Consider the following 57,671-nt stretch of genomic DNA (forward strand, 5'->3'; position numbering starts at 1 on the left):
TGGCGGATCTACCGGCGGTTTTGGTTTATCTGGATCCGTTGGTGGATCTACTGGCGGATCTACTGGCGGTTTTGGTTTATCTGGATCCGTTGGTGGATCTACTGGCGGATCTACTGGCGGTTTTGGTTTATCTGGATCCGTTGGTGGATCTACTGGCGGATCTACCGGCGGTTTTGGTTTATCTGGATCCGTTGGTGGATCTACTGGTGGATCTACTGGCGGTTTCGGCTTTTCTGGATCCGTTGGTGGATCTACTGGCGGATCTACCGGTGGTTTCGGCTTTTCTGGATCCGTTGGTGGATCTACTGGCGGATCTACCGGCGGTTTTGGTTTATCTGTTCCTGGATTTTCCGTACCGCCATTTTCATCTTCCAGTGTAACTGGTGGATTCACAATTACTTCTGGATTTTTCTCTGGTGGAAGAATATCCCCTATACTTGCTACTGAAGAATCAATATTTTGATCGCCAAAAGCAAAATGATCTCCGTTCAGGGTTACTTGTGGTTTATTATCTGTAATAGCTGCAATCACATTATCTTTTGTCGTATCTTGAAGTGTTTTATCTGTTGTTTCCTTATCAAAGAGTGCAAGAACACGAGAAGTGGTTTCATCTCTATTTTGAAGATTACCTACAATGGATTTTTCTTTGAAATTAATTTTTGATTTATCAATCTCATCTAGTACATAAGCAACTTCATTATCTTTACTTTGAATTGCGTTCTCTGTAATTGCTTCAAAATCTTGTTTGTTCAGATTTTCTTTCTTTTCCTCTGGCTTACTCTTATCTACCTTTTTTGTAATAGCTGATTTACTTTTTGATGATTCTTTACTTCCAAACCAACTGCATCCTGTAGTACTCAATATCAATGAGCCACCAAGAAAAACAATTCCCATCTTTTTATACAAATTCTCATAATTTAATGGCATGTTATTTCTTCCCCCTTAGATGTCCTTTAGATCTTTATCAATTTTTTCAATCTTAGCCTTCTTCTCCTCTTCACTTATCGTAGATTGTTGAACATCTCGTTTTTCTAATTCTTTGACCTCTTTCATCAAGTTTTTATTTGCTTGTGTTTTGGCAAAAGAATAACAATCTTCATATTTTTTTAGATTTACAAAAGCTTCAACAATGAGCTTTTCACGTCTACCATCTATATTGACTTTTCCTTTAAGCTTGATTACCTCTTCATATTTTTTATTAAGCGCTGCCTTTTCAAAATCGATCACATCATTTTTGACATCAATTTCATTGATTTTATTCATGTTGTCTATCCCGATAAAATAAGCAACCACACTTTCTGCAAATTTCGGTTCATACTGTAATGCCTTATTTGCCTTTCCATTTAATAAATAAGTAAATAAAACTGCTTTCTGACTATCTTTATCTAATTCTGTGTAATTGACCTTATCAAAGTATTTAACGGCTTCTCCATACTGTTGAATGGCTGCCTGTTGTAATCCTTTTACTACATATTGTTCAGAACCAGCATTTGCACTTGAAACTGGATTGGAAGAGAATAGCTTAAAGGCAAATATGGCACCGGCTCCAATTAACACCACACTTCCTATGACACTCGCAATCATCTTGAATCCTTTTCTATTTTCCTTTCCAGGCTTTACTTGTGTTTTCACTTCATCCGATGGACTATAGGAGGGTTCCTCCTTTCTTTCTGGTAATTCTTCTTGATATTCATATTCTTCATGAAAAGGAGAATCATTGATTTCCCTCTCTAACGTTTCTAACAGCTCCTTCTTTTGTTCCTCTTGTTCTGGATCTAATTGCATCACATTCATTTTTTTAGAAATGTGATCAAAAATATGATTTGCATATCTTGAACCCAGTGATAAAGTACCGTTATAGATTTCATTAGAATGACCATCTATCAAGTCAAAATCAATATGTTCTTGCCGCCCTTCTTCTCTATAAACACGTTCTAATCGTTTGGTTAAGGTATAAGCTTCATGAAACGAATATTGCTTACCAGACTCAATTTCTGTTCCATTACTACTTTTAAAAATGACAAACATGGCTTCTCCTTTCTCACATTTACTTTAAATCCCATGAAAAAAGGCAACAAAAAAAGCCATACCCTTTGCATAGCTTCCTCATTGCCCTATTCATATTTATTCACTATTTCATCCAAAGAAATGGAAATAAAATTTGACCAAATTTAACATTACTATTTACGCTCTCTGCTAAGTATTGGCATCCCATTACGATAACGAGTCCGGCTGCCCCACCAATAAACCACCAAATACATTTGTGTCTTCCCCGTTCACCACCCCAAATTAATAGATAAGCGCCCCAGCAAAATACAATAGCTGTGCTCACCATTGCTCCTCTTTGCATCCAAGTAATAAATGAATTACCCGTATTAATTAGACCATCCATCGCATCACCTAACACTAACATTTGAGCTATTGTTTCCAACATATACATTCACTCCCTTTTCATTTTTGGATTCTTATACGTTGCTAAGCTGACTTGACTCGCTCGGCTTGCTGTCTTCCTTTACTTCTGTTGGTGTTGCCTTATAAGCTTGTAAAGCTTTCATTACTAAATCTTGATTTTCTTCCATACATTTCTGATGATGTAAATGAAGCCAATGGTTATAATCCTGACCATTGGCTTTTAATAGGTTTGCTACCATTTCTTTTTCTTTTTTTAATTCCTTCTGTGTAATCGCCACTGTATCACCACCTTTCAATGATTATGTGATTACTTCTGGTATTGCTCTTTGCACTTTTGAACAAAATAGGTAACTTCTTTTTCAAGTTCGGACTCTTTGAACTTAGAGAAATCAATATCTTTTTTCAGTTTTCCTTTTTCATAATAAGCCAGAGAATCTCTTCGTTGTGATAATCCCCAATCGTGAGGATTACTTGAACCTGGAATGTCCTCACGATTTTCATTCAATCCTCTTACTTGAATCTTTTCCTTTTCAGCTATTTTCTTCACAAGAAAAATCCAATCATCACTATGTCTCATATTAGAGTTCAACATAACAAAACCTGTGCCATCCTCACTCATGAACTTCTTCATTTCTAACGGACTAAGTTCCATTACTTCCCCTTTTCCAGAGCTAAAGACAAATGTTGAACCAATACCAATTGCAATTAATAGTCCAACAACAGCGGAAATGATCCACCCTTTACGACTCATATTTGTTCCTCCCTATGCCATATTTTTATAAGCGATTTTGAAGTGTGATGAGACACGTTTAAACTTCAACATCTGTCTTTATTTTATAGCATTTATAGGAAAATGGGATAGAAAATGGAAATATCATTTATGGCTGGAATGACGAACCCTGTATTGGCATGCGTATAGAGACTAACCCCGACCTAGCTTCTATATGCCCAATACCGCACTACGTTTTTGGCGTGAACGTAGGACCTTATGTATCTACTGTTTGTGATGTTCGTCGCTTCTTCAGAATGTCAACATGGGATATTCCTCACGATTACTGACACAAACAGATCTTTGATACAATGTATTTCCCAGTGGTCACAGATGAGTTTTACGATCTTACTCATCCAACGATAATCGTATACCTACCCCCTCTAGTGACCTTTTGAAGGGAGGCACGCATATATATTGAAAGCCGTATATCATCCTTCTACATCATTGCTTTAAGGAAGAAGGAAATACGCAATATATATCTAAATTGTCAAAGAGCAAATTACTCTGTGCTATGTTCTCAGCACACTTCAAAATCGCTTTTTTTATTTACACTTTTGTTTTACAGCTACTAATTCCGCTTTTTTATTTTTCCGTTTAGCAATTAAATTTTGATGTTCATCTCTAACCGAACGCACTTGATAATAAATTTGAGCTACCTTTTCGATGCTTCCTGTGCTATTTTCAATTGCGATGGCACCTTTCAGTTCGTATGTTTTTCCATCAAAAGTTTTGACACTATGAGCTTGTGATGCGGCAATATCATAGAATGTGAGCCTTTGTTCTTTTCCCATATGAACGCCTCCTATTTTTGATAAAGAAGGGAGAAAAGCGCCTCTCCCTTGTCTAGTTTTCTAGCCATCTAGATAGGATGAAATAGTGAACGAGTGCTTTATATCATGCTAGGATTGTTGTGTTGTATGAAGTGATAATGCGTTGCGCTGTCTCTTTTCCATAGATGTGCTGTAATGCGGATTGAGATTCAACTACGATTGAATGATGAATGTGGTATGTTGCGCTTTCTCTTAAAAACTGCTCCATATGAGGGATTGGGTACAAATCATATTGATGAAATACCAGGTGAATTGGTCTTATATTCTTGCACTCTGTTAGATGTTGAAGAAAGTTCGATAACGCTTCCCCTCTTTCTTCATAAGTGCTTTGTTCTGTTTCTACACGAATATAAACAACTACTTTTTGATACCTATCAATTTGAAGTGTTTCATAACCAACAAATAGATCATGCTTGAGTATGTGATATCCTTGTTCTCGTTTCTCTTTATGTGTATCTTCATAAAAGATACCTTTCGGATCAAAAATGAAAATAAAATCATCCGTTGTCTTTTTCACACCTTCTATGACCGATTTATAAGCCCCAAAACGAGCTTTTATCACACCTGCAACCTTTTCCCCTTCATTCACCTCTCTCAACGCTTTAATCACCTTTGTATAATTCTTAGCTACGGCTAACATGCGTTGCACTCCTTCCTATTTCACTTCTATCTACTGGCGATTACTGAAACCAAAAATACTCTTTTTGTTCCCCTTGCTTCTCTCGTTGATATTTTTCAAGAATGGATAACAAATTGATCATTATCGCATCCCTTGTTTCTTTTGAATAAAGACCTAACTCTTGAAATATATGATATGCTGGATGCTCAATTTCAAGCGAATCCACTACTTCTACCAAGTTTGCTTCATTCTCATATATTTTTTCCGTGAACTCAATTACTTGTTTCACATCTAGGTAATATAGGTTTTTATGTCGTTGATCCAGATACAAAATACTGCCTGCCAATAATTTTGTAGCGGATTCCATCCAATAATCATGTTGCTTTAATGGTTTAATGACAGTTTGAGCGATTGAAACTGCTTGCATCAGTTCTTCTGCAAGCCAAGCACTTTTGCGCTGCATAACGTCTTCCCCAAGTTTCCCTAAATTTTTCATTTTACCGATGTAGACTTCTGACATCCCATTTCATCTCCCTCTCGGCTTCTTATATCTTGCTCCCTTTGTAATTAATCCTTTCACGATTGAGCTTTCTTGCGGTTTCTTACTGCAAATACGGCTCCAATTAAGCCAAGTGCGACACATACAAGACCGACCCATTTTATGTATGGATTTTCGGCTTTACCGCCTGTTGTCGGAAGATAAGTTTCGATTTTCTTTGGTGTTTGTTCTAGTTGTGGTTTCATAATAATCTGTTGTGGTTTCTCTAATTGTGGTATGACAGGTTTTTCCGTTACTTTTGGTTGTTCCGGTATCTGTGGTTGTGGTATTTCTGGTTGCTCTGGTTTTTGTGGTGTCTCTGGATTTTTTGGCTGTTCCGGTTGATGTGGTGTCGGTTTCTTCTGATCCTTCACCGTATGCTTAATGATTTGACCATCCTCTTTAATTTCAAAAGAGAATATTTCTTCATTTAGTAAATAACCCTCTGGTGCGAATGTTTCTTTATATGTGTACTTTCCATATGGAAGTTTGAACTTCGCAAGGCCATTTTGATCCGTCTTTCCTTTTACAACTTCTTCGCCTTTTTCGTTAAAGATAGTAAATTCAGCATTCGGAAGCTTATTGTTGCCATCCGCAATATCTACCTTGCTAATCTCCAACTCTCCTGTGATGTGCTTATTTTTCGCTGTTAGCATGATTGTCTTTCCTTGTTCCGAGATACTAAAAGGAATAGATTCTTTCGTTAAAACATAACCAGTTGGTGCTTGCTTCTCAATAAATGAGTATGCTCCAAATGATAAGTCTTTTACTTCAATCAAACCGTTTTTATCACTTTTGTGTTCACTAATTTTCTTCCCTTCTTTATCTTGAAGAATGAACACCGCACCTTCTAATTTTTTATCTGGATTCTCTCCATCTACTTTTAGAAGTTGCACGTTTCCTTTTACTTCTTTATTTTCGACTGTAAATGTTAACGTTTTTCCTTGTTCTTTAATCTCAAATGGATATTTGGTTTGATTAAGAAGGTATCCTTCTACCCCTTTTGTCTCAACAAAATAATACTTTCCATACGGAATATCCTTCACTTGTGCGATCCCTTGCTCGTTTGTAGTTGTTTTTGTGATTTCTTTTCCCTCTGCTGTATACACTGTGAACTCAACTTTTGGAAGAGTTTTTCCGCTATCACTTAATTTCTTAATCTCAATGTTTCCTTTTACTTTTACGTTTTGTACTGTAATCGTAGCAACCTCGCCTGTTTTCACTTCAATCTGTTGTGGCTGCCCATTCAATACATAACCAGTAGGTGATTTTACCTCTTTAAGAGTATAAGTTCCGAATTCTAAACCAGAAAGGCTTGCTGAACCTTGCTCATTTGTAGTCATTGTGCCTACTTTTTCATTTGCACTGTTCATGACTTCAAATACTGCACCTTGTAGCAATTCTTTTTGTTCTCCCACTTTTACAACTTTCAATCCACCAAGGGATTTCCAGTTTACTTGTAGATCGGCACTCACTTTTTCCTCATTTTTTTCTAAAAGGACTGTTGCATCTTGGACTTTATCAGTTCCTTGATACGCTACTGCCTGTAAATTAGAAAGATTAGATGTTACTTTTAAGGAAAAGTTACCTGTTTGAGAGGATTTCGGTATCAAAATACGGAATTGTTCTCCTAAATTGAATTGTTGTTTTGCTTCACCTTTTGTTGAAATAACTTTCGTTCCATTCGGTGCATTAGCTAGTTGAACTGTAAATACACCGTTCTTAGCGTTACTTTCAATTTGATACACTGTCGTTTCAAAGTACTCACCGTTTAACTTTGCTTCTTGATTGTCTGTTGGTGTTACATTCATGTACACGTCTTGTGTTTCCTGGCTTGCATTTGCACCATCAATAATCGTTTTTACGGCTTTTGCAACATTCCCATTGCGATGCTGAACTTCGTTAATGTCAATTTGACCTAACGCTGCCCAAACACTAAGCTGTGTCACGTAATGCGCCTCTTTCCAGTTAGAAACTCCTAATTCTTCTGGACTTTTTTGTGGATATCCATTTAGAAGAACTCGGTACACAACATCGTCTGTGCGCCCCATCTCTGGAAGGTCATTACCGTTTGGACTTAATTTCCCATAAGTTAAACAATACGCAATTTGCCCATTTGCATTCTTCAATAATTCTGTCCGTAGGTCTTTCCCATACATGGGACTAAAACTCCAATTCATTTCATATTTCTCACGATTAATAACTTCAGCACTCGCTTTCGTAAGTGGAAATACAAAATTCAAGACAATTAGAAGCATACTCATGACAATGAGTAACGTTTGATACGATCGTTTCAACATACTAACAGCTCCCTCAAATGATATGCAGTTTTCAAAGATCTATTTAAATCAGAATTTTCTGATTTAAAAACTTAAAAAAATACAATAAAATTATAGCTTTTCCTCGTTGTTCATTTACAATATAAGAGTATAATTGTGTATTATAAAAAATATTTCATTCTAATTTTGCTCGATAATACGTAGCTAAAAAGATCTTATCTATCGGTTCATTAAATAGATCAGCAAGAATCCTGGCTCGTTTCTCAATTATTCCTTTCTTTCCAGTTTCAATGTTATATAGCGTTTTAACTGGAATTTTAGAAGCCTGCGAAACTTCTTGAATTGTGAGTCCTCTTGTTTCTCTAACATTACGTAATGCAGACAATTTTTCACCCCCTTACATACATTCTATTCTCCTTAAAGTAGAATGTCAACACTAAAGTGGTAATTTTTATACTTAAGTGATAAAAATTACACAAATCTATACTACAGTGATAAAAATTATACAGATAGATGAAGGAGGTTAATGCAAGTGGAGAATAATATATTTGGGAAAAACATAAAAAAACTACGGGCAATAAAGGGTCTTAGTCGAAAAGAATTTGCTGATGCAATAAACACCCCATATAGTACAGTCTCTAGTTGGGAAAGTGGAGAAAAAACACCTAAAATTGATCGTATCCCAATAATCGCTAAATATTTCAATGTAAGTGAGTCACAACTATTTCTTCATCCAATGAGCGATACTGAAGTTTTTGAAAAAAGTGATTTTGGTACTGATCCTATAGAGCGTATGGCTCAAATATTAATTGATAAATATAGAAATATTCCAGACGAACATAAACCAAGAATAGAAAAAGAAATTTTAAGAATTGCACACCTTTTAGAGATAGAAATTGAGATGGAATCTCAAAATAAATAGTTAAAATATATTAAAATTTTTCATCTTCATATATATCAATCAGATCACTAAAAGCATCTAAGTCTCCATCTACAGTTAAAAGTATTTTTATAATTAAATTTTCCCATTTATCCATTAGATTACCACCTTTATATTTTTCTTTGTTCGTTAAAATCCAGTTTAACCATTTAAAAAACTCTTTATAAAGTAACAAAAGACATCGTTAAACGATGTCTTTTGTTACTTTTATATTTTTAAGATTTAGCCCATGCCACCGGGATCAGAACGAAGATATTGAGTTTCCTTTGACAGTGACATATCTTTCTCTTTATTGTCTAATAAACTCATTCCAGAAAACAAAATAAATGTTGTTATACATAATATGGCTATTTTTTTCATTTCACGCCTCCATATTCTAACATTTCTTTATATTCATTATATACTCGTGTTGCGTATTGGGAAAAGAAGTAATCGCCATTTTCAATAAACATTTGTTTGGAATCAGCAATCAATTTTAAATCCATCTTTGCTTGTCCTAAGTAACAATACTGAATAGGACTAAGTTTTTTATTTTTATCTAGAATTCCTAACAAAATATCAATTGCTCTATCGTTATCATTATTTAGTATGAAATATAGTGCTAATTCTGCTGGATGGAGCGTGTTTAAATCAATAGTTTCAATTTCTCTTTTATTTACAAGTTTTAAAAAATTTATATTGTTTACAGCGATTTTATATTTTAAAGCACTCTGATTTTCAAATACTTTCATTGCTCTTAAAGTATGTTTATATGATTGTTTATAATCTGTAAATATTAAACTTTCTCCCTTACGTAGATCAATCGTAGCCTCCATAAACGGAAAATATTTCAAATACTTATGTGACCGTAATTGATTATTACACTCATTAAATTCTTCTATTTTTAGCCTTCTTAATAATGAATAACTCCATATGTCATCTATCCAATATTTATATAGCAACTTTAAATCTTGATTTGTATGTACAGAAATGTTCTGATAAATACGGTTCCTATAGGTATCAAACATTCCAAAGTCTCCAATATCCCCAACAGACAACAAATAGAGAATATCCGAAATAATCTCCATATCTAAAGTTTCTTTTTCTGGAATGCTCTTCCGAATTTCTTCTACCATTAAAATATGCTCTTTAGGATTTCCTCCCCTTGGCCTATCATAAAACAAACTTATTAAAGGTGAATATTTTTTAACATAACTCTCCTTATGCTTACTCGTCATATTGATTAAATATTCTAAAATTAAATCATATCCATTTAAATACGCTATAATAAACAGTCTTTTCATGTTAATTTTTACATTTCTTTCATATTTCGAAAAAACTTCTATACAACATTTTTCATTTATAGCTCTATCTTCATTAAAGAGCGTGTTTGCCATTTTAAATACACTAAGCATGGAAATTTCTTTATGATATCGAAATAAATCTGTTAATGTAGATTTAGGTATATCAAGTTCTCTTGCAAAACTATCATATGATCTATTTGTCTTATTCATTTGATCTTGCATCTTCTCAATCCAATTACTCATATATCCACACCTCTTTACACATCTTGTTAGAAAATTCAGACACATATATGTGGATTATAACAAACAAATGGTAATAAATTGTATATGTTACTACAAAGTCTAGGTGATTCTGCATATTTCTCAATAATTGTTATACAATTAAGATTTTCAAAGTTACATTTTATCCTTAAAACACTTACATAAATACACTTTAGTAGAATTTTTACACTCCAAAGGATTGATATTATTAAAAAAGAACGATAGAATAAAAAGCATAAATAAAAATGACAAATGTAAATAACAACGAACAAATATAGATGAACGCAAAAAAAAACCTACCTCACAAATTTTTAATTGGTTCCGGTCGGCAAACTAGAAACCAGTTGAAAATTCCCAGGAAGTAGGATTTTTAGCACATTAAAATATATTCACTTTTATGTACTTATTTTATCATAAAGTGAATTACTTGTGAAGAAAATCCTCTACTTTTCCAACATTTTTCTGTAATTGTGTGGTGGGAAAAATAGGAGGATTTTTCTATGATATTGCAAAACTTTTTACTTAGTCGAGCAAAAGCGGAACTAAGTCCCCACATCAATCATTTATCCAAAACTCCTGGGGCTATAAATCAATCAATTAAGCAAGTTACTACTTATATTGATAGTATTGTCCTAGAATGCGAAGGTGTTACCACAAAAGATTACCTTACCAAAAGAAAATATGAAGCTTTAGAAACAGTTTTATCGTACCTAGTACAAGAAGGATATTCCCAAGTAAGGCAAGATCATATCAGCAAAAAATCAGGTATTTCAAAACCTGTCATTAACTACGTGTTAACATGGCTGCAAGATTTGGGAGTATGCCAACAAATTAAAGTACGAAGACATGGTAAGATTGCCCCTTCAATTTACATTTTAACCATTCATAACAACTATTTAAAAATCATTGAATACTTCAAGATAAAATGGGCTGTAGCAATTGATGTATGCTCTACTTTCACTGAATTTCTAAGTAAAAAGCTCTTTAAGAAGACTGTTGTAGCCAATCACGAAGATATAAAGAATGATATACAAGTCTCGTCTAATTCTATAGATATTTTCAGCGCAAACAAACAAGCAAAATCAAATACGTATTGTGAATTAAAAGAAAAGAATAACAGATTACAAGATTTAGACGACTATCTAAGTGAGGATCAGAGAAAGGCTTATTACTATATTTTAAGTCAAGAACTAAATCACCTTAGTGAAAAGGATGCATACACAATTGCTTTAAGGATGCCACCTTTTATCGACCGCTATGCTAGATGGGATTTTGAAGAATGTGTGCAATGGTTCCAATACAATGAAGCTCAAAATAGCAATCCCGCACATTTTATAAAAATGTTTGGACAAAGATCTAAACAAAATTGGGAACGAAGAAATCATAACGCAATAGAAAAGAACTCTCTACATGGTACAAATAAAAAAAGAGAATTTGTTTTCTATAATTTCTTAGAAGAAAATAATTAAATTTTAAAAATCATACTAGTATGTAGCCTTGCTTAAAAATATTAAATATAGCAAGGCTATTTGTCATATCCTCTTATAAAAGGTCATAAACTTGTTATTTTTCGACATAAGAAACTTCAAAATACAAATCATTTTATAGGATCTTTTTATGAAGTTCCAGGCAATTTACATATGAGATTAACGTTAATTTATTTCTGGATAATTCGTCATTTACTATCGAATTAATTTTGAAATTTACTAAGAGAAAATCCCGAATAGCTTGTCAGAGTAAGTTTAAAGGCACCATAATTTATTCTAATGTTTTTATTGGTTTTACTTTTTAAAACAAGATTTATTTAATATAGCATTCTGAAATTCTTTCTGTTTTGTCTAATTTTAGGGAATCCGATTAAACTTGCAAAATATATAAATAATTATGTAGATGCCTGTTATTGGTTTCCCTAAAATCTGCTAAAATTCTATTTGTTTCAAATTAAGCCCATTGATATGCCCCCCTTTTTCCCCACTTCTAATATCATTAGCAATTGAATGCATTCTGAAAAGATGGTCCATACTAAAAAAGTAAACTCCTATAGAGCTTTGTAACATTATTTCCGTTTAAGATTAAATACCTCTAATACTTTGTAGATTTTGTAAAAGCTTACGACACCCTATAAGCCATTTTCGACGGAAATTAAGCCGTTTTAAGAGCCAAAAATATTACTAGAAGTATCCCTATTTTAAATTGAGTATTATTTACTAATAAAACGCTACTTAAACGGATAGCGTTCAAAAAGATCTCCTTAATAACTTTTCATGTATTTTAAATTAAAAGAATATTAACTAGATCCTAATTCTATTAATGAAAGCTTTGATTCTTGCTCATATATCTAGTAAAATTCTTATATTGGAAACAAACTTCTAATAATAAAATTTCAAGTAATTCTTTAATTATTGTATTATCTAATAAATATTCACTTGTTTTCAAAGGTGAACGTTATGAAAACGGATAGCGTTTATAATTTAATTACCTCAATACTAGATACATAGACAAATCTAATACACAAGTATCTACACAGGATACCTTTTGAAAGTAATAAAAAATCTTACCTTGTAGCCCTATAAAGATTTCTATTATTAGAGGAATGATCCTCCTAATAAAGAAAGAATATCTAACACACAAATAATGGAGGTGTGAAATTTGGAATATGGATATTTTGCACAAGAAGTAGCAAAGCAACTAGATATTAACACTAATACACTTCGTAGATGGTCAATTGAACTAGAAAAAATGGAGTATATATTTGAAAGAAATGAACGTAACCAACGAATTTATTATGAAAATGATATAGATATTTTAAAACAAATGAAGGAATACCTAAATCAAAACTGGAAATTAGAAGAGGCCGCTACACGAAGCATGGATAACATCGAAGAAAACGCCCCCAAAACGGATAGCGTTCAAGAAGAGCCTGATACTGAAGTAACACTTCAGAAACGTTCACAAACGGATATTTCAATAATTCAAGATAAGTTTTCCTATATGTTTAACCAACAAGAAAAAATTGTACAACAAAACCAAGATATTATTGATTTATTATTACAGGAACGCTCAGAAAAGGAAGAAAAAGATTTACAAATTCAGTTACTACAAGAAAAACTGGATAAAACAATTCAATTATTAAATGAGGATCGCCAAGAGCAACAAGATAACACTAAGAAAACGTTCATTCAACGTTTGTTCAATCGAAACTAATTCGGATATGCATTTTCTATCAAATACTTATCCGAATTAGTAAAAAAATAAAAAAATCGGTAATTACCGATTTTTTTATTTTTTTAACTCATCTTCACAATGCTAAGTGCGCATTTTTCAAAAGAGTTCCTTTTATATCTGTTTTTAATAAAATACATCTAACTAACACTCATCAAACGTTCATATAGCTATACATTTTTACTTGGTTCCATACATACTCCTAAATACAATGAAGAGAAATTAATTTGATTTAGAATATCATAGTGTTAATTGAAAAAACCTTAAGAATCCCTGTCTTTCTTCATCCTTATACCAAATACTTTTCTAAATTTAAACAAATCAAATATATCTTTATCCCTTGATACTAAAGGATAGAACGCCATATGAACGCTAGGCGTTCACGCTGAATTTCAAAGTGCATTAACTCATCATTTATACACTTTGAAGAGTTATTTAAATTCTATATAGTCGTTCCTCAACTCAAATTTTAATTCGATCTTGTATGAATTTTAGAGTACCAGTCGCAATTTTATTGCGTTTTAAGACACTTCCAGTGTGACCACAGTTACATACATATCTCTTTGACCTTTCCCATGAATTCCAAAGATGCTCATTATCGCTAATATCAACATATTGATCATACTTTGTAGAAATTAGTATAATGTTTTTTTATTGATTTTTGGAGAAGATTGACTAGGTTCTATAATTCCCCAACAATTTAATAAATCTTCATAGGAAACTCCATGTTTTTGCAAGTCTTCTTTAATATATTTACCAAGTCGTGTCCTCAGTAAAAGATATCTTAACACCTTATGTTAATGGATTTAACGGCTTATGAACGCATAGCGTTCTCGTTTTATAAAGCGTTAAGTTAACGCTTTATAAGCGCTCATTCTATAATTTTTAATTTTGTTTCAATGAATATTTTAACATTATATATAACGATACGATTTAGACATAATGATACAGCTTTAATATTAGTAACTAATTTATATGTAGATATAGCACAGGTCTATATTATCCAGACTTCATTGATATGCCGTTATAGCTATATTAATTTATAGATTAATTCTTGTGACGTTCCTTAAATTTTGCTTATTTATTACAAATATAGATTGAATAGCTCGTTTGTATCATTTAAATGAAACTACCTTAGTGTCAGTCGCATCTCTCAATAAAAACCCTTTTAAAAAACTCATAAACGTTGATATTAAAAGGATAGTCGCTTAAAAAACGGATAGCGTTCACGTAATTTTATACACTAAAATAACACTTCAATAATGTTTGTGCTGTTAGGGAATTCGGATACACCCTCTAAAACATCAAATTCTCTTAAGAATAATAGAAATTAAACTTTTAAGTCTAACATTAATTTTTAAAGATGAATTCCAACTTAAGTAATTGAGTTGGGTCATATACAAAATACTCACTCTAATCGATGCTTTCATTATCACTTTCTGAACTTATATAGCCTTCATAACTTATTAAACGTTAATTCAACATCCTATAAACACTCTTATATAACTTTTATCTTTATTTTAATCAGAATATAAATTTCTTATTAATAGGACTTTTACTTCCAGTAAAGTTAGGCTGAGAGGGGGTTCGTAATATCAATATAATGTTTTCATGTGCAGAGATAATAAAATTGTTTAATTTTGTTCTTAGAAAGACAATAACCATATATCAGTTACTTTGATATATAGTTATTAAAGATGTTAAGAAAACACAATTTCTCTTCAATTCTATGATGTTTAGGAATAATAAAGTTGTTTAATTTCAGAAAGCGAATCATCAATAATAGGTCCTTTTTTAAATTCCAATGTGAATCATATATTTATTCTCTTCTTTTGCTTGAATAATTTTTTTGACTAATTCGCTAAGATCAACAGATTCTTCCATGTCTTTATAAGATATAACCACATCTAAAAATTGAGATAATGATTCAGGTGGAATAATCGTAATCCCACAATACGCTAAACCATATTCGGGACGATTTAATGAATGAAAATACGTTTTCATTGCCGATAAAGGTTCAAGCAAATTTTCGATAATATCATCCTCTACTGAGATACAGTTATGTACATCTGGAGTGTAACTCTGGTAGGTCTTTTCATTATTGATGTCATTAATTATGCCAAATTCGTGTTCTAAAGCCATGAATGTAAACCCCCTTTTGATAATTTCCCTATCCTTTTCTTAACTAACCGAGTAGCTTATTATCACTTAACATTTCATTAATTACTGATCGTTCTTATGGTGTAATTTTAGTCATACTTATTATTAAACATATAGAATGAACAACTGCTTTCTATTTTAGCTTCTACACCTACTCCCGATTTCTATAAATCCCTCAGAATACCAATCACCTCTCTCTCAATAACCATTTCCTTGTCCCCCAAAAAAACCTTGATATTAAAGAAGGCAACGCTGCAATAACGGATAGCGTTCACTTAATGTTAAACACTAAAATAACACTTCGATAACGTTTGTGCTGTTAGGGGATTCGAATACATCCTCTAAAATATCCTTTACACAGCTCAACAATAATCTGTATTTTAGTTTCTCTAATTAGTTATATTTATTTTTAAAATTAGATTTGAATATCAATAGTTTTATTTAAGTATAAACCTTGTACAAGTCGTATCTACTTTAATTTCTAAAAATATCTTAAAGGAATCCTATCATCGAATATAGAAACCTTCTCCAGGACTTATACAAATGATATACCAAACATACTGTTAACTTTAAAAAACAGTCAATCTAGCCAATACACTAAAATGAATTCAAATAAATATAAAATAAATATTTATAATATATTTATTTTAATGAAATCCCTAACACGCCAACTCATACAACAATATTAATCCCATAAGTATATTTTTATTATATCTAAAATATATTTATAGAATATTTTATTAATATTAACTTCTTCCGAATCCTTGTTTTCACTCTGGTTTTAAGTTATAATATAGTTAATAAATATAAATAAGAAATAAAAATTATAGAGGTGATGTATAATGACAGATTTAAAAGGGAATAATCTTCATATAGACATTGAAGGCGATATTGGGAACGATTCTTTTAAAGGTTACATCAATGGTGAATACATAAAAATGAAAAACGTATATCAAAGCGTTTACTCAATGCCCAATGTAACAGAAACAAACACTCAGAAAAATGTAATTAATTTAGTAGACAATATGTTTGTAAATATTGCTAGTAAATCAATTAGAAGATCCGGTATGTATTTTATTGGTAATCGAGCAATGCTAACTGGGAAGAACCCAAAAAACATGAACATTAAAGTAGGTCAAAAATATAATGATGATTTGCCGTTAATTAATATGCTAGGACTAATTGCAAACAAATCAGTTCAGCTTGAGTGGGAAAGAACTGAACTACTACCACAATCAATTAATGTGACTGTTGATCTTATTTCAGCTATTCCAGCAAGCCAATGGACACCTGTAAATGCTAAGCACCTGGAGCAACGTTTTACTAACTCAAATCATGTTGTAGTTGTTTATGTAGGCGAAGAACAAGTAACGGTCAGCTTAACATTTAACAGTGCAAACATCACTCAAGAAGGTGTTCCACCTTTATATGCAATTCTTGAAGGCGAAGAAGATATGTTTAGTGATTTTATTAAACTATATAAAGACAAACTTGAGGTAGAGACAGTAAAAAAAGCATTTTTCAAGAACAAAAAGATCTTACATAGTGACATTGGAGATGGAACAACTGAGTATATATACACAGTTGGCGTAAATCCAGTAATTGATGCTTGTAGTGGAGAAAGACGTGGAGTTGGGCATGCTACAGAAGAAGCTGTTAAGCTATTAAACCAAGAACGTGGCACAAACATTAAACGCCAACAATTCTCACAAATCCTTCAAGATTCAGACCATAAATATCATGAAGAAGCTACTGGGTACTTTAATATTACAAAAGTGGAACAGGCTGAACTTATCTTAGAAGATACAAGTGAAAAATATGTAAGTAATACAGCTAGTGAAGCTGAAATTTTATGTGTATATGGTGGGGGAAGTGTTACTTTTAAAGATGAATTATATGATCAATTATTAGAGTACTGTGAGCAAGTTGGTATGTACTTATTATGGATTCCAGAAAAATATGCTGTAGATATGAATGCTAGAGGAATGCAAGTAATTAAGAAAATTCTTACTCGAAAAAAGGTGAGATAATATGTCTGACAAGAAAAGAGAATCTTTCTTTTGGAATCTCAAAAAAATTGAGAACGAGGAATTCTTTAAATGGTTTGAATCTCAAGGGAATATAGCAGATTCATTATATAAACTTGTCTGTTACTTTATTGATAAACATGGCTTACAAGATGTTGGTGATTATAAGATTCAACAACAAATGCAAAGAGAAATCTTACTTCAAGATAAAGATTTTTTAAATGAGGTTAAACGGTTCCTATTGAATGATTCAAATCTCATTATCAAAAATGAAGACCCAAGCATCCATAATGAGAGAAAATCTCCTAATGAAGAAATTGAGACTTCTGAAGAGCAATCCGATAATGAAGATGTAAAAAAAGAAGACGTTTCTAAATCTGAAACAAAAACTTTAAATGATGAATATGAGGATCTTGATACAGCAAGTTTATTTGGCAATTAGTATATAAATACTCTAAAAAAAAGAGTCCTAGAAATAGGACTCTTTTTTTAGACTTTAAATTTCAACTTACATCTTATCAATAATTAACTGTCGTTTATACCATTGATTTAATTTGCTTCTCGCCGTACTAGAGAGACGTTTTGTTTTTTTATTATAGAATCTAGAAAGAGTAGGCTGCGATATACCTATCTCTATTGAAAGTTCTCGCATAGTTATATTCTTTTTCATATGCATAAACTCTATTTTCTCTCTGATTACTTGTTCATTTTCATTCGTATCTAATGGTTTTTCTACAATTTGTATTGGCTGACTTTCCTCATGTATTGTATCAATTGCTTTCTTTTTCGCTAAGTTTTCCAAAGAACTAATTAGTTCTTTGGGTGGCAATATTACTATTCCTAACTGTGAATAATAGTTTTTAAACCAATTCTTTTTTGTCAGTTTTTCTTCTTCTAAACCATTATGATATTCCCAATGAGAAATTACTTCTTCTTTTTCTAAATCAATAAGAACATTTTCTAATTGTTCGCGGATACGATTAGGTTTTTGTTTCTGGTTTATACCCATAACTGCTAACAAACCTTTATCTCCACCTATAGAATAGGGTCTTTGTAAGCTAGAAAACATTTGACGTATTCTCCATTGCCATGTCAAATATCGAATTAATCTTTTATGATATTTGTGTCTATAACTATTATATTCAAGTGCCTTTTTTGATAATAATGCGGTAGTACTATTAGACCCATATAGATATCCGGATAAGAAACTTCCCGGTTTGATTCGGCACGATTCTATCCCCATGTATTCGTTTGTGTTTTTATCTCTCCATAGAACTACGGAATCTAATACAAATAGTCTTTTAATTACCTCGCGTTTTACTTCATAATGCTTACCTGTTTCAGCGCGATCATTTAATACGACTACTTCATTGTCATCATTTAGATATATAAAAATACTCGCTAGGGCCGCAATCCGCTTCGCTACCTTAATTTTATCTTCCACTCTATAATATTCGACACCATTTGCCTTAGCTTTTGAAATACTGCACATTTCTAAAACTTGTTCATATGAAAAATCAATAAATTCATCCGGCGATTTTGCTTCATTCAACCATTGAATTGTGATGGTATCTAAACAATCTGCAGTTAAATCATCCATATTACTCATTACGCCGTCTACTAAAGTATTCCATCTTGCTGTCTCTTCAATATTCGTTAACTTTAGATCTTCATCTTTATGAGAGGAAAGCTGTGCCACTCCATTACTATCCTTTGTTTCAATAGGATAAGATTTTAACCGTGTGTTTTCATCTTCTTCAAATTGATTTTTAGCTATTCCATCTCTTAACTTATAATAGACCGCGGAGTTATTTACTTCTAAATAGTTTTCATTCAATATGTTCGCATCTGATTCACTTGTTGCTGTATGCACTATAGTACTAGCTGTCTGATTTTTACGAAACTCTTGTTCAATAAAGACACCTATTTTCTCATGAATAATTAATCTGTAAGCATCTATATTTTTAAATATATCTAGAGAAGAAACACCTTTTCTTTGTTGTTGCTCTAGCCACTGTACAAGCATTGAAAATGATGGAGAAAGGTATTCTGAAGTCACAATTTTACTTTTATCTGCTTCAACCTCAACATAATAGGAAACCCATTTATGCCACAATTGCTCATCTTGTTTATACAGTGGTTCTGTTATTGATAGTGCATCTCTAAACAATTGTAGAACGTCTTCCATATAAATTCGGCTCCTTATATACATTTAGTTATTATTGATCTTAATTTGAAAATAATTAGCTATATGATGTTCCTTTTTATAAAACTAGAAATAAAGTCGGAATATTTCATTCTTTCATTTCACTGTTAACATGGTAAGGGCTCTATTTTGCATACTTATAGCCCTCTCTGTAACTGATTATACAAGACTCAATCAATTTGTAAAATCCAAATAGCAATTATACAAGTACTTATACAATAACCTATCTTTCATTCATTAACTCTTTTTCTATTAGATTTCCAGTACTATTATTCATATTTCTCTCCCTAAAGTTCCTCTTACATTTAACAGAGAAGTAAAAGCCAAAAATGTAAAGATGAAAATATATATGTTACTTCGAATACCCCAAATTCATCAAAAATGAAAATTTATAGTCATATCATTCCCCTTTCCATCAAAACATGAAACAAAAATGACATTATGTAACTTTTTTTACTAACTCGAAATTTTTTTCTAAAAGTGCTTAAAGCTTGATATATAAGCGTTTCTATTACAGCTATACTATTAGTTATGAAAATTTATAGCTATATGATGTCCCTTTTATTTTAGATGAAAACCCCATAAACCTTTTTATATTAAGGCTTTACACGTTTATAACCCTATTTTCACGTATTTATGCACCATGAAAATCGATAGCTGTATGATGTCCCTTTTTTTAACCAAACATGAAAACCCACCTAGCCACTTCATGTTCCTTTTGTAATTGTAAAATTACAGATAAAACCCATTAACATCACTGTTTAAAGGGTTTCATCTGTTTAATTCACAATTATAAACATGAAAATTTATAGCCATATCATGTCCCTTTTATTTTTTAAAAAATCGATATAACTGTTGATTTAATCATGTTTACAAGGATTTTTCGCTATTTTCCTTCTTTTCTACCAATATGAAAATTCATAGCCATATCATGTCCATAAAAAAATTCCCAAGAATCCTGAAACCCCTTGATAGACAAGGGATTAAAGGGCGTTTCATCTTTTTATTTTTTCTCTTAAAGGGACGCATTTCAACAAATTTCGATTTGGTATAATCAAAATTGGTATATTTTATAGTGTTTTGGCATTTATTTCTGAATTTATAGGTAGGAGGTGAAAAAGATGGGAAAATCATTTATTATTCGTAATCAGCGTAGTCTAAATGGACAATCTACAAATGCAGTATTAGTAACACTGAAGTCTTGGCAAAAGCTTGTTGAAACTTTCGAAGAGAAATACTACAGCTATAAAGATACATACCTTGAGGATATTGTTGATCATATGACGTATGAGGAGCGTATTGCCGATGTGGATGGCTTCGTAGCACAGGCTAAACCATCTTTTTCACGTCGTACACTATCTGCTATTTCGGAAACAATGGGAAAAAAGCATAAATTATATGGCATTACAAACGCAGATTTGGAAGTCTTCTTATATCTACATAAAAAATGTTACACGAATGGGGTCATTCCAAATGTAACAATACATATGATGTGGGAAGATTACAAACTATACAAAGAAGAATTTGCTTACATACAGCATTCTCAATTCTATATTGCATTAAAGAAATTAAGTATACATAACATTATTACGATTGAAAATGAATTAGATGGCCGATATACAATTAAATTAACTCATTTTATGAATGAAGAAACTGAAAAAGCCAATGCATATGTTTATATTAGCCCAGTGGTATTTACGAAAGATTTCTTTGAGCTATCAGTTGCATCTAAGAAGCTATTCTTAGATATTGCTATGCAACAGCACAGTGAAACTACACTAAAACGTTCCTTAGACAAACAAGATGAAAAAGGGAATAAAACTCATTTTGGTGGGATGTACCGCTTTTTACATAAAAAATATCCACATCAAATTCGCGCAGTTATGACAGAATTAACAACTGCATTACCATGTACAGGGACTCCACTATTCAAAATTTGTAAATTACAAAAAGGGGTTAAGAATAAAAAAAGATATACGACTCTATATCTATCCTTACATACGGATTTCTTATGTGCAAAAGAAACAGGAGACGTACAGTATCGCGATCCATTCACACCAAAGCTTACTTATGCTCGTAAAGCTCGTTTTATCGAATCCGTACTACAAGAAATGAATATTGGTGAATTTACACAAGACATGAACAAGTTTATCCATGTACTTAAATATACATGCCATCGACAAATTCGAAGCGTAATTCATAGCTTACGTGACATGATAGATCGTAATGAAGAGTATCCAAGCAAATTAGTATATACACTGAAAAAATTATTAAATCAAACATCACAATATCAAATTCTTGATACCGCAGCTAAAGAGGGTATTTATCCTCTGATTACACAACATGTTCCAAACGAACAAAAAGAACAAGCTGTATTTGATTTCGGATTACATTTCTCTATGTACTCTCTAAGAAACATCAAAAAGTTGTTCCGCAAAACGTATGAATTACTAAATTACAAATTTGCTGTACCTGTTACAGAGGAATCTTATCACCGCAACTATCTAAAGTTTCAAGAAGAAACGTTGTTTAGAAAGTACGCTTATGAACAAGGTACAAACCTAAACGCTTATATGGCTTTAGAAATAGAAATACGTGAACTCTTAAAGGTAAGAGGACATAAAGAACGCTCTATTCCTAGTGATGTTCGGGAATTGTTCATTGAGAAGATAGATAGATTACCGAAAGAAAAGCTTCGCGTTATTGAAGTACCAGATAACTTTAATTTAATTACATTTATGCGTGCCTTTGAACAGTTAATACGCGCTGGTATCCCAGTAACAACGGCTGAGCAAGTACTGACAGCAATGAAAACGAACTAATCATAATCAGCTCTCTATTTTTGAAAAAAATTCAAGATAGAGGGCTATTCGTGTTGATACGTTTATTTAAAAGAATTTTACTCATTCTTCACATTAAGTAACTTTACTCGATTCTATTCAAAATAGAGTCTATTTTTATGCAATCATATACAAAAATAGTATAGTACCTATCTATATTTCCACACATACTTCCATAAAAACATATTATAAGCTGTCTATATACATTCAAATATCTACAAGAAATCATAAGAAAAAAATTAAATTTCGTGGATAAGTAGATAAATAACACATAATGTGAATAATTTAGTGCCATTATCATTGATATAAATGGCTTATATGCCTTCATCTATCAAAAATCATCAATATTAATGTGAGTTATGTGCGAAATTAGGATACTGTTGATTAAATAACATATAATGTGAATCTTTTGTGGGTAACTACAATAAGATTGTGGAAATTCATTGAATTCATATGAAATTTTACGATCGAATAAATATGTTTAATAATGTATCAAATTGTTTCATTTTTTATGTAGGAATACTAAATTCCATTTATGATTATTTGTAGATTTTAAACCATAATATTGCCTATTTTCACGTTGTAAGATTATACTATTTATGATTTTTTACGCTATGAAATGTTAAGAGGCTTTGTTAGAGTAAGGATATACGTACATTTGCCAGTCCTATATAAGTTTTATCTTTATATTTTTAATATATATATAAGATATATATTTATATTAGATTTTATTAACTACTCTTCAATTACATTGTTATTAAAATGACTGAACAAGGTTATTTGAAATAGGTTCCACTCACAAAATAAAAAACACCCTTTTTTTATTCTTAGATTAATTTCCCTTAAACTGTATGGTTGCAACCACTTGGGCATGATCAGATTGTTTTTTATTTTCAATATCATCACATTTTAGATGTCGGTCAAGTACCTCATATGTACTTACTCGACCAACATGCTGTTCGTTTTTTTCATTAAGTGCATTAGATACAAAAATATAGTCTAATACGTTTCCTATTTTTTTATAATAATGTGTTGGCAATCTTTTTTGTCCACTTTGATTTGGAGCTAAGTCAAAAGCATCATAAAGTTTATAGTCATATCCAATTTTTTGTGTTTCTTCAGGAAGCGTTGAATAGGCTTTTCCATCTACCTCTAAAAGCCTTTCTCTATTAGTTAATGCTTCGATGGGAATAGAATATTCGTCATCATTTAAATCACCAAGTATGATAACTGGAACCTCTTTATGAGTGCTTAGAGTTTCTGATATCTCATGATACAAAACTGCTGATTCTGCTCCCCGTTGTAGTAATGATGCTACATGTCCTATTGACCTTGCACGTAAGGTTGCTAATATTTTTTTATCCCATGTATCACTAGAAGTAAAATGTAGAGCTTTAACTGCTGGATTTTTTGATTTTAAATGAGAAACATAAAAAACGACATCACCTGATCCATCAATATGTACCTTAGCTTTTATTGGAATTCGGCTGAATTTAAAACCTTTTTCAACCGGTAGTTCGTCAGTAATGGAATCTGGTACTTTAACTGGATTTATTGATATTATTGGATGTTTTGAAGCTATAGCAACCACTGGTTTTATAAATACTAATGAATTATCTATATCTGTAACAGGATTTTCTACTGTTTCAAAATGAGTAAATCCTAGCTCCTCAACTAAGCTCTTCAAAATAGTTGTGCTAAATACTTCTTGGAAACCAATAACATCGCATTTCATCTTCAATATTTGTTCTTTAATCCATTCTTTCTTCATCAACCAATCGGCATCTGAATAAACATTCTGAGGCTCATACCATGCGAAAGGAGGTTCAACAAATTGGTATAAGTTAAATGTCCCACAGCGAATCTGCATAAGCTTTCACCTTCTTTAATATGATTTTCCACACAGTGAAGATAATGGCAAATTCTTTCTACTTAACTTGGTTAGAAGCACATGTATTAATTGCTTGCGTAGAAAGAATAATTTCAAGGTATACCAGTAATGTTTCCCTCTAAATGATGAATATACCCCTATTAACTATTCTCTACACAGTAAAGAAACTAATCCAGATTGATCTATGCCAACAGCTGATGCCATTATAGTGTTATTTCGGGTAATTTAAGATTTTTGTCGAACGTCATTCCTATTTTGGAATGACGTATTTTTTTAGGGACAAATTCGAAAATCCGTATCATTATCATATGTATTTAGTGTATCTAGAATTCTATATGGATGGTGAAGACATATGAGTCAATATCAAATGCTGTATAGTACACCTTATCTGTATTCTTCTCGAACATTGAATCAAATGTACAAAGCTAATAAGAATGAAGAAAACATATGCGCTATACAAGAGCATATGTTACGTCACGAAGTATACCTGGACCAACAATATCGAGGTTACTATTATTTAAGTCAAAAAATTGAAGACGATCTATATGGCGATGAACAGGCATTGTCATGGAATGAGCTACTGGATGATTATCAACTTTATAGAGATCGTAAGGGGAATTTATCTATCAAACCGAAAGGATGAGATAAACATTACAATCATTGGAGAGCTAGGGATTGTATATGGCGTGACCGGAGCTTCAGTTTTAGGAATAAAATTGCTGAAGAAGAAAGGTCTTTATCTTCCAGGTTGGTTGCTACGTGCAGGTCTTAAATGCTTGTTGATTGGGAGTGTTTGGTACGTTCTAATGGATATACTAGATTTGTTTCTACGTTAGTATTACATCTGGTAGTTGAAAGTGATTATAATAGCGCACCTTAAACGTTTTTTCTAAGCTTCCATACAAGCTCAACTACCTTAAGGAGGTATGGAGGGAATGTTATCACTTTTATTAATTCCAGCAACCTTTATAACTGTAGCTTATTTTTATCAAAGTAACGGAATGAGTGATAAGAAAAAAATTGCAACGTTTTTTGAAATTGCAAAGATATGTGTTCAACATAAAGGTGAATTACAATACCCCATTTTTATAAAAGAAATTAAAGATGATATAAGTATGAATTATGTTTACAAGTTACCACTTGGTGTACCTAGTCAACTTATCCAAAAGTTAGCTGAAGTATTAGAAGAAGGTCTATATAAACCTGTTAAAATATCGTTTCATCAAAGAGAGCTTCATATTCGAGTATTTAGCGAACAAATACCTGAAATGTGGAATTGGTCTAAGGATCTATTAAAAGAGCATACATGGAGAGTTATGATGGGCAAAGCGTTAGATAAACATGTGTATCATGATTTCGAGAAAACACCGCATATGTGCGTGTCAGGTATGACACGGTTTGGAAAGACAGTATTTCTAAAAAATGTGATGACGAGTTTGATTTTACAACAATCTCAACATGTAAGTTTTTTTATTATTGACTTGAAGGAAGGATTAGAATTTAGCCCCTACAAGAATTTGTCTCAAGTTGTAGAGGTCGCTGAAAATCCGAAACAGGCGTTAGAAATGTTGATGAGGGTACGTGAAAAGATGGTAAGACAGATTGAAATGATGAAGAAGTCCTATTTTACCAATATCATAGACACATCAATTAAAGAACGTTGCTTCATCATAGTAGATGAAGGAGCAAACCTATGTCCTACACAGGGATTACCTAAAAAACAACGTGATGTATTATTTTTGTGCCAGGAGATGTTGTCCGAAGTCGCAAGAATCGGAGGTGGTTTAGGGTTTCGACTCATATTTTGCACTCAATATCCTACTTCTGATACATTACCCAGACAAATTAAACAAAACTCAGATGCGAAAATAGGCTTTCGCTTACCCACAACCGTAGCATCACAAGTCGCTTTGGATGAACCGGGACTGGAGGATCTGCCATCTCTGCCAGGAAGAGCATTATTTAAGACTGATCGTACAGAAGAAATCCAGGTACCTTTTTTAAAGGATACAGATATGTGGGAGTTACTAAAGCAATACAAGGTGGTGAAACAGCATGAGGCATCAAACACTCAAACAGAAAGCGAGACAAATCGAGATTTTATCCACTTTGAGTAAGTTAGATTTTGCAACAAGGAGGCAATTACAAGCCATCCACTGTCTAGGGAGTATTCGAAACGCAAATCGTGTACTAAAGGATCTACATTCATATTGTCACATTACAAAAGTGGCTCGTGAACACGTATATTATTTAAACAAAAAGGGACGGGATTTATTAGGCGTTACAAAAGAAGTGAAGAAAAGTAGTCAATTACAGCACATATTAATGCGAAATGAAAGCTGGATGTGGCTTGGATTTCCAGAATGGAAAACAGAAAGACCTATAGAGTTTTCAATTAATGGTCAACGGTATCAGATTATTCCTGACGCAACGTATTTTGAGGATAATGTCCCCCATTTCGTTGAAATAGATCGTATGCAACATATGAAGGCAAACGAACATAAAATACAGTTATATGGCCATATAACAGATATCTACAAAAGACAGAATGCTATTGTTCCAGTAATTATCTTTTTCACATTATCAGACTATCGACAATCAAAGTTAGAGCAATATGCTGTAAAACAAAATGTGTTTATGAGAACTTTTATAATGCACGATATATTTTAAACTACATCCAAAAGTCATCATGGTGGATTTCTTTATGAGTCATTCTCTTCAGCGCTTTAATAATCTTTTGTCCATTCTTAAATGAAGGATAAAAAGTATTTGCTCGACACAATTTACTAATCGTTCCTTCACTCACACCGGAGTTTTGAGCTAAATCTACTTGTTTAATATCATGATTGTCTAAAAATTTACCTAAATTAGATCTAGGCTTTTTAAACCAAGACATGCGTTTCACCTCAATTATTTGATTTTATTAAAAGCATGTCCAAATCTTTAGTTTTCTAAACTTTAGATAAGTGAATAATTTTGTTGTATACGGCATATAGTTTAAAAGAGAACGAGATAAAAAAATATGTAATAATTTTGAGGAATCTAGCATTCATATAAGTAGCTACAAGTTGCTGATACACTATTCTAATGGCAACTTGTTGCAAAGGGTATTCCTATAAAATTAAAAGCTTGAACCTATTGATACACAAGGGTTTAGGCTTTTTTTAATTTATGTAGCAATGAAAACAAGTTTAATAAATTAAGAGATATCATATTGTTGTGTCGTCGAATATTGAAGAATCATATATATAATTTCACGTACCATACTGATAATAAAAAAATATTTTCTAAATGGTTGTATAAGGCGAAACAATAGGTTTATAATAAGAACAAACGTTCTGTTTTGTGGAGGGTGAAACAATGTTTGATTACTCGAAATGCATGAATCGAATGATTTTCTGCATTGATCTATGTTCATTTTTTGCTAGTTGTGCGTGTGTCATGAGAGGATTAGATCCATTAAAAGTAAAATTAGCTGTTGTTGGTGACGTAAATAGAAAAGGATCTATTGTGCTGGCCGCCACTCCCGAATTGAAAAAAATGGGCATTTCTACAGCAACCAGATTATACGAAGTACCAAAAGATCCAAATATAATTATCGTAAATGCAACAATGAAAAGATTTGTTGAAATTTCAAATCAAATCACAGAAATTTATACAAAGTATGTAGCGTTAGAGGATCTACACGTTTACTCAATCGACGAAGCTTTTCTAGACATGCAACAAACAGCTCATCTTTTCGGACGTGATCCGATTGTAATTGCTAAAAGGATTCAAAAAGAGATATATGATACAACGGGCATAACTGCATCCATTGGAATTGCGCCTAACCTATTCCTTGCAAAAGTTGCTCTAGATGTGGAAAGTAAACATTCGAATTCCAGGATTGCAATGTGGTCATACGAAGATGTTTCGAAGAAATTATGGAATATTAAACCCCTTAAAAAAGTATGGGGAATTGGAAAGGCTACGGAAGAAGCGTTGCACAGCATGGGACTATTTTCCTTTGAGAAAGTTGCAAAAACGCCTAAAGAGCATCTAATAAAGCGGTTTGGCAAAGTAAAAGGTGAAGAGTTATATCGCTTCTCTTATGGTATAGATGAGAGCCGGATTGCAAATAAATACATTCCGAAAAGTACCTCTATAACAAAAGGACAGATCTTATTAGAGGATTGTTTCAGCCCAAATAAATTAAAATTACTTCTTCTAGAACAAATTGAAGAAACTTGTTTTCGTTTACGATCTATGGATAAATGCTGTCGTACGGTTGAGCTTGCTATAGGTTATAGCAAATACATCGGCGGAGGATTTAAACGAGCGATTACATTAGATCAGCCGACATGCTTAACAGAAGATGTGTATGAGGCCTCATTGCAACTATTAAAAAGGTTTCATTCTGGACATCCGGTACGCCAAATACATATTACACTAAAAAATTTGACCAGGGATGATGCAATTCAAATGTCATTGTTTGAAGATACTTCTCAAAAAGATACTAAAAGGAAATTAGCAAAGACGATGGATGGTATCCGGCATAAGTATGGCAAAAATTCAATTATGCGTGGTATTAGCTATATTCCAGGGGCTACACAACGTGATAGAAATAATAAAATTGGTGGACATAAAGCATAAGGAGGAATACAGATCATGATAGATAGAGGTATGATGCGATGGGTCCCATTTTCAGCAATAAAAGAACAGTTTGAAGGATTAAATGAATTGTATGAAAAACAAAATGAAGTACCGATGCCTATTTTAGATGAACAAAAATTAGAACTTATAAATGAAATAGTCTGTTGTGCAATGGCTGAAAATAAGCAAGTAAGTATTTCATACCAAAAACAGAACAAAGTATATTCCGAAGTGGGTTATATTCATTACTACGACATGATTTGTAATGAATTAAGAATTAGGAATCAACATGATAATGTATTTTATATAAAAGTTAATCATGTAACAGATATAAAATATACATAATCATCTACAAAATAAAAAGTATCCACTATGTGAATACTTCATGTTATTATGATTAAGTTATATTAATTGAGATTAATATGTAGGTGAAAACAATGGAGAATAAAGAACCTAAACAAGAATACGATTTAAGTAAAATATACGCATACAAAGATTTCCCTGATACAATTAGCGGTCGTTGCGATAATTGCGGCAATACCTCATTCAAGAGTTCCGTTAAAGATTTCATCTTTTTAAGAGAATGCCGTCAATGCGGTATGAAGAAAATCATATAGTCCTATCCAGGGCTTTTTTCTTTATCTACTTTTTTAAGTATATTATTGACTACTAAATCAAGATTTATAAAAATTGTAATCATGTACTCCATCTGGCAGATTTTTTTGTGCATGTCGTGCCAAATCCAATAAAATTCTAAATAAAAATTCCAGATCATTTGTACTAGTATCTATTTTTTGATGTAAGTTATTTGCAAGGTATCTTTTGATCTTTTCCCCAAGCTCCTGCACTTTTCTCAGCATTATGAATCCCTCCTAAACCCGGATGTAGTTTTGAGGGTACAGCCACAGCTTGACCTCCACCATCAATATGATGATGTATTAAAGTGTCATTATATAATTCTTTTAAATCATATTGAGGAAAATGTTTTCTAAACGTTGGATTGTTTATAGGTGAGAATCCTAATTCTACTTTTTGTATAATACATGTTTTAATGCGAAAATGTGATTTTTCGTTACCTCCCTATATGCAATATTGCATATGAGAATGTATTGATAAAAATGTAAGCGCTTACTATAATGAAAGCATAAAGATAAATCACATCTTAGCATCAACAAAAGAGGAGGAAATCATATGACAATCGCAATGGCAGTTTTATCATTCTTAGGTGGAGTACTTCCATTAGTAACAGAACTTTTAAAAGCAGTAATGTAAATTCATTATTCCACAATTATTTATAAAAATTATCATACCTTAATACGAAAAAAGAGGAGGAAATAATATGGCAATCGCAATGGCAGTTTTAAAATTTGTAGGTGGAATCATTCCATTTGTACAAGAACTTTTAAAAGCAGTAATGTAAGTTCATTATTCCGCAATTATTTATAAAAATTATCATACAAATGATCTGTATATCAAAAGTGAATTGATGTGCAGATCATTTGTGTGAGCTAAGTCCCTTTAGCATTATTAAGGGTCTTTTTTGTTATTACCGAAAGTAAACTTTTAGATAGAAATTTACATTCATAAAAATAATTAATCTTATTCAAAACTGTAAATACTAAAAGACAAACAAAGAAAATCTATTTGTAATAAAAAGCCTAGCAAAATCGCATTATATGTATTAATATATCCTTATATTGACAATATATGGAGTGAGAGATTTTTAATGAATAAGAAAAAAATAGGTTTATTAATTTTAATAATCATTATTCTTTGGTTTATATTTCCTCTTTCACCTTATTTAGCAGATTTAAATCATACAGAACAAAAGTTATATGATAAATTACAAAAGTCCCAAGATATTTATACACTAAAAAATCAGACCCCTAAAACAGTAGTAAGATTATATTTACATTCAATACAAGAAAAAAATTATGACACAACTTACCTTTTCTATAAAAATGATGAAGAAAAGATTGAGGAGAAGAACCAATTTTTAGAAGAAAGACTTGAACTCCATGAAAAAATGCTCTCATTTTTTAAGTTTGCCAGATCATCCGTAGTAATAAACGAAGCTCACAAAGATTCTGCAGTAATTAATATGCCTCGATGGAGAGGTAAAGATATTCAATTCCATATGTATAAAAAAGATGGAACATGGTTTATATACGACGTACCTTTTCAATAATTGAATAATATATCTAGTTAATTTATCAAAAAGAATGCTGGAATCCCAGGATTCTTTCAATATCATTAAAAGAAGAATCCAAAATCAAAATGGATTCTTCTTTTGTTAAATTTAAATTAAAAAATCAAAATAACTCAAACTCTAATACGTTCACACAGAATTTTGCTTAAGTAATAACCCTTGTGCGCAATAGTGAATAATGTCTCTCCTTTTAACAATTCCTATAAAAATGCCTTCGTCATCTATAACAGGAACAAAATTTTGCTCCATAGCCCTTGATAAAAGGTCTTCGATTTCTGCATTAATAGAAACTGGTTCATTAGAACGGTGTAAAGAAACATTACTTAAGAGAACTTGATGAGTATTGTTAAAACTTAAAGATGATGTATTTTTGAGTTTCCAAAGCAAATCTCCTTCTGTAAGTGTACCTGCATATTCCCCTTTATCATTGACTAAGGGGATAGCTGTATATCGATGGTGTTCCAACTTTTCTAAAGCCTGGCGCATCGTTGAATTTATATTTATATATGCAAGTTCACTCTTGGGTGTAAGAAAAAATGCAATATTCATTTTATTGATTGCTCCTTTAACATTTCATTTCCTTTTAATTTGCGTATTTTACTCATAACATTATTTAAAATATATAGTTCAAACTAAGTTCTTCTGCATAAATTTCTATTTAATGGATTATCTCTTATTTCTTTTTAACAAACAAGTATTTTTATAAAATTTTATCATAAAATACCATATTTTACTTTTCGATAAAACAAAAAAAGCCCTATTTTACAGAGCTTTTAATCATTAATAATAGTGCTCCCCCATCACTATCAAGCTAACAGAAACAAATATTCCAAACAGAAAACTTTGGGGTCTGTATAGCAGTGAAAACGAATCACGTAATAAGCATTAGCGGACATTATTTTCTCATTAATACCTTAAAAACCATATCCACTTCCTCTTTACTCTTACCAAGATTAAGGACTTCTTTGCTAGTTTCTAATAATACTTGTCGCGATTTACCCATGTGTTATCCAATCATTGAAATCAGCGTAATTTTTATATACATTTTCTATAACATTATCATTCCAGACATTTTTATATTCATCTCTACCCAGTTTAACATTATACTCACTGATATCACCATTTGCATTTAGCCATTCAGGGTTTCTGTGAGCATGTCTGTGGTTGAACGTTCTTGCCTTTTTTAATGTTTTAAATGTAATCGGAAAAGGTTTTTCTTCTCCATCTTTGCAACCAATCACTCTATATGTCTTATTTCGTTCGCCAACAGTTTTAAAATAAGGTTCTGTAAAACGTTCTATTTGTCTCATATGAACATTCCCCTTTCTAAACATCTTAGATACATTATATAAAATTAATTACCTTGTTATCGAATATAAAAAATGAAAGATGGCTTAACATCAACCATCTTTCATAGCCCAGTACCAGCATTCTTGTAACCAAGAACAAAGTAGTTTACGGTATAATTTAAAATAATTCATTTTATTAAAAAGAATCCATTTTGAAAAATAATTTTCAAAATGGATCCTTTGACTCTTTTATATATTTCTTCCTGAGCGTTTATACATATTCATAGTAACCAACCAGCTAATAACGATGATCCCCGCAAAAAGAAATAGCATATTACTGTACAAATGAGTGGATAGATCAGCGTTTATAGGTAGCAATTTTCGATCTAGCAAACCTATCGATAATAATCCTCCTACAATTGCAATACCCATTCCTTCTGATAAAAAGCTTGTGAAATTAAGCAAACTCATTCCAGCACCAGCTTCCTTTTGTTCCAAACTACTTGAAACAATAGTGGATATAACTGTTTTCGTAAAAGAAAGCCCTCCAAAAACAAAAATTAATATAATTGTCATGAGCCATGGTGTTATTTCTATAAAAAGGGCAGCTACTAAAAAGCTGATAGAAAGAAATGCAACTCCAGTTGTTAACACAAATAAAGAACCTTTCTTATCAACAAGCAATCCCCCAATATAACCGAAAACAATAACACTCATTGCCCCAGGAAAAATAACCCCACTTCCAATTGCAGCAGTACTTAATTGATACACATCTTTCATCATATAAGGGACCATAGAAATAAATCCTGCTACAGTTCCAAATATAAGTCCTCCACAAATGATTCCAATCACAAATGAGACATTTTTTCCTAACGCAGGATCAACAAAAGGATTAGATACTTTCCTAATATGTTTAACAAATATCAGGAAACATATAGTGCTAACGATTAGAAAGGAAATTCTATAAGATGTCGTAAACATCATAAAAAATACAATACCTACGGACATAAATATTATTCCTACAGTATCAAAAGAACCTTTTATTACGTCTTCCTGTTTCAATAATTTTGCAAGGAATGGAACAGTGATAATCGTCACAAGTGGCAAAAGCAATAAATAAGACCAATGGATATATTCAGCAATCACTCCACCAATAAATGGTCCTACACCTTCTCCCATTGCTACAATGGACCCAATAAGGCCAAATGCTTTACCCATATTTTCTTTTGGAATATAGCGTGCAACAACAACCATCACAAGTGCTGGAAATGCAGCTGCACCCGCCCCCTGAATAAACCGAGCCAAAATAATTACAGGAAAGAACGAATGTCCAACAAATCCGATAACTGATCCGATGCAGTTCACTATAATCCCAAATAGGAGTAGCTTTTTGATGCCTAGCTGATCCGATAGCTTTCCATATATAGCTGTTCCTATGGAAAAAGTTAATATGAACGCTGTGTTTACCCAGTTTGTACTTGCTGGTTCCTTATTAAAATCACTGGCAATATCAGGTAATGAAACATTCAAAACCATTTCATTTAAAACGCTGAAAAAAGAAAGAACACAAAGCCATAATAAAACTTGATTATGGCGTAAATTTGACTGTGAATGAGATGTATTCACATTTAACCCTCCAATAAATAATGAGGGTAGACGTAGTTTATAGGGTCGTTGATACGCTCTCCCTCTTTAAATGTACCCAATTATATTTATTGCACTTCATAAAATAACTCCTCCTAAAATATGATTCGAATATTTTATCACATATAGCTATAAATCCAAATATAATTATTTCAGTATCAGGTTATAATGCTGGACGTATTGAATTAGATAGCAATGTTTTTCGAATTTTTTTCCATAAAAATATCTCGAAAACATCCAAATTAAATCAAGCAATAAGTCATCTTTTAGAGATAGCACCAACATTCCGTACGCTTAGAATTTCCTGTCCATACCTTACGAATTTGTAAGCTTTTTGTCATGTATTTGAATAGTACCAACTAATACAAGGGGATTATAATACGGACTATACAGCAATTATTATATGTTAAATAAACTTAAAGACGGAGGTCTAAAATGAAAAAATATATTTTATCTTTAATACCATTTATCTTAGGAATCGGATGTTTAGTTAGCTTTAATACGATCGGATCTAAAGTCGCAGCAGATGGTACTCTTGTAGAACCATTTTATTTACTACCAATTGGTTATTCATTGATAGCTATCGGTATTATTAGTCTTTTTGTAAGTAAAATAAAAAAAGTTAATAGCTAAAAAAAAGAATCTTACCTTAAAGTAAGGTTCTTTTTTTATGGGATAACATTTCCAATGTAAACTTTTGAATATTTGTTTACTTTCATTTTCCCTTAAAGGGGTACGGAAACGATTCTGGGTATGAAGGGCCACTCTGTAAAAATATTCAAATAAATACAATGAAAACCGTAGAAATTAATTATTTCTACGGTTTTATGTTTACCTAAGTTTATTTAATCATTTTACAACAATATAGAATTCATCCGCCATTTCTTCTTGAGCATCTTGAAATGTTTCTAAAATTAAATCTGCTTCTTGCCCTAACATATTCTGACTATCTTTAAAAAACTCCCATTCTATTGTTAAAGGAAGGGTAACCCATGCCGTTAAGCAATCCCACAACGCATTAGCATTTTCTCCATAATAATCGGGTAAATCTAATTTATTTTTCAATATTTTATGCATTATCTCTTTACTTGTAAATTTCCGTCCATCTAATTGAATTGTTTCCACAATAAATATCCTCTCTATTTCATCTCAGTAAAAGTTTTATAATGATCTGAAGTTTTATACAATAATCCATCACTGGAATAAACAATTCTATCATTTCCTCGATATCCTGATATATAATTTATATCCGCTTCATACCAGGTTCTGCCCGGAGCACTTGGTAATAGCCCTTCCTTATTCGCAAAAATATCACCACCCATACTTTTTCCAGGTGCTACCCCTAACTAGGAGTTTACTTTAAATTTCACTAGAAAAAGACCAAAAGATGACATTAAATAAGTCATCTTTTGGCCTCAAAACATCTATAAAATTTTATTATTTTTCCTGATTTTCTACTTTTTCAGTTTTAGAACTGAATCCACTTTTAAATCCATCGAAAAAATCACAACCACCTAATGAAAAAACAAATACACATAATAGACCTATCATAATACCTTTTTTGTAGTTCACCCTATAACATCCTCCATAAAGACAACTTAATATTGCAATTATAATATACAAATTAGAAATATCTATGAAAACAATCTTAAATTTACCTTAAATAATTAGACTGTTGTTATCATTTCTGAAAGTAAACAAATAGATATTAGTTTACATTCAAATCCCTTTAAACATTGAATTCTCACCAAATCTCTTGATATCCTCAATTTATATAAAAAAAGTATACATTCAAAACACTGTAAATAAAGAGGTCGAAAATCCATGAACAAAAAATCACATCTCATCGATGTCCAACCCATCCGTAGCAAAGAACAGATCGAAGATATGAAATGGGCCCTCAAACGTCATTGTTCCGAACGAGACTATATCCTATTTCTAATTGGCATTCATACAGGATTGCGTGTAAGTGATCTACTCCAACTTGAAACACAAACCATAGTAAAGCTAAAACGAAAAAAGAGGAAAGAATTCAAAATTAAAGAGGGAAAAACAAAGAAAGAACGCATGATTAATCTTACTTCTATTTTTGATGAGATCTACTCGTATACAAAAACACTAGAAAACACCTGGTTATTTCCTTCTCGAAAAGGAGAAAAACCCATTAGTAAGATCCAGGCTTATCGACAATTACAAAAAGCCGGAGACTTTGCTGATGTAGAGTCCATCGGTACCCACACCATGCGCAAAACCTTCGGCTATTGGTTCTATAAACAAACAAAAGATGTAGCCATGTTACAAAAGATTCTTAATCACAGCACACCACAAATCACATTAACTTACATTGGAATCAACAAAGAAGAAAAAGATAATGTCCTTGATACATTTCTTATTTAATTCCTTGTAAAATAAAATATCAGTCTATTATTTTTTTAAATGACTTTACTGATTGATTAGACAGTAAAGTTGTAAATAAAATTATATTTAAGTACACAATACAAAAAAACATACTATGTAACAGCAAATGAAGCTTATGTGCATGTGAAGTAATACTAAGAATCCCTATATCTAAGGGGATTCTTAGTATTACATTAATTCAAATTTAAATAACGATATTTTGATAACCAACTTTAGCAACTTCTTCATTCTCAAATCTTACACCAACGCCGTCCTCTTCCCAGGTACAATTGAATACTAATCCTACCCTTCTAACTCCATCTTCGAAATCAGGTAAAATAGTAAGGCCAATAAGATCAACCAAATCTCCTAATTGCTGGGTATTTGTTATAATTGGTGCTATTTCATCAGCAGAATCATCACCTAACATATCTCTATATTCTAAACATTCTTCTTGATAATATTCGAATATAGCTTGTTCAGCTTCTTGTGTTAGTCTATTAATATCAGTGATGAATTTGGTATATGCTTCTTCTTGAATTGTGGGACATAAATCATCTTCTTCTCCATGGATAATTAAAGGAACTATTTTGTCATGACCAAAAATAGTTATTTTTTGTTTTCCAGTCCAGTAATCATCATAGATAAGTTCACCAAATAATTCATGATTTCTTTTTTTCATATATTCATTCTCCTAATTTAATTTTCTTATTTAGTTCTCCAACTCCACCAAAATGTTTGAAAGTACCATTTATGTCAGTTGGGATCAATTGTATTGTCTTACAATCGTTAAGCTCATGCCAAGTATAGTCATTCGCTACTCGCCATTTTTGTATATCCGTTCCAGTAATCGTCATTTCAGGAGTAGATAATTTTTTTGCTAATGCTTCATCTGCTTTCCGATAGTTTCCTGAGGGACCCTTTCGAGTAGGGGTCATTTCAATCTCTACTTCACCTTTAGATAAAGCTGAAAAATCAGGCATTGCATTTTTATATTCTATTCCATCAGCTTTAATTTCATCTAGATATTTTTTTACTTTTTCTTTGTTAGAAATGAATTTAGATTCTCCACGGTCACCTTCCCATTCGCCATGGTTTTTATTTGATACTTTAAATCTTTCCTCATAAGAACTATATTTTGGTGTAACATTTTTACCATCTGTCATTTTTTGTTTATTATTATTCAACAGATCTCCAATTTTCCCTAAATCAATTTTACTTTTAGCGAACTGATATATTGATAACGCCTGTTTTAAATCAGATATATCAAATTTAGAGCGTATATTACCTCCACCAGCAAATACAAATCGGTCTTTCAATGGTATTTGATTCGAAACGGAAGAGATGCCTTCTGAAAATTTTGCTAGATTCGGACCTTCACCGAGTGTAGTTACTTTCCCTACTCTACTTATCCCTTTATCCCCAATCCATCCTAACCCAAATCCCATAAAAATATTTGTTCCCCACTTTGTACCACTTTCTAAATCACCATACCAAACATCATTTATAAATGAATCCGAAAAAGTATTACACATAGTATATGCCGTCTCTATGGGGTGACCTATAGCATACTTAATATTTTCTTTTGTTACTGTATCGTCTAATGAATCAAACCCTTCTACAATACCTCCAATAACTTGCCCAGAACCAACGTATATACCATCCCAAATTTTTCTAAGCTTAGATTTTTCAGAGGGTTTACCAAACATTGCACTATCTTCTATATTATCACCTGATAAATTGCTATTTACAAAATTGTCCGCTTTACGTGTTATCTTTTCTCCAATTGATTGAATAGAAGTTGTCCACTCCATATTCAACCCTTGCGTACTAAATGTACCACTTGCAAAACTAAAGCCTTTTCCACTTTGCACTTCCGCAAGACCTGTCGCAATGCTAGTTGCTAATTGAATTGCTGTACTATAGTTATTGCTAGATGTTTGATTAAATTCATATAGATGATCTAGCTTTTCTTGGAGTTTGCGCCTCATGACAATAAAAAGATTCGCCATAGCGTCCATACCCTGGATTGGCATAGCTTGACTGATCGCTTCCATACTTGCCTTTATTCGGTCAATTTCTCGAATTTGTTCTAATATTTCTTGTTCGATTACATCTGTTGAAGCTACCTGTGATTGAAATTGACTTGGAAAGGCATCATTCTGACGGGTTCTGTTGCAAAGTTTCTTAACAGATAAAAAATTGAGCTGATTACAGATGGATTTTATACAATTCTAAGTAATTGCTGTAATTCATTGTATGTTGAAAAAACGCAGTTTGGTTGCAAACTGCGTTTTCGTTTATGTATGGCATGAATCGTTTCGATTCCTTTTAAGGTACGTGAAGCATGGCGAGGACTTTGAAATCCTGCGGATTTGGCAAAACGTCGCTTTACATGTCTATGGTCTTGTTCTATGAGATTATTCAAATGCTTGATTGTGCAGTGGGTTGTATGTTTATAAAAGCCTTGTTCCCTTAATTTGTTAAACGCACAAATTAAGGCTGGAGCTTTGTCTGTTGTTAGAACCGTTGGTTCTCCAAACTTTTTCACTAATCTTTTCATAAAGGCATATGCGGCCTGATGATCTCGTTTTTTACGCAGTTGAATATCTAATGTGTAACCCTCTTTATCAATCGCACGATATAGGTACCGCCATTCTCCTTTGACATTTACATAAGTCTCATCCAATTACCAAGACAATTGTACGTTTTTATTTTTCTTCTTCCAAATTTGGTAGATTAAGTTTCTAATGGAGTACTCATTTTTCATCAACTCCACTAATTCTACAACTACTTCTTTAACCAACTCCTCTCGATTTCGTGGTACTTTTTTAAAATGTCTATTTGCATTTTTAATTTTCGATTCTCTATCTGAAGTTTCTCTATTTCAGTTATGCCTTCTTCACTAGCTTTTTGTAGCGTACTTTGTTTTCCTACAGGGCGACTAAAACGATACGTTTCACCTTTACGATGCAACTTCATCCAAGTTTTAATCTGTGCTTTATTTTTAATTCTTAATTGATCCATAATTTCTTTGTTTGTGTACCCTTGTTTTTTCAGCTCGATTGTTTTCCATTTAATTTCTTCTGAATAAGATCTTCTCGTTCCCATAAAAGAAACACCTCTTATACCGTATTTAAATTAAATACGGTATAAGAGGTGTTTTTTCCTTGTCTTATTTCATTGGGTCACTTCACTTAGTATGCGAATTCAAGAGGTGCTTTTTCATGTACCACTACCCGGGTTCACTTCAATTTCGAGGTAGCTTTTTTATTATTTTGAATTTTTTGTGCTAGAGACAAAAAGATGTGCACAAAAGATTGCTATACAACAATCTTTTGGCACATCTTTTTTTAGCTAATACCTTTCATAAGGTCTTTAATTCTAGGTGCCATGAAATATAACATGATACTTAACAGTATGGATAGACCTCCAATTACGCCAAAATAAATAATTTCGGTTTCCGGTTTATATAAACGAACAAGTTGAGCATTTATTGCTTGTCCTGCTGCACTAGTTAAGAACCATAGGCTCATTGTTTGAGCAGAGAAAGCAGCTGGTGCCAATTTTGTTGTAATTGATAAACCTACTGGTGATAAACAAAGTTCCCCAATTACTACTAGTAGGAAGCTAATCACTAACCACATAGGACTTACTAAAGATTCCGTACCATGAATATAAGAAGGAATAATCATAACTAAGAATGATAAACCGGCAAATAATAAACCGATAGCAAATTTATGAGCTGTACTAGGTTGACGTGAGTTAAGCTTTATCCACAACCAAGCAAAAACTGGTGCTAGTACAACGACATAAATAGGATTTAATGATTGGAACCATGAGGATTGAAGTTCAACTCCTGCAAATTGTAACTGAGTACGTTGGTCAGCATATGTAGCTAAAATTATAGCTCCTTGTTCTTGAATAGCCCAGAACATTGTAGCCGCAATAAATAATGGGATATATGCAAGAAGACGAGATTTTTCTATTTTTGTAGTTTTTGGACTACGATACATAAAAATAAAGTAACAAGTTGGAATAATAATTCCTAAAATACTCACTAATAAAGTAAAACGATTAATAGTTAAAATACCTGTTGGTATTGTTACAAGACATAATACTAAAATAAACACTATACCAATACTAAACTTTTTAATTACTTTCTTTCTTTCACTACCTGTTAAAGGATTTGGTGCTTGCGTTCCCGCTAAGCCAAGATTCTTCTTTTTTGTAAGAACAAAAATGACTAATCCTATCATCATACCAATTGCAGCAACACCAAAACCTAGATGGAAATTATACTGTTGACCTAGCGTACCTACAACAAAAGGAGATAAAAACGCACCTAAGTTAATTCCCATATAGAAAATACTGAATCCTGAATCTCGACGTGTATCTGTTTCACTATATAAATCACCAACAATGCTAGATACATTTGGTTTTAATAAACCTGTTCCAAGTATTAAAAATACCATAGAAATGAATAGAGTACTAATAGTACCAGGAAGTGCTAAAATAAGGTGGCCTATCATAATTAAAACTCCACCCCAAAAAACAGTTCTACTTGAACCTAATAGACGGTCAGCAATCCAACCACCAATAATACCAGACATATAAACTAGGGATCCATAGATGGCCATAATTGATGCGGCAGTGGCATGATCCATGCCTAAACCACCTTTGGAAATCGAATAATACATATAGTATAGTAGTATAGCTCTCATACCATAATAAGAAAATCGCTCCCAAAATTCTGTGAAAAATAATGTGAACAATCCTTTAGGGTGTCCAAAAAAACCTTTTTGCGGAATAGTCTGAATAATTTCTTTTTTGTCTATTGTACCCATATCGCTACTCTCCTTAATACGTTTTAATAAGATTATGTTATTTTAGTATAACTGAAAAATTCGCAATTTAAAATAAATATTTGTCATTTTTATATATTTATATTGTTAAGTACATTTTTTTCGATAATATAAAACTATTTTTTTATAATAAGGTATAATCATATTATTCACCTTTAAATATATATTCATAATTTTCGTTGAGTTTATCGATAAACATATTATCTCTACTAGTTTAAATGGGAGGAAGTTTTGAAGTGCAAACAAGAGCAGTGACAATAGAGGAGATCTATCAAGAAATATTAGACGGGAAAAGAAGTAGGTTTCCAGCTAATACATGGAAAGAAGACGACAATAGGGAACTATCTAGAAGAGTAACAAAATATTTAATTGAAACCATCCTAAAGTGGAATGAAGAGGATATTAAACAAAAATGGAATACACCTTTAATTGTAAAATATCGATTACTTGGCGCACTCAAACATAGTTATGATAATAGTCCTTATAAAATGATTGAAGACTTGTATCCCAATCGCTTTAAAGAATGGGAATTTGGTATGGCACCTTTAAATTTTTGGACTAAAGAAAAAGCTCTTGAAGTATTGAAATGGACTATTGAAGAAAAAGAACAGCTAAGCGAAGAACAATTACTAAAGATATATGGAAAAAAGTGGCTAAAAGAAAATAAACTCAGTGCCCCATTAATTATGTACTGGAATGGTAGCCCTTTTGCAATGATAAACTCTTTATACCCTAATAAATTTAAAGAATGGGAATTTATTATGGCTCCTAACAAGTTTTGGACCAAAGATAAGGCATTAACAGCACTAAGGTGGACTATTGAGGAGAAAGAAAAATTAACCCCTTCTCAATTATTACAAGTTTACAGCGTAAAATGGCTAACAAATCATAAATTAATCTCTCCTTGTCATATATTATGGAAGAACAGTCCGTACTCTATGCTAAATGATTTGTATCCTGCGCGATTTAAAGAATGGGAGTTTAAAGTTACACCTACTGGTTTTTGGAATAAAAAAAAGGCATTAGAAGCATTGCGATGGACTATTGAAGAAAAGGAAAAACTAACAGAAGAACAATTACTAGGTGTATATACTCAAAAATGGTTAATAAAACACAAATTATGGACACCACTAAGAAGATATTGGAAGGGTAGTCCCTATGAGATGCTAAATGCTTTATATCCCAATCGCTATTCAAAAAATATGTTAAAAGGTTATAAGAATGGTTCTGTTACAAATTTTTCTAAACTAGGATAAACTCTGAAAAAAACAAACGAGGAGCATAATAGATGAGATGTTTTAAAGGAAAACAGTTCGAGACAGATATTATCTTGGTATCCGTTAGCTACTATTGTCGTTCTTCTTTAAGTTATCGTAATGTGTCTGAAATTCTGAAGAAACGTGGTGTTTCAATTCATCCAACAATCATTATGCGCTAGGTTCATGAATATAGAAACCTTATCTATCAAATTTGGAAGAAGAAAAACAAAAGGGCACAACTATTTTGGAAAATGAATGAAACCTATATAAAAGTCAAAGGAATTGGTGCTATTTATATCGAGCAATTGATAAAGAGAGACAAACACTGGATGTTCAAATTTATAAAAAACGAGATACACAAGCTGCATATGATTTTATGAAACGACTCGTTCAAACTTTTGGAGAACCAAAGGTTCTGACAACAGATAAGGCCCCTTCTTTGCTTAGTACACTCAAAAAATTAAAGATGAAAGGCTTTTATAAAAATACTACTCATTCTACAATCAAACATTTCAATCATTACATAGAACTAGACCATTGTCATGTGAAGTGCCGGTTTGCTAGATCCTCAGGATTTCAAACACTTCGTCATGCTTCACGTACAATAAAAGGAATCGAAACGGTTCATGCCCTATATAAACAAAGACGAAGTCTTCAATCAGACCTCGTCTTTTCGACGTATAACGAATTACAAAAATTATTAGCGGCTTCATAAAATTCAGCTGCAATTTCCTCAGCTTTTTATGTGTTAAGAAATTTTGCAACGGAACCTTAAAAATCTATATTTAACTGTATAACTTCCGCTACATCCCATCTTTTAACCTCAACGGTAAAAGATGTATAATCAGAAGCGAAAATATCAACAATTCAAATTAGAATAAGAGTAAAATATCTTCTTATATTCAAATGAAGTCTAATTTTCTTAACAAAAATTTCCATATAGGTTCTGATCCCGTTACAACAGAAGCTTTTCCAATCACTCCAGAAGGTAAAGATTGAATTTTTTTGAAATTAATTGTTCCTTCTAATTCATACATATATGATTTTGAATCTTTATCATAAATGGGATGAGCGGGAATATAAGAAACATATCCAACTTGTTGATTAGATTGAAAAGAATATTGTATTTTGTCCCCTTTATTTATCCCTTTTACTTCTTCTGGTGATAACAATAATTTTACTTTTTTATCAGACCCCTTTGGGATCACAAAAGCAATATCTTGTCCAGGTTCTATTAAATTATCTTCTTGTAGTATATTTGAAAATTGAATAGTACCATCTATATGAGCGTTTATTTTCATTGTATCATTCTGATATGTAATAGTATCTAATTCTTGTTTTTTAGCCAAAATATCTTGCTCAATAGATTCAATTCGCTCATTAATGTCAACAATAAAACCTTGCTGATATTGTTTTAAAGCTTGCTTTTTTTGTGTTTGCTTTTCTTCTTTTACCTGTTTTATTTTTTTTCTTTCTTTTTCAAGGTACTCTTTTCTTTGTTCTATTCTTTTCTTTAAATTGTTTTGTTGTGAAAGAGCTGAATCGATTTGTTCTATAATGACCTCCGTATCTTCTTTTGAAATCTGTTCTTTATTTTTTTTCTTATTTAAAGAGTCCATTTCTCTTTGTGTATTCTCATATTCTGCTATTAATGACTGTAAAACATCATCTAGTCCATCTTCGACACTATTCTCAACTATGGTATTCAATTCTAATTCCTTTTCACTATCTAATAATTTATATCCTTGTTCATATGCACTATATTCATCTCGAACTTTATCATGTTCGTTACTGTTAGAAAAAAGAGGCTTATTATTAGACACACTCTTTTTTAATTCGATAAGCATATTTTTTTTTGATTCTAAATGTAAAACGATGGAATTCAATTTATTTTGTTCATCTACTAATTCTTGGTTTTTAATCTGAAGAATGTTATCTCCTTTTTTTACATAATCACCAGATTGAACGGCAACATGACTTACTACTCCTCCAAGACGACTTTGAACCATACTTGCTTCTTTTTTCCCCTGTATAATAGCCGTCCCCTTACTTACAATATCTATTTTTCCAAAATAAGCCCAAAGACAAAAACCAATAAGAAAAGCAATTAGTAACCCTAAAAACATGTTAATAAAGCGTGGAGGTTTTTTTTCTAACAATTCAACGCTATCTGTTAGTTGTTCAAAAGTATAAACTTTATTCATGTTGACCTCCTGGCATCATATGAAATAATTCTTCAATATATTCTGTATGTACCGTTTGATTCTTCCACAGACGATAATATTCGCCTTTGTTTGATAACAACTCTTTATGTGAACCTCCCTCGATAATAGAGCCTTGATTCATTACAAAAATTTGGTCTGCATGTTGAATTGTACTTAAACGATGTGCAATCATAATAACAGTTACTCCTTCACTTCCTAATTCTTTTAACATATCTGTGATATGCTTTTCAGTAGTAGAATCCAAGTTACTTGTTGCTTCATCTAAAATTAATATATCAGGGTTTTTTAATAGTGCTCTTGCAATAGCCAACCTTTGTTTTTGACCACCAGACAAGTTAGAACCGTTCTCTTCTAATACAGTTTCATATCTTAACGGTAATTCACTTATAAAATTATGCGCACAAGCTTTTTGGGTGGCCTGAATCACAACGTCTAATGAAATTTGATGCTCTACACCAAAACATAAATTATCATAAATTGTTCCACTAAAGAAAAATGATTCTTGTGATACGTAGGCAATTCGTTCACGCAGAGCTGTCCGATTAATCTCTTTTATATGGTAATCATCATAAAAAATATCTCCTTGTTGGGGTGTATAATAATTCATCAATAGTTTTGAAATTGTTGTTTTACCAGAACCACTCTCTCCTACAAAAGCAATTTGATTACCTTGTTCAATAGAAAAACTAAGATTGTTTAAAACATTTCCTCTCGTACCATATCGGAAAGAAACATTTCGACACTCAATGTTTCCAGATAAATATGTAGGAGATACTTTTCTGTGCTCGTTCTCGTCTTCCTCTAAATCCAAATCAAAAATTTCATTCAATCGTTCTGCTGCAACAATTGCTGATTGCATTTTAGGTTGTAAGTCGATTAAATTTTCAATTGGATCTAAAAAATATATTAATAAGGCATTAAATGTAATTAATTCACCGATTGTCATATTTCCCTTTAATACTTGAGTAGCTCCTACCCATAGAATAACAACACCACCGATTAGCTCGAGTATCATTCGAATTGAAGATTGTAAGTTATCAAGTTTTCCTAAACGAAATCCATATCCTAAGAATTTTATAAATCGTTTCTCAACTTGAAAGAAAACTTCTTTTTCAGCATTATAGGATTTGATAGTTCCCATTCCACTAAGGGATTCTATCATATAGGAATTCAAATTCGCGCCACTCTCCATAACTTTGCGATTAAGAACTTCATACGACTTACGAAACACAAAAACAATAATCACATAAAATGGAACTAGTAAAAGAGTAACCAGAAATAAAGATAAATTTTTGGTTAGTAATATACAAGTACCAAAAAGAATCATCAAAATATCAATTACTAGTGTTATAGCTGTTGTAGATAGCACTTCATGAACCCTACCAGCATCTGAAAAACGCGAGATAATCTCTCCTACTTTTCTAGTTTCAAAGAAATTAAGTGGCAACTTAATAACATGCCGATAGTACCCAAGCATAAGTTGTATGTCAATTCGTCGGCTAAAATATAAAATTAAGTGCGTTCTAAAATAAGATAATAGAACTTTAAAAACATATAAAACAATCATTCCTACTGAAATGATATGCAACGTATTTAGTGATTGATTAGGTACAATGTCATCAATTAGTAATTGAAAATAAAATACTCCTATAAACCCAAATAAATTAAGAAATATGGAAGCAAAAAATAAAGGTACTAACAAATTCAACTGTGGTTTCAACAAACTTAAAAACTGAGAAAGTGCCCCTTTAGAGCCTTTTTCTTTTTTGAAATATTTTCCTGGTTGCAGTAAGACTAAAACTCCCGTCCATAAATCATCGAAATCCTCTATATTATATGTAATCAGACCTTTATCAGGATCAGCAATGAATATTTTATCTCTTTTAATTTTATAGACCACCACATAATGCATTACACCTTCTTCAGTGATTATATGAGCGATAGCTGGTAAAGGAATTTCTGTTATTGCACTTGTATCAGTTACTTTTACTCCTCTCGCATCAAAACCTAATTGTTCGGAAGCCTCTAACAAACCTTTTATGTTTGTCCCCAGTAAATCTGTTCCTGCAACTTCCCTAATTTTAGAGATAGACATAGTAAGCCCATAATATTTAGAAATCATGGCTAGGCATGTTGGACCACAATCTTTTAAATCATATTGCCTGATAAATGGAAAACGTTTTCTACTCAATAAATACCCCTTCTTTCTAAAATATGCAAATTTGCATATTTTTTTAAAAATAGTAAAAAAATTCTAGACATATTGCGCTATCTTTATATATAATACAATAAACCGGTTAAGTTTTATATTCGAATATTTTTTTAAAATGAAAAATTGATAAGGGGCGTATAATTTATGAAACTTAAATTACAAGATTTAACACAAGAAGAAATGCTAAACATTGATGGTGGTAAAGGTAAGACTAAGAAGGATAAAAAATTCCCATGGCAAGATGCAATTGAGTATGGATGGGAAGCTGCAAAATGGGTTGGTAAAAATGCTGGTGGAGCAGGAAAAATTGATTCTAGATATAAACATGGTGCACCAGGAAGAAAATTTTAATATAAAAAGAGCGTGAACTAATATTTGAACTTCAACCCGAATAACGGAAATATTAAAAATTCTATTATTCGGGTTTTTAAATTAAAATATAATTTGAAATTAATTATAAGAAAGTCTGCTTCGAACGTTCCACTAATGTTTATGCCAATTTTAAGGTGAATATAGTATTGTTCCTATCTTTATATTATTAGTTCACTAATGACCTTAGGTTAGGTTCAATCACAAGACTTTTATCCCAAAATAATTTTTTAGCGACAATGGCGCAAAACTATTTGAAGATTTTATTTTTTCATTGATTATATTAAGTTTAATAATGATTTTCATATATACATATAAATCTTTACATAACTTTTTCTGGTTCTGGTGCAAATATATGAAGAATAACACGGAGAATAGTAGACTCCTAACGGAATCGTATTTTATACTATAAGTCCAAACACTTGATGGATGAACTCTTTTTGATTTTGGACAGACTGGCTCCGTAAATCAATCTGTCTCTTTTTTATCATATGCATGGCTTCCACACCACTCAATATAGAAGTTGCAGTTTTAAATGACTTAAACCCCAACATAGAACGCACACGTTTCTTAATAAAACGATGATCTTGTTCCACTATATTATTGAGATATCTAACTTACCTTAGTTGTATGCCTTCGGGCATATGTTTCTCTTCTTTCAACGCTTGCATCACTACAGGATATGCAGGTTTTTTATCTACTGTTATCACACGAGGTTTAGAAATGTACGAAAAAGCCAAGGCTTTCTTGAAAAAACGCTCGGCTGCTTGTTTATCTCTTGATTTACTTAGATAAAAATCAATGGTATTCCCTTCTGAATTAACGGCACAATATAAATACATCCACTTTCCTTTGACCTTAATATACGTCTCGTCTACTTGCCAAGAATCATTCGTTTTCTTAAGATGACGACGAACTCTCTTATCTAACTCAGGACCATATTGGTGAACCCAACGCGTAATCGTTGTATGAGCAATGGATAGCCCCGTTCCTCCATCATTTCGACTAAATCACGAAAACTGAGGTTGTACCGTAGGTACCATCTTATCGTTAATAAGATAACATCAGGCTGATAATGTTTCCACTTGAATACATGTTCCCTTGCCATACCAATCACACCTTTTTTAGTGTAATAGGATTTGTCCAAGTTTTAGAGATTACTTACACGTATATTAAAGTTTTTGCACCAGAACCAAGATTTGATATACCAACCTCACTACAGTTAGGAGTTGATACATATGTGGAAAAAAATTAAGAGTTATAGATTGAACTTAAAAGATTTGAAGTTCATGTTATGGTTATTTGGTATTACATGTTTTATATACAGCTACAATTTCATTGTAGGACTTGCTTTTGACCACAAATTCCAAGTCTATGATTTAGGTGGTGCTATAGCGACATTCGCCGCACTTATGGATACTAAAAATAGGATTAAAAATAAAAATTATAAGACAGCATGATATGAAAGGGATCCTTTGCGGGATCCTTTTTTCTATTCAAAATAAAAAAGGAGCGGATTCGCTACTTTAAGGATAATCTTTTTAATTATTAAAAACACGGTTGCCATGATGGTATCACATTGCTATTAGATGGTTTCCCTTCACCATCATATCCATCTAATTTACTCACGCCAATAAAAAGCAGTTCCTCTTTATGCAAATCACTACTTGCTTCAGTTTCCATGCTTTCGAGAATAATGGTACCTTCAATTGACTTATCTTCTTGCTTTACTGCGACAACATCAACTGGTACACAGGTGTTTTTGCCCACATCCCCGAAAAGGGGGAATTAGCTTAATTAATTAAAAAATACAACTTATGCTTATGGGAAATGTGTCAATTAAAATGTATATGTTTTGACATGCACATTTTTTAAATAATTTGCTTGCTATTCCCTCTTTTTGAGGGGATCGGCAAAAACACCCAATAAGCAATCCTACTTATTTTTAAGGCAATTAAGTAGATTTTATTTCATTAGTTTACTTTCAAATTCCCTTCAATGTTGACTTTTCCCCGCTTTCCCTCAATATCCTCAAAACAGAAAGAAAAGTATACATTCAAAACACTATACATAAAAAGGTCTAGAAACCCATGAGCAAAAAAAACACATCACATTGATGTTCAACACATCCGAAGTAAAGAATAGATTAAAGATATGAAATCACAAATTACTTTGAAATACATTGCTATTAATAAAGAAAAGAAAGATAATATACTTGATACCTTTTCCATCTAATACTATTAACTTTATTAAACAAAATATTATAAATGAAAAAATTAATAGCAGGAGAACATGCATGAAGACAAAATTACAGCAAATTAAAATATCCTGGAAAGAATTTATTTTAGGAACATTGTTAGTCAACTTTATAGCAATAATAATTATAGGAATTCCATTAAAAATAACCAGTTCATTAAATTTCATTCAACAAAAATTTAACAATGATAGTCTTATCATTGTACAAAATTTTATATTTGATATTTTCTATTTATTTATATTGATTCTGTTTATACTAAAATATGCACCTTTTCAAAAAATAATTGTATCTGTATGTAATATCAAACCTTTATATTCATATCAAACATACATATATATTTTATTAATATATATGATCGATACTTTTATCGATAAAATAACAAACTCATATTCTAATTCTGCTGAAATCCAAGATAAACATTTAGGAATAGGAAATTTAGATGAGCAATCACTGACTATTAATATAATTGCTATTTTAGCAATTGCATTAATAGGACCAATTCAAGAAGAAATTATATATCGTGGGATTATACTTAAATTTTTTGAAACAAAATATTCTTTTCTAGCTGGATTAATCCTATCTAGTTTACTATTTGGAATTGCTCATAACTACGATATCGCATTTATTATTTCTGCAACAGTAACGGGAATCATGTATTCATTACTCTACAAAAAAACAAATTCCATTTTCCCTTGCATAATAACTCATATTACTTACAATCTTTCTACATTTTTATAGATTATACTAAATATAAGGTTACTGGATTTTAAATATATATCAGTAGTTGACATACCCCCACTAATCGGTATTCAATGTATCTAGAAAAAACCCCTTCAGTTTACTTGCTGAAGGGGTTTCGTATTTACATAATTTCCGTTATTGGAAGTAAAGCAAATCCCTCCTGTTCTGAGAGAGGTTTGTTTCTTACTTCTGTTTGTTATCTTCTAAAAGTTTGATAATCTGTTCATTCTGTTTAACCTGTTGCTCGGAGTTATTTCTAATCAGTCGAAGATTGTCCCAAATCAGAATGAGAAAAACAAGTAGAATCATTGCAATCAATATAGAAAGCATAATATCTCTCCCTTTTTTCTAATTGTACCATTCAGAAGAAATGATTTGATACAAAAAATGGATGTATATTCCATACATGTCAGGTCGACATAACGTAACATAAATTCAACATTAATTTGAGAAGACTCTTTAAAAAATTTATTTTTCAAATTAACTTTAATTTTTTTCAAGCCATATATTTGCTAATTTACAGATACCTTCAGTAATCTCATGTTCACTTAAGTTTCCTAAACCTAATTGAATATGTGGATATTTAGGTGCGTTTTTAACAAAATATTGAGAGCATGGATAAACAGTAACGCCATTGCTAAATGCTTTATTTATCAAATCTTTCTCGCTCATTTGAGTTTTGACTTCAATAACTACATAAATACCAGAGTAGTAACCCTTGATTTTTATATTGTTTTTAAAATGCTTATTTATCTCTTCGCATAGTACTTTTATTTTACGTTTATAAAGAGTTTTCATTTTCCTTAAATGTGCATACCAATATCCCTCTGATATAAAGTGGGCTAGCGTTCTTTGATGAACAGAAGAAGCAGTTTGTTCTAGTAAAGGCCCAATTTTCTCATACGTAGGAAGTAATCGTTTAGGTAATACCATGTAACTTACACGGATTGAGGGTAATAATGCTTTAGAAAATGTGCTTAAATACACAGTTCTATCATTAGAATCTATACTATGTAAAGAGGGGACAGGTTGATGAATATAACGAAATTCACTATCGTAATCATCCTCAATAATATATCCATTAACCTGTTCAGCCCAGTTAATGAGTTGTAACCTTTCACTAACAGGCATCGTTAATCCATATGGAAAATGATGAGTCGGTGTAACGTATACCAATCTTGTGTCTGTTGTACACAATTGATCAACGTCAAGGCCATTTTCAATAACAGATATAGGTTCAACGGAGAATGACTGTAAGGAAAAAAGCTCCCTTGCTCCATTGTAACCAGGGTCTTCTACAGCTATCCGATGAAATTCTTCTTTTAAAAGAAGGGTCAAAATCAATAACAAATGTTGTGTACTGCTACCAATCAGTATTTGCTTATTAACAGCACTTACACCTCTTGATTGAAACAGATAATCTGATATAGCTGTCCTTAACAACATGTCCCCTTGTTTTTCTCCGTAGGAATACATGATAGGATCCATTAAGACTTTATTTGTTAGGCTTCTCCACTTTGCAATAGGAAAGTTCTCCCTGTCCACCGTACCAATTTTAAAATCAATGGTTTTTCTTATATCTTTTTGTCTTCCTCTAGGAGTTACTACAGTAGGCTCATATGTAAGTACTTGATTAGACATATTTGCCTGTACAAAATAGCCCTTTTTATTTTCACTTCGTATATAACCTTCTGCTAGAAGTTGTTCATAAGCCACTTGTGTAGTATTTCTACTTACATTTAAAAGTTCTGCTAATTGTCTAATAGAAGGTAGTTTTGTATCATAGGTAATTTTTCCTGATAATATTTGTATCCGTATATAAACATATATTTGCTGATACATTGGAACGTTACCACTCTGATCTATATTAAAAATGAGTTCTTTCACTTAATACACCCCAACTGTCATTTTACATTATTATAAACTGTACCTTTTACAAATGACAGTAAGGATTAGTATTAAGTATAGGAATTCATACAATATTTTTTAAGAGGAATGATGATAAGTTGGTTAAAATTATGTATTTATTTTGTTTAATTGTTTGGGGACTTAATTTTATTGTAGTTAAGATTCAAGGTACACCAGTTAGTCTAGAACTCTCGTTATTATACCGTTTAGTTCTAACGGCAATCTTATTTTTAGTTCTCATATGGTTTATTAAACCTAATGGAAAACCTAATAGAAAAGATATTCCATTTGTCGTTTTATTTGGCATTTGCAATTTTGCATTGAGTTACCTATGTCTCTATTATGCTACTATAATGAGTTCTGCAGCAATCGTAACTTTGATTTTTTCATTGAAAGTTATTTTAACTCCAATTGCCCTTCGGATTTTTTTGAAAGAGAAGCTACATTCTCGTGTTTTAATTGGAGGAATTCTAGGAGTGCTAGGCGTATGTATTCTTATCTATCCGAATATAAACAGTTTTAAAGGATTTGATGATGTAAAAGGAATTATGATGGCTATTCTAGGTACTATTCTTACAGCGATAGGAGATGCTAGCTCTGCAAGAAATTCAAAACAAAAGGTTAATCCCGTATATGCAAATTCAATTGGCTTTACAGCAGGAAGTGTATTGATAGGAGCGATTGTATTACTTCAAGGAGAAAAACTAGTCTTTCCAACATCTATTTCATACTTATCCGCTTTACTATACTTAACCCTAATTGCTTCTTTTGCAGCATGGTTATTCTATTTGAAACTTGTAGATAGAATTGGAGGGGCAAAAAGTGGTTATATGGTAGCACTTTTTCCTGCAATTGGAGGAATAGCTTCTGTGATAATTGGCGAATCAGATTTATCGGTATATTTATTTGCTGGCTGTCTTTCAAGTTGTATTGGAGCTGCTATTGCTTTAGGATTTGGAACAAAATATCAAAATATAGAATTACGGATAAAAAAGGGTTCTGGTGCAAACACTCCAAAACGCTTGTAAGTAACCTCCTAAACTTGGACATACTGATACTAGTATTCTAAAAAGGATGTGATTGGTATGGAAAAGCAAAATCTATTCAAGTGGAAACATTATCAACCGGATATTATTTTATTAACCGTGAGATGGTACCTACGGTACAACCTCAGTTTTCGTGATTTAGTCGAAATGATGGAAGAACGCGGGCTATCCCTTGCCCATACAACTATCATGCGATGGGTTCATCAATATGGTCCCGAATTAGATAAGCGAGTACGACGTCATCTGAAGTCAACCAATGATTCTTGGCGAGTCGATGAGACGTATGTGAAAGTCAAAGGTCAATGGATGTACCTATATCGTGCTGTTGATTCAAAAGGAAATACAATTGATTTTCATTTAAGCAAAACAAGAGATCATAGGGCTGCAAAGCGTTTTTTCAAGAAAGCTTTGCGGTCTTTTCATGCTTCAAAGCCCCGTGTGATTACAGTAGACAAAAACCCAGCCTATCCTATAGCGATTGAAGAGTTGAAGAAAGAGAAAAAGATGCCTGTAGGCATCCAAATAAGGCAGGTAAAATACCTGAATAACATTGTAGAGCAAGATCATCGTTTTATTAAAAAGAGAGTTCGTTCAATGTTAGGATTGAAGTCTTTTCGTACAGCTACATCTATTCTTTCAGGAATAGAAGCGATGCATATCATTAAAAAAGGCCAACTTATTTTACGGGACAAGTCTGTCCAAAATGAAATGAAGTTTATTCATCAACTATTCGGAATGGCTGCATAAGAATAGATTCCATTAGGAATCTATATACCTCTTTCAAATAAATGCAATCTTTGCACCAGAACCGGTTATATCAACTTGCATTTTATTTGCTAGGATACCATTTAGCTAACCACTTATTCCATTTGTCTTTTTGAATATTAGTGTCAAATATAGTGTTTTTCTCGGGCTTGTCAGTAAGACGTACGGATGTATCATTAACAGATAAATATTGTCCGTGGTTGTTTTTTAAAGAGAAGATTCCAAATCCATAATCAACAAGTGTCCATACTTGTCCGTAAGCGCGAAATCCTGTAACGCCCACCTCACCATTTACAGATGTAAGATAGGTTGAATTTGCTTCTATGTAGACCTTGTTAGATCTTTTTTCAAGTGGAATAATTGTAAATATACTCCTATCTTCTGGGATCCAATTAGATGAAGTAGAAATATTCGTACTCCCCTCCCATGTTCGCAAGACGTTACCCTCGTTTCTAATTTTCACAGAAATAGAAGAACATTCTTCATTTTTATATTGTGTAACGACGGCGAGTTTATGTTTCTTTATCTCAGCAAGCTCATCAGAGGTATAATTAAAAATTCCAGATGCTTTTACTGGATTCGAAGTTATCGTTGCGAGTTTTCGCTTCTCCCCTGGTAGTGCATGAAAAAGTTTCATTAGGTCAAAAGAAGCATTACCTGGGTTTATATTTGGAAATTCCTGTTTAATATATTTTAGAGCTAAAGGACCATTCATTTGACCACTATTGTCACTTTTTAAGTAATATGTTTGCCAATTCGTCAGCGAAATACCAGTATTTCCTCCATCTAATTGTTTTTGTGTAATATAATACATATCATGTTCATATAGGTCTGAGGCATCAGGATTTAAGTCCACTATTATACCAGCTTGCTTAATCAGAAGTTGTTGACCATGTTTTATCGTTTTATATTCAACTTTCCCATCTTTATAGAAAAGTTTAATTCTCTTAGAAAAGTTTTGGTTTTTATAATAATCATACACACTAATACCAAATTCTCCTTTGTTAAAAGTAGGAGCTTTGTAAGCACGGTTTTCATTGTTAGCTGTATAATCATTTTTAGCACTTTGTTCGGATAAAAAGATAACAAAAGGCTCTTTTAAAAACGAATCATAGGTATCACCAAATGTTGTAAGCATCGTTTCTCTTGTATCAACGTCTGCTTTCGCTTTATGTTTTGTAAATGGGTTCAAGCTGAATACAATCCCCATCGCTATTCCTACAGGGGGGATTTTTTTTATACATCTCTTTATCTTTTCCTTCATGGATGTGCTCCTTACTTTCTAATTTATACTGTTTCCAACATATTTAAATTAACATCGGTAAGTTTATCTTAATTTAAATAACTCTCAAAAGTCTTTCGTAAATGTTACAAAACCCTTTCATTGCTTCTCATACAAACACTTCAGGACTCTTGCAAGTAATTTATTAAACCTGGAAATACCGATAGAAATAAAAGGATTGATACATAAGTAAACCACCGATATATCTTATTAAATTAAAAATTGAGACCCAAAAAACAAGAAAGGTTGGCATTTTGCCAGCCTTTCTTGTTTACTACTTCATTCATTTTACAAATAAAAATTTTGTTTTGGGGATACTTAAAAATCTTCGCTTAATGAGCATGGGCCCAAGCTGAAAAAATATAGACTATCGTAAAAAGTTCAGAATTTTATACGATATTAATGAAAGACTTTTGTAACATTTATGAAAGAAATTTGACAGGTTTTTAAACTAAGATGAATTTATAAATATTGATTTTATATTTTAAATCAATATACGACAGTATTTATATGTTTGTTTTTTACAGTGTTACATGTAAGCAATCTAGGCTAAATCTTACTAAGAGAGGACAACAAAAATGAAGAAAAAATTTAAAACAATTGGAATTGGAAAGAAAGTAATTCCTACTGCAGCGGCATTAGGTATTCTTTTTTCTGTCGCTCCTATTGCAGAAAACAAAGCTAGCGCAGGGATAGGTACGGTAATAGATATAAGTATTACTGTATTAGGTGCTGTAGCAAATACTTATGAAACACTTGGACTAGCCCCTGGGGATCGAGACCCAGGCACTCACATTGATGTATATGCAGAAAACGAAACTTACCAGGCTCCTACTTTTACATCTGGGGAATTTAATATTTCCATGTATCATACACAAGGTGATGTGAATTTTCTTAAACCAGTTAAAGTACGCTATCCAAATGGAAGAATTGAAACTCATCAACTAAAATCTGGGCAGCAGCTTAAAATTACTGAAGCAGGTGCAATTATAGATCTAAACCCTAATGGAGCAAATGTCTCAGAACACGATCTTCTTTACATTACACAAGCACAATTAGACGAAGGAAAGACCGGAGTTGTGATAAATCAAGGCCAACATGCATTTGTAGAAAAAGCATCTGGTAAAAACCCAAGATTTCTTGGTCCACTTTACAAAAAATATTCCGGCGACTCCTTTGGCGATTGGACGGTGATTGTTAAAAATTCAGATTACCTATTTGATCAGATAGCAAATAAATTATCAGATGAGCAAAAACGATTGATAACATTGACTTCAAAGCCAGTAGATAAAGATGTCCTTGACAACTATGTTAATAATGATCCTAAAGCTCGTGCAGATTTTTATGATCGATTATCTGATATATTGGCGGAGCGTACTAACGTCCTAGAGACATCTATGGCACTGCCATTCATTACACTAAATGACGGTAAACCTTATCAAATTATCCCTTATAAAAAAGGAACGAATAAAGTAATCGTAAAAACAGGTTCAAAATATCTTTCAGGAAAAGAAGGAAACGGACTTCAATATTCCGATTCGCTTGGCGATGATGAAGTGTTTGAACTTGTTCAGATAGGAAATTCTAACGATGGTAAATTTCAGTTCCGTTTGAATAACAAAAATGGGGTAAGTTTGGCTGGTAATCAATATATTTCTCAATTTGGTACTGATTGGAGTTTCAAATCTGAAATTCGTTTCTCTGATAAAAGCAACAATGAAATTAACAATTGGTTAATAGAGTGGTATCCGGGTAAAGAAAATGAGAGACAGAAGTATGATAAAGTACAGGCTGTAGCTGATGAAAAAGATTCTACTAAATGGATTGCAAAAGATTCCTCTGGAAACGTGATAAAGAACAGTTGGATAAACCGAGGTGATGGGTATTCCTTTACAGATGCTGAAGGAGTCATTTTGACAGGCTGGCAAGAAATTAAGGGGAAGACTTATTATTTCTCATCGCCTTATGGCTACATGGTTGCTGGAAATGCAAGTGATGCACTGATTGAGGATAAATACTACTACTTTAATGATGACGGTGTTTTACAACGATCAACCTGGGATGGAGATTCCTATGCCGATGCTTCTGGAGCAATCGTTAAAGAAGGTCTAAAAGAAGTAGATGGTAAAATTTATTACTTCCAAAATTATAATGTAAATAAAAAGGAAATACGCTTAGAAGATCAAAATAAAATTATTCACGTTTCCGACAAAGGTGTACTTGAGAGAGTTTCTGATCTAAATGGAAAAGTGATAAACAGCGTTGTTAATGTTGGGTTGGACAACAAAATA

Annotated in this window: 55 protein-coding genes and 5 pseudogenes (1 of these 60 running past the window's edge); 25 read left to right on the forward strand and 35 right to left on the reverse strand. The window is 32.1% G+C overall.

Annotation, left to right across the window (positions count from 1 at the left end):
• The 10 genes from QUF93_RS01625 to QUF93_RS01670 all read right to left on the reverse strand — a co-directional run.
• Positions 1 to 927: hypothetical protein (locus QUF93_RS01625; RefSeq protein ID WP_289375188.1), on the reverse strand; the 927-nt coding region annotated here is incomplete at its 3' end.
• A 15-nt stretch (positions 928 to 942) separates the two neighbouring features.
• Positions 943 to 2,028 carry a hypothetical protein gene (locus tag QUF93_RS01630; RefSeq protein ID WP_289361237.1) on the reverse strand — a complete coding sequence of 362 codons (1,086 nt, stop codon included), beginning with the start codon at positions 2,026 to 2,028 and terminating at the stop codon, positions 943 to 945.
• A 103-nt stretch (positions 2,029 to 2,131) separates the two neighbouring features.
• On the reverse strand, positions 2,132 to 2,440 hold the full coding sequence (locus QUF93_RS01635) for a hypothetical protein (protein WP_033669985.1): 309 nt from the start codon (positions 2,438 to 2,440) through the stop codon (positions 2,132 to 2,134).
• 25 nt (positions 2,441 to 2,465) lie between these two features.
• Positions 2,466 to 2,690, reverse strand: a complete 225-nt coding sequence (locus tag QUF93_RS01640; protein WP_289361238.1) for a hypothetical protein — start codon at positions 2,688 to 2,690, stop codon at positions 2,466 to 2,468.
• A 29-nt stretch (positions 2,691 to 2,719) separates the two neighbouring features.
• Complete coding sequence (locus QUF93_RS01645; protein ID WP_289361239.1) at positions 2,720 to 3,163, reverse strand: hypothetical protein; 444 nt, start codon at positions 3,161 to 3,163, stop codon at positions 2,720 to 2,722.
• A gap of 563 nt (positions 3,164 to 3,726) precedes the next feature.
• Positions 3,727 to 3,975, reverse strand: coding sequence for a hypothetical protein (locus QUF93_RS01650; protein WP_016128127.1), 249 nt, complete (start codon positions 3,973 to 3,975; stop codon positions 3,727 to 3,729).
• Positions 3,976 to 4,078: 103 nt separating this feature from the next.
• Complete coding sequence (locus tag QUF93_RS01655; protein WP_289361240.1) at positions 4,079 to 4,654, reverse strand: TraM recognition domain-containing protein; 576 nt, start codon at positions 4,652 to 4,654, stop codon at positions 4,079 to 4,081.
• Between the two features lie 40 nt (positions 4,655 to 4,694).
• On the reverse strand, positions 4,695 to 5,153 hold the full coding sequence (locus QUF93_RS01660; RefSeq protein WP_289361241.1) for a type IV secretory system conjugative DNA transfer family protein: 459 nt from the start codon (positions 5,151 to 5,153) through the stop codon (positions 4,695 to 4,697).
• A 56-nt stretch (positions 5,154 to 5,209) separates the two neighbouring features.
• Positions 5,210 to 7,471: a SpaA isopeptide-forming pilin-related protein gene (locus QUF93_RS01665; RefSeq protein WP_289361242.1), complete on the reverse strand. Its 2,262-nt coding sequence runs from the start codon at positions 7,469 to 7,471 to the stop codon at positions 5,210 to 5,212.
• A 154-nt stretch (positions 7,472 to 7,625) separates the two neighbouring features.
• Entirely contained in the window at positions 7,626 to 7,835 is a 210-nt protein-coding gene (locus tag QUF93_RS01670) for a helix-turn-helix transcriptional regulator (RefSeq protein ID WP_078174534.1), read from the reverse strand.
• Between the two features lie 147 nt (positions 7,836 to 7,982).
• On the opposite strand from QUF93_RS01670, the gene QUF93_RS01675 reads away from it, so the two are divergent.
• Positions 7,983 to 8,372 (forward strand): helix-turn-helix domain-containing protein, encoded by a 390-nt coding sequence (locus tag QUF93_RS01675; protein WP_289361243.1) that lies wholly within the window; start codon positions 7,983 to 7,985, stop codon positions 8,370 to 8,372.
• A gap of 240 nt (positions 8,373 to 8,612) precedes the next feature.
• On the opposite strand, the gene QUF93_RS01680 is transcribed toward QUF93_RS01675, so the two are convergent.
• Both QUF93_RS01680 and QUF93_RS01685 read right to left on the reverse strand, forming a co-directional pair.
• Entirely contained in the window at positions 8,613 to 8,750 is a 138-nt protein-coding gene (locus tag QUF93_RS01680) for a hypothetical protein (RefSeq protein WP_240381085.1), read from the reverse strand.
• On the reverse strand, positions 8,747 to 9,916 hold the full coding sequence (locus QUF93_RS01685; RefSeq protein WP_240381086.1) for an AimR family lysis-lysogeny pheromone receptor: 1,170 nt from the start codon (positions 9,914 to 9,916) through the stop codon (positions 8,747 to 8,749). The genes QUF93_RS01680 and QUF93_RS01685 overlap by 4 nt, the downstream gene beginning before the upstream one ends.
• A 518-nt stretch (positions 9,917 to 10,434) precedes the next feature.
• Here QUF93_RS01685 and QUF93_RS01690 point away from each other — a divergent pair.
• On the forward strand, positions 10,435 to 11,403 hold the full coding sequence (locus QUF93_RS01690) for a Replicase RepFR55 (protein WP_289361244.1): 969 nt from the start codon (positions 10,435 to 10,437) through the stop codon (positions 11,401 to 11,403).
• A gap of 1,180 nt (positions 11,404 to 12,583) precedes the next feature.
• Complete coding sequence (locus QUF93_RS01695; protein ID WP_289361245.1) at positions 12,584 to 13,138, forward strand: MerR family transcriptional regulator; 555 nt, start codon at positions 12,584 to 12,586, stop codon at positions 13,136 to 13,138.
• Between the two features lie 1,812 nt (positions 13,139 to 14,950).
• Here QUF93_RS01695 and QUF93_RS01700 read toward each other — a convergent pair.
• Positions 14,951 to 15,298 carry a short-chain dehydrogenase gene (locus tag QUF93_RS01700; protein ID WP_289361246.1) on the reverse strand — a complete coding sequence of 116 codons (348 nt, stop codon included), beginning with the start codon at positions 15,296 to 15,298 and terminating at the stop codon, positions 14,951 to 14,953.
• Between the two features lie 860 nt (positions 15,299 to 16,158).
• Here QUF93_RS01700 and QUF93_RS01705 point away from each other — a divergent pair.
• Together QUF93_RS01705 and QUF93_RS01710 are read left to right on the forward strand one after the other, a co-directional pair.
• Positions 16,159 to 17,346: a ParM/StbA family protein gene (locus QUF93_RS01705; RefSeq protein WP_199676016.1), complete on the forward strand. Its 1,188-nt coding sequence runs from the start codon at positions 16,159 to 16,161 to the stop codon at positions 17,344 to 17,346.
• 1 nt (position 17,347) lies between these two features.
• Positions 17,348 to 17,785, forward strand: a complete 438-nt coding sequence (locus tag QUF93_RS01710; RefSeq protein ID WP_001280890.1) for a hypothetical protein — start codon at positions 17,348 to 17,350, stop codon at positions 17,783 to 17,785.
• 66 nt (positions 17,786 to 17,851) lie between these two features.
• Here QUF93_RS01710 and QUF93_RS01715 read toward each other — a convergent pair whose 3' ends face one another.
• Positions 17,852 to 19,531: a helix-turn-helix domain-containing protein gene (locus QUF93_RS01715; protein ID WP_289361247.1), complete on the reverse strand. Its 1,680-nt coding sequence runs from the start codon at positions 19,529 to 19,531 to the stop codon at positions 17,852 to 17,854.
• A gap of 1,139 nt (positions 19,532 to 20,670) precedes the next feature.
• Between QUF93_RS01715 and QUF93_RS01720 the strand changes: the two genes are divergently transcribed.
• Positions 20,671 to 22,371, forward strand: coding sequence for a hypothetical protein (locus QUF93_RS01720; RefSeq protein ID WP_289361248.1), 1,701 nt, complete (start codon positions 20,671 to 20,673; stop codon positions 22,369 to 22,371).
• 850 nt (positions 22,372 to 23,221) lie between these two features.
• On the opposite strand, the gene QUF93_RS01725 is transcribed toward QUF93_RS01720, so the two are convergent.
• Positions 23,222 to 24,259, reverse strand: coding sequence for an endonuclease/exonuclease/phosphatase family protein (locus tag QUF93_RS01725; protein WP_289361249.1), 1,038 nt, complete (start codon positions 24,257 to 24,259; stop codon positions 23,222 to 23,224).
• 373 nt (positions 24,260 to 24,632) lie between these two features.
• Here QUF93_RS01725 and QUF93_RS01730 point away from each other — a divergent pair, with 373 nt between their 5' ends.
• The 4 genes from QUF93_RS01730 (at position 24,633) to QUF93_RS01745 (ending at position 26,950) form a co-directional block, all read left to right on the forward strand.
• Positions 24,633 to 24,923 carry a hypothetical protein gene (locus QUF93_RS01730; RefSeq protein WP_289361250.1) on the forward strand — a complete coding sequence of 97 codons (291 nt, stop codon included), beginning with the start codon at positions 24,633 to 24,635 and terminating at the stop codon, positions 24,921 to 24,923.
• 7 nt (positions 24,924 to 24,930) lie between these two features.
• Positions 24,931 to 25,116 (forward strand): hypothetical protein, encoded by a 186-nt coding sequence (locus QUF93_RS01735; RefSeq protein WP_289361334.1) that lies wholly within the window; start codon positions 24,931 to 24,933, stop codon positions 25,114 to 25,116.
• Positions 25,117 to 25,215: 99 nt separating this feature from the next.
• Entirely contained in the window at positions 25,216 to 26,397 is a 1,182-nt protein-coding gene (locus QUF93_RS01740) for an FtsK/SpoIIIE domain-containing protein (RefSeq protein WP_215582601.1), read from the forward strand.
• A complete protein-coding gene (locus QUF93_RS01745) occupies positions 26,336 to 26,950 on the forward strand; it encodes a replication-relaxation family protein (protein WP_215582282.1) in 615 nt (204 codons plus the stop codon). Before QUF93_RS01740 ends, QUF93_RS01745 begins: the two co-directional genes overlap by 62 nt.
• Before the next feature lies 1 nt (position 26,951).
• On the opposite strand, the gene QUF93_RS01750 is transcribed toward QUF93_RS01745, so the two are convergent.
• The gene (locus tag QUF93_RS01750) at positions 26,952 to 27,176 is read right to left on the reverse strand and encodes a helix-turn-helix domain-containing protein (protein ID WP_000118337.1); all 225 of its coding nucleotides are present in this window, start codon (positions 27,174 to 27,176) and stop codon (positions 26,952 to 26,954) included.
• A 464-nt stretch (positions 27,177 to 27,640) separates the two neighbouring features.
• On the opposite strand from QUF93_RS01750, the gene QUF93_RS01755 reads away from it, so the two are divergent.
• The 3 genes from QUF93_RS01755 (at position 27,641) to QUF93_RS01765 (ending at position 29,529) form a co-directional block, all read left to right on the forward strand.
• The gene (locus tag QUF93_RS01755; protein WP_289361251.1) at positions 27,641 to 28,912 is read left to right on the forward strand and encodes a Y-family DNA polymerase; all 1,272 of its coding nucleotides are present in this window, start codon (positions 27,641 to 27,643) and stop codon (positions 28,910 to 28,912) included.
• A gap of 15 nt (positions 28,913 to 28,927) precedes the next feature.
• Positions 28,928 to 29,257 (forward strand): YolD-like family protein, encoded by a 330-nt coding sequence (locus QUF93_RS01760; RefSeq protein ID WP_289361252.1) that lies wholly within the window; start codon positions 28,928 to 28,930, stop codon positions 29,255 to 29,257.
• A gap of 92 nt (positions 29,258 to 29,349) precedes the next feature.
• On the forward strand, positions 29,350 to 29,529 hold the full coding sequence (locus QUF93_RS01765; RefSeq protein ID WP_289361253.1) for a DUF8096 family protein: 180 nt from the start codon (positions 29,350 to 29,352) through the stop codon (positions 29,527 to 29,529).
• Between the two features lie 57 nt (positions 29,530 to 29,586).
• Here the strand turns inward: QUF93_RS01765 and QUF93_RS01770 are convergent, their stop codons facing one another.
• Both QUF93_RS01770 and QUF93_RS01775 read right to left on the reverse strand, forming a co-directional pair.
• On the reverse strand, positions 29,587 to 29,772 hold the full coding sequence (locus tag QUF93_RS01770) for a hypothetical protein (RefSeq protein WP_289361254.1): 186 nt from the start codon (positions 29,770 to 29,772) through the stop codon (positions 29,587 to 29,589).
• Positions 29,717 to 29,965, reverse strand: a complete 249-nt coding sequence (locus tag QUF93_RS01775) for a hypothetical protein (RefSeq protein ID WP_353050835.1) — start codon at positions 29,963 to 29,965, stop codon at positions 29,717 to 29,719. The genes QUF93_RS01770 and QUF93_RS01775 overlap by 56 nt, the downstream gene beginning before the upstream one ends.
• Before the next feature lie 673 nt (positions 29,966 to 30,638).
• Between QUF93_RS01775 and QUF93_RS01780 the strand changes: the two genes are divergently transcribed.
• On the forward strand, positions 30,639 to 31,100 hold the full coding sequence (locus QUF93_RS01780; RefSeq protein WP_289361255.1) for a hypothetical protein: 462 nt from the start codon (positions 30,639 to 30,641) through the stop codon (positions 31,098 to 31,100).
• Between the two features lie 150 nt (positions 31,101 to 31,250).
• On the opposite strand, the gene QUF93_RS01785 is transcribed toward QUF93_RS01780, so the two are convergent.
• The 4 genes from QUF93_RS01785 to QUF93_RS28820 all read right to left on the reverse strand — a co-directional run bounded on the left by QUF93_RS01785 (position 31,251) and on the right by QUF93_RS28820 (position 34,136).
• Positions 31,251 to 31,670, reverse strand: coding sequence for a CBS domain-containing protein (locus QUF93_RS01785; protein WP_071744276.1), 420 nt, complete (start codon positions 31,668 to 31,670; stop codon positions 31,251 to 31,253).
• A gap of 446 nt (positions 31,671 to 32,116) precedes the next feature.
• The gene (locus tag QUF93_RS01790; protein ID WP_244159073.1) at positions 32,117 to 32,431 is read right to left on the reverse strand and encodes a hypothetical protein; all 315 of its coding nucleotides are present in this window, start codon (positions 32,429 to 32,431) and stop codon (positions 32,117 to 32,119) included.
• Positions 32,432 to 32,659: 228 nt separating this feature from the next.
• A complete protein-coding gene (gene tet, locus QUF93_RS01795; RefSeq protein WP_289361256.1) occupies positions 32,660 to 34,036 on the reverse strand; it encodes a Tet(L)/Tet(K)/Tet(45) family tetracycline efflux MFS transporter in 1,377 nt (458 codons plus the stop codon).
• 37 nt (positions 34,037 to 34,073) lie between these two features.
• Positions 34,074 to 34,136 (reverse strand): tetracycline resistance efflux system leader peptide, encoded by a 63-nt coding sequence (locus QUF93_RS28820; protein ID WP_353050836.1) that lies wholly within the window; start codon positions 34,134 to 34,136, stop codon positions 34,074 to 34,076.
• A 353-nt stretch (positions 34,137 to 34,489) separates the two neighbouring features.
• On the opposite strand from QUF93_RS28820, the gene QUF93_RS01800 reads away from it, so the two are divergent.
• A complete protein-coding gene (locus tag QUF93_RS01800; protein ID WP_289361257.1) occupies positions 34,490 to 34,687 on the forward strand; it encodes a DUF3955 domain-containing protein in 198 nt (65 codons plus the stop codon).
• 216 nt (positions 34,688 to 34,903) lie between these two features.
• On the opposite strand, the gene QUF93_RS01805 is transcribed toward QUF93_RS01800, so the two are convergent.
• A complete protein-coding gene (locus tag QUF93_RS01805; protein WP_289361258.1) occupies positions 34,904 to 35,179 on the reverse strand; it encodes a barstar family protein in 276 nt (91 codons plus the stop codon).
• Between the two features lie 14 nt (positions 35,180 to 35,193).
• Positions 35,194 to 35,376, reverse strand: a complete 183-nt coding sequence (locus QUF93_RS01810; protein WP_289361259.1) for a ribonuclease domain-containing protein — start codon at positions 35,374 to 35,376, stop codon at positions 35,194 to 35,196.
• 502 nt (positions 35,377 to 35,878) lie between these two features.
• Between QUF93_RS01810 and QUF93_RS01815 the strand changes: the two genes are divergently transcribed.
• Entirely contained in the window at positions 35,879 to 36,451 is a 573-nt protein-coding gene (locus QUF93_RS01815; protein WP_289361260.1) for a tyrosine-type recombinase/integrase, read from the forward strand.
• A 205-nt stretch (positions 36,452 to 36,656) separates the two neighbouring features.
• On the opposite strand, the gene QUF93_RS01820 is transcribed toward QUF93_RS01815, so the two are convergent.
• The 5 genes and pseudogenes from QUF93_RS01820 to QUF93_RS01840 all read right to left on the reverse strand — a co-directional run bounded on the left by QUF93_RS01820 (position 36,657) and on the right by QUF93_RS01840 (position 41,298).
• Entirely contained in the window at positions 36,657 to 37,133 is a 477-nt protein-coding gene (locus QUF93_RS01820; RefSeq protein ID WP_289361261.1) for a DUF6985 domain-containing protein, read from the reverse strand.
• 4 nt (positions 37,134 to 37,137) lie between these two features.
• A pseudogene (locus tag QUF93_RS01825) lies at positions 37,138 to 38,619 on the reverse strand (HNH endonuclease); the annotation flags it as partial.
• A gap of 56 nt (positions 38,620 to 38,675) precedes the next feature.
• Positions 38,676 to 39,194, reverse strand: a pseudogene (locus QUF93_RS01830) (IS6 family transposase); the annotation flags it as partial.
• 47 nt (positions 39,195 to 39,241) lie between these two features.
• A complete protein-coding gene (locus tag QUF93_RS01835; RefSeq protein ID WP_289361262.1) occupies positions 39,242 to 39,562 on the reverse strand; it encodes a hypothetical protein in 321 nt (106 codons plus the stop codon).
• 242 nt (positions 39,563 to 39,804) lie between these two features.
• Entirely contained in the window at positions 39,805 to 41,298 is a 1,494-nt protein-coding gene (locus QUF93_RS01840; RefSeq protein ID WP_289361263.1) for a peptide MFS transporter, read from the reverse strand.
• A gap of 254 nt (positions 41,299 to 41,552) precedes the next feature.
• On the opposite strand from QUF93_RS01840, the gene QUF93_RS01845 reads away from it, so the two are divergent.
• Together QUF93_RS01845 and QUF93_RS01850 are read left to right on the forward strand one after the other, a co-directional pair.
• Complete coding sequence (locus tag QUF93_RS01845) at positions 41,553 to 42,572, forward strand: DUF4046 domain-containing protein (RefSeq protein ID WP_289361264.1); 1,020 nt, start codon at positions 41,553 to 41,555, stop codon at positions 42,570 to 42,572.
• A gap of 32 nt (positions 42,573 to 42,604) precedes the next feature.
• Positions 42,605 to 43,290 (forward strand): annotated as a pseudogene (locus QUF93_RS01850) (IS6 family transposase).
• A 187-nt stretch (positions 43,291 to 43,477) separates the two neighbouring features.
• Here the strand turns inward: QUF93_RS01850 and QUF93_RS01855 are convergent.
• Together QUF93_RS01855 and QUF93_RS01860 are read right to left on the reverse strand one after the other, a co-directional pair.
• Positions 43,478 to 44,779: an HlyD family secretion protein gene (locus QUF93_RS01855; protein WP_289361265.1), complete on the reverse strand. Its 1,302-nt coding sequence runs from the start codon at positions 44,777 to 44,779 to the stop codon at positions 43,478 to 43,480.
• On the reverse strand, positions 44,772 to 46,991 hold the full coding sequence (locus QUF93_RS01860; protein ID WP_289361266.1) for a peptidase domain-containing ABC transporter: 2,220 nt from the start codon (positions 46,989 to 46,991) through the stop codon (positions 44,772 to 44,774). Before QUF93_RS01860 ends, QUF93_RS01855 begins: the two co-directional genes overlap by 8 nt.
• Before the next feature lie 165 nt (positions 46,992 to 47,156).
• On the opposite strand from QUF93_RS01860, the gene QUF93_RS01865 reads away from it, so the two are divergent.
• Positions 47,157 to 47,363, forward strand: coding sequence for a hypothetical protein (locus QUF93_RS01865; RefSeq protein ID WP_289361267.1), 207 nt, complete (start codon positions 47,157 to 47,159; stop codon positions 47,361 to 47,363).
• Between the two features lie 419 nt (positions 47,364 to 47,782).
• Here QUF93_RS01865 and QUF93_RS01870 read toward each other — a convergent pair.
• Positions 47,783 to 48,489, reverse strand: a pseudogene (locus QUF93_RS01870) (IS6 family transposase).
• 130 nt (positions 48,490 to 48,619) lie between these two features.
• Here QUF93_RS01870 and QUF93_RS01875 point away from each other — a divergent pair.
• Positions 48,620 to 48,841: a hypothetical protein gene (locus tag QUF93_RS01875; RefSeq protein ID WP_289361268.1), complete on the forward strand. Its 222-nt coding sequence runs from the start codon at positions 48,620 to 48,622 to the stop codon at positions 48,839 to 48,841.
• 88 nt (positions 48,842 to 48,929) lie between these two features.
• On the opposite strand, the gene QUF93_RS01880 is transcribed toward QUF93_RS01875, so the two are convergent.
• The gene (locus QUF93_RS01880) at positions 48,930 to 49,151 is read right to left on the reverse strand and encodes a hypothetical protein (RefSeq protein WP_289361269.1); all 222 of its coding nucleotides are present in this window, start codon (positions 49,149 to 49,151) and stop codon (positions 48,930 to 48,932) included.
• A gap of 393 nt (positions 49,152 to 49,544) precedes the next feature.
• Here QUF93_RS01880 and QUF93_RS01885 point away from each other — a divergent pair.
• Both QUF93_RS01885 and QUF93_RS01890 read left to right on the forward strand, forming a co-directional pair.
• Positions 49,545 to 49,616: pseudogene (locus QUF93_RS01885) on the forward strand (tyrosine-type recombinase/integrase); the annotation flags it as partial.
• A gap of 61 nt (positions 49,617 to 49,677) precedes the next feature.
• On the forward strand, positions 49,678 to 50,376 hold the full coding sequence (locus QUF93_RS01890) for a CPBP family intramembrane glutamic endopeptidase (RefSeq protein WP_289361270.1): 699 nt from the start codon (positions 49,678 to 49,680) through the stop codon (positions 50,374 to 50,376).
• 489 nt (positions 50,377 to 50,865) lie between these two features.
• On the opposite strand, the gene pdxR is transcribed toward QUF93_RS01890, so the two are convergent.
• A complete protein-coding gene (gene pdxR, locus QUF93_RS01895) occupies positions 50,866 to 52,266 on the reverse strand; it encodes a MocR-like pyridoxine biosynthesis transcription factor PdxR (RefSeq protein WP_289361271.1) in 1,401 nt (466 codons plus the stop codon).
• Between the two features lie 131 nt (positions 52,267 to 52,397).
• On the opposite strand from pdxR, the gene QUF93_RS01900 reads away from it, so the two are divergent.
• The gene (locus QUF93_RS01900; protein ID WP_434476077.1) at positions 52,398 to 53,315 is read left to right on the forward strand and encodes a DMT family transporter; all 918 of its coding nucleotides are present in this window, start codon (positions 52,398 to 52,400) and stop codon (positions 53,313 to 53,315) included.
• 57 nt (positions 53,316 to 53,372) lie between these two features.
• Complete coding sequence (locus QUF93_RS01905) at positions 53,373 to 54,080, forward strand: IS6 family transposase (RefSeq protein ID WP_289361273.1); 708 nt, start codon at positions 53,373 to 53,375, stop codon at positions 54,078 to 54,080.
• Positions 54,081 to 54,162: 82 nt separating this feature from the next.
• Here QUF93_RS01905 and QUF93_RS01910 read toward each other — a convergent pair whose 3' ends face one another.
• On the reverse strand, positions 54,163 to 55,362 hold the full coding sequence (locus tag QUF93_RS01910) for a hypothetical protein (protein WP_289361274.1): 1,200 nt from the start codon (positions 55,360 to 55,362) through the stop codon (positions 54,163 to 54,165).
• A 596-nt stretch (positions 55,363 to 55,958) separates the two neighbouring features.
• On the opposite strand from QUF93_RS01910, the gene QUF93_RS01915 reads away from it, so the two are divergent.
• Positions 55,959 to 57,671, forward strand: partial view of an N-acetylmuramoyl-L-alanine amidase family protein gene (locus QUF93_RS01915; RefSeq protein WP_289361275.1) — the 5' portion only. It continues 501 nt past the right edge of the window; the window shows 1,713 of its 2,214 coding nt (coding positions 1–1,713); its start codon is at positions 55,959 to 55,961; its stop codon lies off the right edge, out of view.

Source organism: Bacillus hominis, assembly GCF_030348325.1.
GTDB classification, from domain to species: Bacteria; Bacillota; Bacilli; order Bacillales; family Bacillaceae_G; genus Bacillus_A; species Bacillus_A hominis.

Excerpts from the sequence above, each read along its gene's own strand:
- QUF93_RS01630 (WP_289361237.1), bottom strand. The coding sequence starts at position 2,028 with ATGTTTGTCATTTTTAAAAGTAGTAATGGAACAGAAATTGAGTCTGGT.
- QUF93_RS01635 (WP_033669985.1), bottom strand. The coding sequence starts at position 2,440 with ATGTATATGTTGGAAACAATAGCTCAAATGTTAGTGTTAGGTGATGCG.
- QUF93_RS01645 (WP_289361239.1), bottom strand. The coding sequence starts at position 3,163 with ATGAGTCGTAAAGGGTGGATCATTTCCGCTGTTGTTGGACTATTAATT.
- QUF93_RS01650 (WP_016128127.1), bottom strand. The coding sequence starts at position 3,975 with ATGGGAAAAGAACAAAGGCTCACATTCTATGATATTGCCGCATCACAA.
- QUF93_RS01655 (WP_289361240.1), bottom strand. The coding sequence starts at position 4,654 with ATGTTAGCCGTAGCTAAGAATTATACAAAGGTGATTAAAGCGTTGAGA.
- QUF93_RS01660 (WP_289361241.1), bottom strand. The coding sequence starts at position 5,153 with ATGTCAGAAGTCTACATCGGTAAAATGAAAAATTTAGGGAAACTTGGG.
- QUF93_RS01665 (WP_289361242.1), bottom strand. The coding sequence starts at position 7,471 with ATGTTGAAACGATCGTATCAAACGTTACTCATTGTCATGAGTATGCTT.
- QUF93_RS01680 (WP_240381085.1), bottom strand. The coding sequence starts at position 8,750 with ATGAAAAAAATAGCCATATTATGTATAACAACATTTATTTTGTTTTCT.
- QUF93_RS01685 (WP_240381086.1), bottom strand. The coding sequence starts at position 9,916 with ATGAGTAATTGGATTGAGAAGATGCAAGATCAAATGAATAAGACAAAT.
- QUF93_RS01690 (WP_289361244.1), top strand. The coding sequence starts at position 10,435 with ATGATATTGCAAAACTTTTTACTTAGTCGAGCAAAAGCGGAACTAAGT.
- QUF93_RS01700 (WP_289361246.1), bottom strand. The coding sequence starts at position 15,298 with ATGGCTTTAGAACACGAATTTGGCATAATTAATGACATCAATAATGAA.
- QUF93_RS01705 (WP_199676016.1), top strand. The coding sequence starts at position 16,159 with ATGACAGATTTAAAAGGGAATAATCTTCATATAGACATTGAAGGCGAT.
- QUF93_RS01710 (WP_001280890.1), top strand. The coding sequence starts at position 17,348 with ATGTCTGACAAGAAAAGAGAATCTTTCTTTTGGAATCTCAAAAAAATT.
- QUF93_RS01715 (WP_289361247.1), bottom strand. The coding sequence starts at position 19,531 with ATGGAAGACGTTCTACAATTGTTTAGAGATGCACTATCAATAACAGAA.
- QUF93_RS01720 (WP_289361248.1), top strand. The coding sequence starts at position 20,671 with ATGGGAAAATCATTTATTATTCGTAATCAGCGTAGTCTAAATGGACAA.
- QUF93_RS01725 (WP_289361249.1), bottom strand. The coding sequence starts at position 24,259 with ATGCAGATTCGCTGTGGGACATTTAACTTATACCAATTTGTTGAACCT.
- QUF93_RS01730 (WP_289361250.1), top strand. The coding sequence starts at position 24,633 with ATGAGTCAATATCAAATGCTGTATAGTACACCTTATCTGTATTCTTCT.
- QUF93_RS01740 (WP_215582601.1), top strand. The coding sequence starts at position 25,216 with ATGTTATCACTTTTATTAATTCCAGCAACCTTTATAACTGTAGCTTAT.
- QUF93_RS01745 (WP_215582282.1), top strand. The coding sequence starts at position 26,336 with ATGAGGCATCAAACACTCAAACAGAAAGCGAGACAAATCGAGATTTTA.
- QUF93_RS01750 (WP_000118337.1), bottom strand. The coding sequence starts at position 27,176 with ATGTCTTGGTTTAAAAAGCCTAGATCTAATTTAGGTAAATTTTTAGAC.
- QUF93_RS01755 (WP_289361251.1), top strand. The coding sequence starts at position 27,641 with ATGTTTGATTACTCGAAATGCATGAATCGAATGATTTTCTGCATTGAT.
- QUF93_RS01760 (WP_289361252.1), top strand. The coding sequence starts at position 28,928 with ATGATAGATAGAGGTATGATGCGATGGGTCCCATTTTCAGCAATAAAA.
- QUF93_RS01765 (WP_289361253.1), top strand. The coding sequence starts at position 29,350 with ATGGAGAATAAAGAACCTAAACAAGAATACGATTTAAGTAAAATATAC.
- QUF93_RS01770 (WP_289361254.1), bottom strand. The coding sequence starts at position 29,772 with ATGCTGAGAAAAGTGCAGGAGCTTGGGGAAAAGATCAAAAGATACCTT.
- QUF93_RS01780 (WP_289361255.1), top strand. The coding sequence starts at position 30,639 with ATGAATAAGAAAAAAATAGGTTTATTAATTTTAATAATCATTATTCTT.
- QUF93_RS01785 (WP_071744276.1), bottom strand. The coding sequence starts at position 31,670 with ATGAATATTGCATTTTTTCTTACACCCAAGAGTGAACTTGCATATATA.
- QUF93_RS01790 (WP_244159073.1), bottom strand. The coding sequence starts at position 32,431 with ATGAGACAAATAGAACGTTTTACAGAACCTTATTTTAAAACTGTTGGC.
- QUF93_RS01800 (WP_289361257.1), top strand. The coding sequence starts at position 34,490 with ATGAAAAAATATATTTTATCTTTAATACCATTTATCTTAGGAATCGGA.
- QUF93_RS01810 (WP_289361259.1), bottom strand. The coding sequence starts at position 35,376 with ATGGGTGGTGATATTTTTGCGAATAAGGAAGGGCTATTACCAAGTGCT.
- QUF93_RS01815 (WP_289361260.1), top strand. The coding sequence starts at position 35,879 with ATGAACAAAAAATCACATCTCATCGATGTCCAACCCATCCGTAGCAAA.
- QUF93_RS01820 (WP_289361261.1), bottom strand. The coding sequence starts at position 37,133 with ATGAAAAAAAGAAATCATGAATTATTTGGTGAACTTATCTATGATGAT.
- QUF93_RS01835 (WP_289361262.1), bottom strand. The coding sequence starts at position 39,562 with ATGGGAACGAGAAGATCTTATTCAGAAGAAATTAAATGGAAAACAATC.
- QUF93_RS01840 (WP_289361263.1), bottom strand. The coding sequence starts at position 41,298 with ATGGGTACAATAGACAAAAAAGAAATTATTCAGACTATTCCGCAAAAA.
- QUF93_RS01855 (WP_289361265.1), bottom strand. The coding sequence starts at position 44,779 with ATGAATAAAGTTTATACTTTTGAACAACTAACAGATAGCGTTGAATTG.
- QUF93_RS01865 (WP_289361267.1), top strand. The coding sequence starts at position 47,157 with ATGAAACTTAAATTACAAGATTTAACACAAGAAGAAATGCTAAACATT.
- QUF93_RS01875 (WP_289361268.1), top strand. The coding sequence starts at position 48,620 with ATGTGGAAAAAAATTAAGAGTTATAGATTGAACTTAAAAGATTTGAAG.
- QUF93_RS01890 (WP_289361270.1), top strand. The coding sequence starts at position 49,678 with ATGAAGACAAAATTACAGCAAATTAAAATATCCTGGAAAGAATTTATT.
- QUF93_RS01900 (WP_434476077.1), top strand. The coding sequence starts at position 52,398 with ATGTATTTATTTTGTTTAATTGTTTGGGGACTTAATTTTATTGTAGTT.
- QUF93_RS01905 (WP_289361273.1), top strand. The coding sequence starts at position 53,373 with ATGGAAAAGCAAAATCTATTCAAGTGGAAACATTATCAACCGGATATT.
- QUF93_RS01910 (WP_289361274.1), bottom strand. The coding sequence starts at position 55,362 with ATGAAGGAAAAGATAAAGAGATGTATAAAAAAAATCCCCCCTGTAGGA.